The organism is Thermoanaerobacterium thermosaccharolyticum DSM 571, assembly GCF_000145615.1.
Lineage (GTDB): Bacteria > Bacillota > Thermoanaerobacteria > Thermoanaerobacterales > Thermoanaerobacteraceae > Thermoanaerobacterium > Thermoanaerobacterium thermosaccharolyticum.
Genome location: NC_014410.1, coordinates 1478085 through 1535000 on the forward strand (window position 1 = coordinate 1478085; position 56916 = coordinate 1535000).

A 56916-nucleotide genomic window follows, 5' to 3' on the forward strand; every position below is an offset into this window, starting at 1 on the left:
GGATCTTTGTCCTTAATTCCTTCGTTCTGCCTTACATGAAGTAGATGTCAGCTATGCTCCCTTTGATATTAAATATTTAATCAATTCTTTAACGAATTGATTTCTCTATTTTCATTTTACAATGATAAATTTCCAATGTCTACTATATCTTTGTATAGTTTTTACATAAAAACCAAAAAACTATACAAAGATATAGTCTAGTTTATTCAATATCTATTAAATTTAACTTTGTTGCCTCTACTATTGCTTCTTGAATGCTTTTTACACATAGTTTCTCAATTATTTTCTTCTTATGATATTTTACAGTAACTGGTTTAATCCCAAGTTCTCTTGATATTGTCAATTCTTTATAGCCTTTTGCAAGCATTATCAATATTTTTATTTGTTTGTCTGTAAAATCTATATTTTTGTTTACTAGTTCAGAATTCTTTAAACAGTTTTTATATTCATTGGCAATTTTATCTGAAAGCAATTCGACAACCACATTCATTTCTTCTGTCATATCTTTTTCTATCGTTGAAACATCTAAATATCCTATTATTTTTTCATCTACAATTATTGGAGCAGCAATGCAATGCCATTTTTTTAGAATGTCACAATAATGATACTGGGGTTCCAAATATACTAATCTTTTTAGTTTCATCGCCATTGATATGGCATTTGTACCTATGGCTTCTTCTTTAAAAGATATGCCAATTGAACAGTCAAAATTGATGTGACATAGGATTTTCTCATGACACATCGTATCCAAAAGATATCCTTCATCGTCAGTTAATAAAAATATGTATTTATCCTTTAAGCTCCTTAAAATATTGCCAACAACATTTTTAAATGTCTCAATTAATGTCATATTTTTCTTTAATCTGATTTGCAAATCATTTCCTCTTGAAATTATTGCAGGATGTGCAATCGAACTTGTAAGCCCTGCTTCTACGCATCTTTTGTATGAATGAAGTATTTCATCATATATTTGCATATTTCCCATATAAATCTCCCGTAAAACTTTCAAATTTACTCTCTCACAATATAAGACAAATTTTTAAAAGATTTGTTACTGTTTTTTATAAAAAAATTTTTATATTTTTTTCATAATTAACAATCAATTGTATCTTTGTGAACAAGTACACAAATTCCCACACCTTTTCGCAAATATCTAATACTGTGAAAATTCTTTACCTCCTCAAACAGAAAATTCCCCAAACAATAAGTCTGCGGGAACATAAAACACACTTCAATATTTAATTAAAAATCTTTAAAGCCTTTGATTTCAACATATTTATTCTTACTTTTATTAAACTTGGATTCAGCAGATGAATTTACAAAATGTCCAAATAGAGCTATTTAAAGACTAAAAAATGTGAAAAAATTTTTTACAAAAAATATAAAAATATATGGAAATTCTCCTTTTTCTGATAAAATTTAAGTGTCAAACAAAAAAATTAACAGAAAGGAGAATCTCCATAATATGGGTTTAACACTTAATCTTACAAGAGAAAAGGGGTTTTTAAAATATATTTTACCAACAATTTTTGACAATTTTACAGTATCAAATAATGTAACCTTCACATATATACAAGCATTCAAAGAAAAAATCGGCTTTGATAAAATTCTTTCAAGTATATTATCCTTTAAAAAAGCGCCAAATGCTGTCTTTCAGCCAGCCGAAGTTATTGACTTTATGACTGATTCTGTAATTCAAGGAAATACTCGCTTTCTTCACATGGACCAATTGAGATATGATAATGCGTACACAAAAATTAAATGACATAAAGTCCCCAGCAAAAAAGTATGCAGAGACTTAATTAAAGCCATTCCTAAAAGTTCTCTTGAAGAATTAAGACTTATAAACAAACCTTTGCTTTCATTGCAATCAAGCTGTAAAAATACCCTCCTAATTGTTCAAGTAGCTTAGAATCTTGCCATCTTGTATTGTTATGCATACATCTGCTGATGCTGCTATATCTTTATTATGAGTTACCATAATCAAAGTCTGTCCAAATTTTTCTACACAGAGTTTAAAGAATTTCATCACTTCATCCGCTGTTTTACTGTCTAAATTACCTGTTGGTTCATCTGCAAATATTATATCTGGTTTGTTTGATAGTGCCCTTGCTATTGCTACTCTTTGCTGCTGTCCTCCTGAGAGTTCATTTGGAAAGCTTTTTATCTTGCTCTCTAGTCCTAAAATTTCTATTATTTCCGATATGTAGTCCTTATCTATTTTTTTATTATCTAATGATACTGGCAATGTTATATTTTCATACACGTCTATAACTGGTATAAGGTTAAAGCTTTGAAATACAAATCCGAAGTTTCGCCTTCTCAGTATCGAAAGTTTTTCTTCTGATAGATTAAATATATTCTCACCATTTAATAATACTTCACCTGATGTAGGCACATCTAGTCCTGCCATGCAGTGAAGCAGCGTACTCTTACCTGAACCGCTGGGGCCTATTATAGTAGTGAATTTTCCCTTTTCTATAGAAACTGATACTTCCTTTAAAGCCTCTACTTTATTGTCACCTTTACCGTATATCTTAGTCAATTTTACTGTCTCTAATATGCTCATAATCTCCACCTCATCTTTTATTCGGTTATATTTAAGCCTTCTACTATATTAAGCTTTTCTACTTTCTTTGCAGATACATAAGATGACAATATGCATATAACTATAACTATAGCACTGTACAATAGTATTGGTATAACCGGAAATTTAAATTGAGGCAAATGAGTAGCACCAAATCCATGGCTATAGTCTTCATTTAGCATTTTATAAAATCTATAAACTCTATATCCACCTATTAAAGCCGCTATTATGCTGCTTAAAAGGCCATAAATAATCGATTCTTTTATTATCATGCTTTTAAGCTGCTTGACTGTCATGCCTATTGCTCTAAGTGTGGAAAACTCATTTGTACGTATCAATAAGTTGGTTTTTAGCGTATTATATACATTCATGCCTGCTATTAGCAGTATTAGTGATACAATCAAAAAATCGGATTTTAATTTTCGAGTACCAAAGTTTTTATATGTCTCAATATAGCTTAGCTTACTTTCCATTTCTGCAAATGGCTTATTCTCTAAAATCTTGTTTATTCTATTATACACATAAGTATCCTTTCCCGGTTTAGACTGCACACTGATCTGTTCATATGTACTTTTCCCTGAAATGGTCATTAAGTATTTCTGAGGAAGTATTACCTCCATATACCTTCCTCGCGTACTATCCCCTCTAAATATCCATTCCTGTTTTAGTAGTGCACCTACTCTGACATTTTGCTCTTCATATGTTATCTTATCACCTTTGGCAACAGGAATCCTTATGGTTATGATATCACCTACATTTAAATCTTTTCTAATTCCTTCGAGCTTATGGTTATTTAAAATATCATAATAATAGTTATACACAACTGCATTTGGATATTTATCTGATGAATTATTCAGTGATGACATGTACCCTTTATCTATATACTTCTTAAATCCCTGCAACTGATCATCATCATAGCCTTTTACTTCTATCGTTGTTTCCACATTTTTATTTGTATTTGAAATTCCATTGTACTTTTTAAAGTCATTATCTAAATCATTTACATCAGATTCTAAAAACCCTATCATAGATACTTTTGTACCTACTTTTTTCACTCCTTCTATCTGAGATATGGCTTTTACATCATCATTTGTATAACCTGTAAAATAAGGTTCTGTATTTGTACCAAATGATAGTTTAAAATCATTATCCTGCATGTTAGTAATTGTAATAGACATTGCACTAATTAAACTTTCCTTATTAACAACTGCGATATCATTTATAAATAAATATCCTGCCATTGCTACTGATACAACTATTATTATAGTCCTCCACTTATTTCTCCACACATTTTTATATGCCATCTCACCTGTTATACCAGATATCTTTTTTATAAACTTATGGTATCCTCTATTTCTTTGCTTTCCACCTGATCTATCGCTCTTTCTCATAGCTTCTATTGGTGATATCATGCCTGATATCCATATCGGTATTATGCTTGAAACTATGACAGTTAAGGCTCCAACTTTTACAGCATTCCATACGTTTTTCATGCTTATGTATACTGATGATTCTGATACATCTATATTAGTAGATACAAAGCTATACAGTTTAATTCCAAAGTAGGAAAATGCAATTCCCATCAAAAGACCAAGAACTAATCCAATGATGAGAATAAATAAGCTTTGAAATCCTATTATCAGTCTCACTTGTTTCTTTGACGACCCTATAGCCCTCATCATACCTATTTGTTTTATCATGTCTATTAAAGATATGTTAAACATGTTATATATAAGAAGAATCGCTGTAATTACTATCAATATATTAAACTGATATGTAAAAGCATTTGTGCTTTGAGCACTAAAATCATTAAGGGCTGCTATTAGCTGGCTATTTACTTCATAGTCCTGTCTCCCTATATTGTACCTTTCTCTTATTTGATTTAATTTTCCCGACAGGTTTGCATTTGATTTTAGCTTAACAATTTCCTCATATGTTATAAGATTGTCAGGCAATACATTATTTTCGCCTTCTTTAAAGTATGTAAATCCTCTCAGTGAATAGTACCCCTCATAATATTGTTTGGGCTTATCTAATATCCCCACCAATTTGAAGGACTTGTTTTCCATGTATATTTGGTTCAGGCCGTTTTCATCTTTATATTCCCTTTTGATTTTAAAATTTATTGTCTCACCCAGCTTTTCTTTAAGTCCCATCTTTTTTAAAGCCTGTGATTCTAATACTATTTCTCCTTGTTTATTAGGTAAATGTCCTTTTATAAGAGTGTATCCACTCATTTCTATGTAGTCTTTGTCTGTTGAATTTAATATCATTGAAATACCATTATCAGTAACAAGATTTCCTAGATTAGCTGCTACTGCAGATTTACTTACGTCTTTATCATTTTTTATTTTCTCAGTCAAGTCTTTATTTAGATTAGTAAATATGCCCTGATATGTTCCATACATTTTGTAAATATTAGCAAGCTGGTTTCTGCTCTGGCTTTCAAATATAACGTTAGTACCAAATACAAGCATTACTGCCAAGGCGACACCTAATACTAAAGCAATCGTCCTTCCTCTTTGTTTTTTCAGATATGCTAATGCTAAATGTATATATACCTTCATTTCTATCAACCCCTGTTTTTATATAGTTCCTGCATAACCTCCTGTATATAAAGACGTTTAAGTCATAAGAATGACTCACACACATACCATATTGATTCACCACAAAATCCCGTGCTGCAAAATATAGAATTGCACTAATTTTTATAAAGAATCCTTTCAGTATTAATCAATAAACACTTGACTCTGACAGAGTAATATCAATATTTCTGTACTTTGATTTTAAGTCATCTATTGTAGGTTTTAGTTCACCATGTACGAAATTTGTAGAAATTTTTATAAGTATTTTATCGCCTTTTTTAAACTCTTCTATATAAACTACTTTAGTGTAATCTTCATTGTAATAGCACAATTGAATAGAGTGATTATAAGGATTAGATGGATTAGGATCTTTTTTGTATTTCCATGCATTGAAGAATTTTAAGCCTGTGGGAAGTTTATCAGGTATAATTAAATCAAAATCTGATGCTTTTTTAGCATCTTCTATTGAGTTAAATATATACATGTTGTCAAAAGTATTATATACATATACATCTTTTGGCAAATTTGGCTTTAAATCATCCTTATTTACTAATGTATTGAAATCTATATTATATGTTACTATTTTTTTGACATCTCCGTTTAGTTCTTCATGTTTAACTATAAAATTTGTCTTTTTGTCAATCCAGTATGTGTCTGTTTTTATTCTAACTTTTGCTTTACTTTTTTTTATTTCTGTCTCAACTTTAATTACATTAGTATCGATACCGTCTAAATTTTCACTTCCAACCAGTTTATAATTACCATATTTATATATATCATCCACTTGCGATTTTAGTTCCAACACAGGTGATGCCAATGGATTAGTCCATTTTAAAACACCTTTTTTCAATTTTTTATCATAGTTCAGTGTCTTAGTGCCATCAGCAATCAATATTTGATCACACCCCTCCATTCGATAGCTTAATGGCCCTGCATATATTTCTTTCCAGAACTCCTTTTTTATCACTTTATTATTTTTTATATTTGTCTCTACTATGCTTGTATCAAGTACTATGGTTTTCACACTATTATAGGTCTTCTGCATTGCATAAACGATGTTATAAGATGGTGATAAGGTACCATCTCCGATTTTGGTGCCTACTAAAGGTAAATTAAATAATTGTATTGATGTGAAAAATATCAAGGTGGCAGCAATAAGCGATGACTTCCTCTTTCTTTTAGCTTTGATGCTTTTTATCACATCTTTGTCTTTATAATACGTGTCTTTTAAATCTTTTAAATTTTTTAGCAGTGATATCATTTCTTCATCATCAAAAGCCGATTTACTGTTAATATTTAATTCATCAATAAGCCTATTAAGGTCATCACTATTCATTTCGCAATGCCTCCTTTTTCATCAATTCACGCAATTTAATTATTGCTCTATACTGAATATTTTTTATGCTTGATGTACTCTTGCCCAATATCTTTGCGCAATCTTTTAGGCTGAGACCTTCTATAATGCGAAGTTCTGTAACTGTTCTATATTTTTCAGGCAAAGACAATAGGCAAGAATAAAGACGATCTTTCTCTTCAAGATTTACAACATATTCTTCTAACATTACGTTATCAGAAAACATCTCCACATTCATTTCATTAAAATGTATATCACTTATTTTCTTTTCCCTGTATTTATCTATCATAATATTCTTAGCAATGCTTTTTAAATAAGGCAAAAAGGATTTTTTATCCCGCACGTTTTCAAAATTTTTAATTGCCCTCAAATATGTTTCTTGAACAATATCATTTGTATCATCCACATCATTCACTCTATAATAGACGTATTTAAATAATAACGGCCACGTTCTATCGCATAAATATTCAAGATCTGGATAATCCATTTTAACCTCACACATAAACTGCATCTATAATAAAAGACGTAAAAATTATAAAAAGGTCTCACACAAATATTTATGTAATACAAAATGTCAACTTAAAAAAAAGATACTGTCGAGAATTTTATTAATTGATTGCGTCATACTTGTTTTACATATTAAATAAACGCTCTAACAATAGTAACTAAGCCAGGTGAAAACCTGGCTTATAATCTTTCATTTGATAAGATCACTCAAACAATGCTCTAACAAATTTTTCTGAATCAAATTCTTGAAGGTCGTCTATTCCTTCTCCCACCCCAATAAACCTTACTGGTATATCAAGCTCGGATTTTATCGATATTACAATGCCGCCTTTCGCTGTGCCATCAAGCTTCGTCAAAATAATTCCAGTTACATTTACTGCTTCTTTAAAGATTTTTGCTTGCTGTACCGCATTTTGACCCGTTGTAGCATCTAAAACTAATAAAGTCTCAATATTTGAATTATCAAATTCCCTTTGAGCTACTCTATATATTTTTTTTAGTTCCTCCATGAGATTTTTTTTGTTGTGGAGCCTTCCTGCTGTATCGCACAAAATTATGTCAGCGCCTCTCGCCTTTGCCGCTTTTATACCATCAAATACTACTGATGCTGGATCAGAACCTTCTTCATGTCTTATTATTTCGCAATTATTTCTGCTTGCCCAAACTTCTAATTGATCTATTGCTGCAGCTCTAAATGTATCTGCAGCCACAAGCAAAACTTTCTTACCTTCATTTTTATATTTATTAGCAAGCTTGCCAATTGTGGTTGTTTTACCTACACCATTAACTCCGACAATTAAAATCATAGCTGGAGATGTTATATTGAATGGTTTTTCATTAGCATCCATGATGTTGTATATTTCTTCTGCAAGTAGATCCTTTATCTTATCGGCTTCTTTTATTTTTTGTTCCTTTGCTTTAATCTTAATATTATCTATAATTTTTTCAGTCGTGATTACACCAACATCAGCTAAAATTAAAATTTCTTCTAATTCTTCAAATAATTCGTCATCTATTTTCCTTCCTAAAGACAAAATGCCATCAATTTTTGCCGTAAAATTATTTCTTGTCCTAGTTAATCCATCTTTTAATTTTTGATATAGTCCTTTTTTGTCTTTTTCATTAGCATCTTCTTTTTTATTTTTCTTAAAGAAATTTAACATACTCTGCATTCCTTTCTAAACAGTTTCTAATTTCAATGATAATAATTTTGAAACACCTTTTTCCTGCATAGTAACTCCATATAAAGTATCAGCTACAGACATAGTACCTTTTCTGTGCGTAACTACAATAAACTGTGAATCTTTAGAAAGTTCCTTCAGGTATGATGCAAACCTGTCCACATTTGCATCGTCAAGTGCTGCATCAATCTCATCAAGTATGCAAAATGGAGTAGGTCTTATTAATATCATAGCAAATAATAACGATATTGCAACTAATGCTTTCTCACCACCAGATAAAAGAGAAATATTTTGCAATTTTTTGCCAGGTGGCTGAACATTGATTTCTATTCCGGTATTCAACAGATCATCTGGATTTGTTAAAATTAATTCTGCCCGTCCACCACCAAATAATTTTTTAAATGTCTCTTTAAATTGGGTTTCAATTAATTCAAAATTATCTTTAAATTTTGTTTTTATAATTTTATTAGTTTCCTCAATAATAGAATTAAGCGAATTCCTTGCATCTACCAAATCATCATATTGTTTTTTTAAAAAATCAAATCTTTCCTTTAAGTTTCTATATTCTTCTATAGAATTTAGATTAACTACGCCCAAATCTCTTATCATTGCAGCAAGTTTTAATGAACGTTGCCTCAACGTTGAGATGCTTTCATCGATTAAGTACGATTTAGCATTTCCAATTGTTATTTCATAATCTTCCCAAAGTCGATTTTTAATATTCTCTATTTCCATCTCAATCTTTTGAATATTTAAATCCAAGCCTCGTTCTTTTTCTAATCTCTTTGAGTGTTCCTTCTCCAAAATAATTAACTCATTTTTAGCATCATTGTTTTTATCTACTTTCTGATTCAACATATCTTCAAGTTTTTGTATCTTGTTACTGGTCAATTTTAACTTATCATTTAAAGCGACATTTTCCTCTATAGATTTTTGCTTAGCTTCCTCATACGTTATTTTATAACTTTCGTACTTATTAAGGCTGCTTTCAATTTCACTGATGTATTTTATCGTATTTTCATATTCTAATTGTTTTTCATTTAACTTAGAAATATCATTTTGTAAATTTTGCTCATATCTTGCCAATTCTATCTTTAAATCTGTAATTTCTGCCTCTAGCTTATTTAACAAGCCATTATTATTATCACGGTTGTCCTTGTATTCTTTAATTATTCTATCTAAGGATGATTTTTTTTCACTGAGGATAGAAATTTTATCTTTATAACTTTCAATTTCTTTGTTATAGTTTTCTATAGCTTCTTCTATTTGACTTTTTTCTATTTCGTTATCTTTTATAATGGCAGATAATTTTTCTATTTCGCTCTCTAAAGTCACTTTGTTCTTTGTATATTCAGCAAAAATAATTTCTCTATTGTTAATATCCTTTGATAAATTATCCAGCTTTTCCTTGATTGACTCTGTCTTTCTCATTAAGCCTTCTTTTGACTTTTCAAATTCTTTCAAATCTTTTTCTAGTTTATCACATCTAATACTTGCATATTTAATGTCTTCCTTGCGTTTTAATATGTTTTGAGATTTGTGATTAATGCTTCCGCCAGTTATTGAGCCTCCAGGATTTATAACTTCGCCTTTTAACGTGACTATTTTATATTGGTTTTTAAATTTTCTTGTCAGTAAAAGTGCCGTATCAATATCCCTTGTTATTATTACTCTTCCTAGAATAAATTTTATAGCTTTCTCAATTCTTTTGTCGTACTCTATTATATCAGAAGCCAATCCTACAACACCATCGACATTATCTAGTGATTGATCAAATGATTTATAGCTTATATTATCAAGCGGTAAAAATGTCGCTCTTCCAAAATTGTTTTTCTTTAAGATCGATATTAAATCTTTTGCATCATCTGTAGTTTTTGTGATGACATCTTGAATAGCTGAACCTAAAGCTATTTCAATGGCCAATGAATATTCACTTTTTACTTTAATCAGTTCACCAACAACACCTAATACATTTTGCTTAACTTTGTTATCAGTTTCAACGTATTTCATCAAGTTCTTTATGCTGTAGCTATAGCCTTCATAATCTCTGTCCATTTCTCTTAAGACTTTAAGTCTTGATAAATTGCTATTATATTCATTTAGCATTCTTCCATATTCTTCATTTCTGATTTTGATTTCATTTTCTAAAGCATTTAAATCAGTTTCAACAGAATTCTTTTCACTATACAATTTTTTTATTTCATCTTTAAGCGATTGTATATTACTGCTTATTTTAAATATTTCTTCTTTTTTATTGTTTATATCGCCAAGCAACATTTCTTGTGTTTTATTTAATTCATTTAATTTTTCCACCATGTTATTTTTCATTAACTCAGTAGTTCCAAGATTGTTTTTATTTTCCGCAATCTCGTTTAAAATGTCTACGATGTCTTCCTTAGCGGTTTCCACTTCTATTTGTTTCATATCAGCTTCTTCTTTTATCGAATTATATTTTAAAGTAAGATCATTTAGATTAGCCTCCAATTCCATCTTTCTTGATTCTAATCTCTTTATGTCATTTTTAATATTCTCTATGTCTTTTAATACTGTGGTGGATTTAGTTTTTCCTTCATCCAATGATTTTTTTAGTCTATCGATATTCTCTTGGCTATTTTTAATTTTTTCGTTTAAAAGATCTATTTTCCCATTTATAGTTTCTATATCATTTAGAGAATTAAAATAATCTTCTTTGTTTATATCTAATTCTTTCTTCAAATTGTTGATTTCTGATTCTTCATTATCAAGAGTTTTATTTCGATCTTCAATTTCTGATTGAAATTTTAATATCTCTTTTTCAATAATATCTTGTTCTTCTTTAAGATTATTTAGCTTTTTAAACAATTCCTCTACATCAAAATAATGTATTGTTATATCTACTCGTTTTTTCTCTTCTTGCAACTTTGTATACATTTCAGCTTTTTCTTTTTGCTCATATAACGGCTCTAATTGATTTTGAATCTCACAAAGTATATCATTTATTCTATTTATGTTTTCGTTAGTAGCAATCAACTTCTTTAAAGCTTCTTCTTTTTTGTATTTGTATTTTGATATTCCGGATGCTTCTTCAAATATTTGTCTTCTGTCCTCAGGCCTAGATACTAATATCTCGTCTATTTTACCTTGACCTATAATAGAATATCCATCTCTTCCAATTCCCGTATCCATAAACAATTCATATACATCTTTTAGCCTGCACTGAGTTTTATTAATATAAAATTCACTTTCGCCAGACCTAAATATTTTTCTAGTAATAACGACTTCTGTAAAATCCAGTGGCAACGTGTGATCGCTATTATCCAGCGTCAAATTAACTTCTGCAAAGCTTAAAGGCTTTCTCTTATCCGTACCGACAAATATTACGTCCTCCAATTTATTGCCCCTTAAGCTTTTAATGCTTTGTTCTCCCAAAACCAGCCTTACAGCATCTGATATGTTGCTTTTGCCACTCCCATTTGGACCAACTATCGCCGTTATTCCCTTTTCAAAATTTAACACAACCTTATCAGCAAAGGATTTAAATCCTATTATTTCTAATCTTTTTAAAAACATAAGACCCTCCAAGTTTTTAATGTTGTCAAAAGAAAGCAACTTTTCATACAAGATAATTAAAACCTGCATCAGCAGGTTTTAATTATCTTGGCTCAACTATGAACTTTATAGCTGTCCGGGTCTCCCCTTCTATTTCTATCTCTGAAAAAGCAGGTATAGTAATTAAATCTATACCATTAGGTGCCACAAATCCTCTTGCGATTGCTATCGCTTTTACAGCTTGATTTACGGCCCCTGCTCCAACAGCCTGTATTTCAGCTACAGACTTGTCTCTTAATACTGCTGCCAACGCTCCTGCTACAGATTTAGGTTGAGATTTAGCTGATACTTTTAGAACCTCCACTATAATAACCTCCTTAGTAGAATTGAAAATGAATACAAAATATATATTCTATATATATTTATTAAATCCTTCTTTTTATAAAAAATTTTTTAAAGATTATATAGTGGATTTATTTATGTAATTTTCTATCGAGTCTTTGTATAATTGACCATTAAATCCTACATATACACTATCTTCTGGAATATCAGCCATTTGAATTATCTTTATTTCTGTATCATATTTTGTTTCTAAATAAATCTTATTTCTCTTCTTTTGTCCTACCATAGTTGATGTTGACCGAGGATTAGTATAAATGTCTACTAATCCATCTTTTATGCCGTTATTTTGAAATATACTATCTAAAATATCTTTCACAATTGATGATTTAACTAATTGCCCAAAGGCAGGATGAAAAGGACCTGCCACAACATCTTTACTAATATTAATATCCTCAGTTGCTTGTAATCCGATTCTAATTACATCTATACCATTTTTTTAAATTTTATATACAGTATTTTTGATAATTCTACGGCGCTTTCTAAATCAATCGGTTCATATACACCGTTTTTATACATCTTTTCAAGATAAGTACCTTTTACAACAAGAGTTGGGTAAATCCTTACAAATTCCGGCTGCAGAGAAATTATTTCATTGGCTGTTTTTAACGATTTCTGCCTGTTATCTCCAGGCAGACCTATCATCATTTGCAGCCCTAATGTAAAACCATATTTTCTTATTAATTTTGAAGCATTGCAAACATCATCTGCAGTATGACCTCTTAAGCTTTTCAATAGTACATCTCCATCCATGCTTTGTACGCCAAGTTCTATAATTGAGACACCATATTTTTTTAAATTATCAAGAATAGCTTCATCTATATAATCAGGCCTTGTTGAAAGACGTATCGCATCAATTTCACCTGATTTAATATACTTTTGGGCTATGCTTAAAAATTTCTTTTGCTTTTCCAAAGGTATTCCTGTAAAACTCCCTCCATAAAAAGAGACTTCAATATGCGATTCATTTGGTATAGTTTTTAGATATTCCTTTATAGTATTATCCACATATTCTTCATCAATCTTGGACTTAAAACCAGTAATCTCATCTTGATTGCAAAATACACATTTATGTGGACATCCTAAATGCGGTATAAAAATTGGTATAATGTAAATATTATTCATTTCAACCCCATCTTACTTAAAGCTTCCATAGCAGCATATTGTTCAGCTTCTTTTTTACTTCTTCCCATGCCTCTGCCAAGTCTATTTTCACCAACATAAACTTCTATTACAAACATTTTGTTATGATCAGGGCCATATTCATCTGTGAGCTTATAGATTATTTTTTCTGACCCCATTTTCTGTGTTACTTCTTGTAATTTTGTCTTATAATCACGATATATTAGTCCGCTCAACACTTCTTTTATTATTTCATCAAAAAGCCTTAAAACTATATCACTTGCAGTTTTAAGATCTGAATCTAGATAAATGGCCGCTATCAACGCCTCCATAGCATCTGCAAGAATAGACTCTCTATTGCGGCCACCAGTCATCTCTTCGCCTTTTCCCATAAGCAAATATTTGCCAAGCTCTATTTCTCTGGCACATCTGGCAAGGGAGGGTTCACAAACTATTTCCGACCTGTACTTAGATAAATATCCTTCTTCTAGATCACTTCTACTTTTATACAGGTATTCACTAATTATAATGCTTAGAACAGAATCCCCTAAAAATTCCAATCTTTCATTGCTTATACCTATATTTTTGCTTTCATTAGCCCACGAACTGTGTGCTAATGCATTTTTAAGCAATTTTTTATTATTAAAAACATAGCCAATATTTTTCTCAAGATTTTCATATTTCTCGCTGGTTTCCATGATTGTTCCTCTTTCAATATTTTTTGAATACTAATGTAGCATTATGTCCCCCAAAACCAAATGAATTTGATAAAGCATAATTTATTTCCATTTCTAATGCCTTGTTTGGAACATAATCTAAATCACACTCAGGATCTGGCGTCTCATAATTAATCGTAGGTGGAACAATTCCATTCTTAATCGCAAGTACTGTTGCTACTGCTTCGACAGCCCCTGATGCTCCAAGCATATGGCCAGTCATAGATTTTGTTGAACTAACTTTTAGCTTGTACGCATGTTGTCCAAATACATTTTTAATTGCCATAGTTTCATACTTGTCATTGTATTCTGTAGAAGTTCCATGTGCATTAATATAATCTATATCTTCAGGAATAATGTCAGCATCCTTTAAAGCTAGTTTCATCGCCCTCGCTGCACCCGCGCCTTCAGGCGCTGGAGCCGTAATATGATATGCATCAGCAGTAGCTCCGTAGCCTACAATTTCACAGTAAATTTTTGCACCTCTTTTTATAGCATGCTCTAGCGATTCAAGTATAAGCGTCGCTGAGCCTTCCCCCATTATAAAACCATCTCTATTGGCGTCGAAGGGTCTACATGCTGTTTTAGGATCATCATTTGTAGACATTGCTTTCATCGAACAAAATCCTGCAATTGCTAGAGGTGTTATAGCAGCTTCGCTTCCGCCTGTTACAATTACGTCAGCATCGCCTCTTTCAATAACCTTGAAGGCATCACCTATGGCGTTTGTACTGGAAGCACAAGCGTTAACTATTGTCTCATTATGCCCTTTAAGACCAAAAGTAATAGATATTAGTCCTGCAGCCATATCTGCTATCATCATTGGAACAAAAAACGGACTTACTCTACCAGGACCTTTCTCTTTTAGTATATTTTGCTGATTTTCTAATGTCTCTATACCGCCTATTCCAGATCCATATATAACTCCTATTCTATCTAGATCTTCTTTCTCTAAGTCAAGCCCAGAATCAATCAAAGCCATTTTTGCAGATGCCAACGCAAATTGTGTAAATCTGTCCATTCTTTTTGCTTCTTTTTTATCTATATATTCAGTTGGTTCAAAATCTTTTACTTCGGCTGCTAATTTCGTAGGATATGAGGAAACATCAAATCTCGTGACTTTATCAATTCCAGACCTGCCATTAATAAGTGAATCCCACAGCTCATCTATGCTATTTCCAATTGGAGTTATAGCTCCTATACCAGTTATTACAACCCTGTTCATAGATAATCCTCCGTTAAATAAATTATCGAATTAAGTCCCGCAAAAGCGGGACTTAATATTATTTTTCGAGATTTTTTAAATACTCTACTACATCACCAACAGTTTTAATTTTTTCCGCATCTTCATCAGGAATTTCAACATCAAATTCTTCCTCAAGTGCCATAATTAATTCAACAATATCTAGAGAATCTGCTCCAAGGTCATCTATAAAAGATGATTCCATAGTAACTTCTTCTGGATCTACGCCTAATTGCTCTACAATAATATCTCTAATTTTTTCAAACTCCATAAAGTTCACCTCCTCTCAAAACACTCATATTAGAATAATATTACATTACCATTCCTCCGTCAACATTAATTACCTGTCCTGTAATATAATCTGAAGCATTGCTGGCAAGAAAAGATACTACATTTGCTATATCCTGTGGTTTTCCTGCTCTTTTTAATGGAATTAAATTTATCATTGCAGATTTTACAGAATCACTTAATATTTCTGTCATGTTAGTTTCTATAAAACCCGGTGCAACTGCATTGACTGTAATGCCGCGCGATGCCAATTCTTTTGCCAAAGATTTTGTCAATCCGATAATTCCCGCCTTTGATGCCGCATAATTCGCCTGCCCAGCATTTCCAACAACACCTACTACTGAGGATATATTTATAATTTTACCTTTTCTTCTTTTTATCATATACTTAGAAACAAATTTTATTACATTAAAAGCTCCCTTTAAATTTATATTTAACACATTATCCCAATCCTCTTCTGACATTCGAAGAATCAAATTATCTCTAGTAATTCCGGCATTGTTAACTACAACATCGATATGGCCATATTTTTCTATGATGCTATCAATCATTTTTTCAACTTCTCTATAATCAGAAATATCACATTTAATTGCATATGCGTCTACACCGAATTTCTTGGCTTCTAAAACTGTGTCATCAGCATCTTTTGAACTTTTTGAATAATTAATGACGACATTGTAACCATCTTCTGCTAGTTTTAAGGCGATAGCCTTGCCTATCCCTCTTCCGCCTCCTGTCACTAATGCCGTTTTGACTTCCTTTTCCATTAATTTACCTCCAAACTCGATAAAAGTTTATCAAGTGTGCCCATATCTTCAAAATTAACCGCTTTTTTGGTCTTATCTATCCTCTTCATAAATCCTGTCAATGTTTTACCTGGACCTATCTCAATAAATGTATCTACATGATCTTCAATCATTCTTCGTATAGATTGCTCCCATAAAACAGGGCTGCTTACCTGTTTAACCAACATTTTTTTTACTTCATCTATTCTTTCATAGTCTGCAGTAACATTAGTTATGACAGGAACAGACATATCATATGTATAAATCTCTTTCAAATCTTCTTCCAGCTTAAAACCAGCTTCTTTAAGCATGCTGCAGTGGAATGGAGCACTTACTGGAAGCATAACAGCTTTTTTCGCACCTTTTGCCTTAGCTATTTCAACAGCCTTTTCTAATGCTTTAATTTCACCTGCTATTGACAACTGACCTGGACAATTATAATTCGCCGGCTCCACAATTCCAACATCTTTTACATCACAACATATGTTTTCTACAGTTTCATTATCAAGTCCTATAATCGCTGCCATTCCTCCGATTCCTATAGGAACAGCATTTTGCATATATTCGCCTCTCTTTTTTACAAGCCTCACTGCATCCTTAAACGATAGCACACCTGAATACACAAGCGCACTGTATTCTCCTAAACTTAAACCAGCAGTTACATCTGCTTTTAAGCCTTTATTTGATAAAACTTTTGTCAGCGCAATGCTTACCGTTAAAATAGCTGGTTGCGTGTTTTCAGTCTTCATAAGTTCTTCATCGGGGCCTTCAAAGCAAAGTCTTGCGATATCATATCCTAATGAATCATTAGCTTCTTCAAAAATCTCTCTTGCTTCACTAAAGTTATCATAGATTTCTTTTCCCATTCCAGTATACTGTGCACCTTGACCTGGATAAATAAATGCAATTTTCATTATTCCAAGCCTCCATATAGATTTTTAATAATCTTTTGAGCATCATCAAATAATTCTTCTATTACCTCTTTTGCAGGCTTTATATCATTTATAAGCCCTGATATTTGACCAGCCATAACAGAACCATTTAAAACATCACCATATACTACTGCATCTCTTAATTTACCTGCTCCTAATTTCTCCAGTTCCTCTTTAGATGCTCCATTTTGCTCGGCTTTTTCAAACTCCCTTGTAAGGTGGTTCTTTAAAGACCTTACTGGATGTCCAGTTGTCCTTCCCGTTACAACTGCATCTCTATCCTTTGCATTTACAATATATTGTTTGTATTTTTCATTTGCTGTACATTCTGTAGAACATACAAATCGCGTACCTAACTGCACACCTGATGCTCCAAGGCAAAAAGCAGCAGCAACACCTCTGCCATCGCCAATGCCACCTGCTGCTATTACAGGAATATTTACAGCATCAACAACCTGTGGCACAAGAGCCATAGTTGTAAGCTCACCTATATGTCCTCCCGACTCGGTTCCCTCTGCTATTACTGCGTCCGCACCAATAGATTCCATTCTTTTAGCCAATGCAACAGATGGTACAACTGGCACAACTTTTATATTTCTTTCTTTTAATCTGCTTATATATTTCCCTGGATTGCCAGCACCTGTCGTTATCATGCTTACTCTCTCTTCTAGAACTGTTTCCATTACCTCATCAACAAATGGTGACATCAACATTACATTAACACCAAAAGGTTTATCAGTCAACGTTCTGGCTTTCTGTATTTGCTCTTTTACAAAGCTTGCAGGCGCATTTCCTGCACCAATAATGCCAAGCCCACCGGCATTTGACACTGCAGCAGCTAACTCAGCCGTTGCAACCCATGCCATTCCACCTTGAAATATAGGATATTTCAAACCAAATAAATCTGTAATTTTTGTTTTTAACATGATTTCACCCTCTATTCTAACCACTTTATTACAGTTGAACCCCATGTCAAGCCAGCTCCAAAAGCTACCATTAGTATAATATCACCATTTTTTATTTTACCAGCCTTCAAAGCCTCATCCAATGCAACAGCAACAGACGCTGCGGACATATTGCCATACTTATCGAGATTTATAAAAACTTTTTCTTTAGACAATTTTAACTTTTTCATAGCTGCATCTATTATTCGGATGTTAGCTTGATGTGGTATAAAAATATCTACATCTTCAGGTTTTAATCCGCATCTATTTAAAACTTCAATGGTAGCAGTATTCATAACATTTACAGCAAATTTAAAAACTTCCTGTCCATTCATGTGAATTGTATGCAGTTTATTCTTAACAGATTCCTCACAAGCAGGCATTCGTGAGCCACCAGCAGGCATATAAAGATGCATGCCACCTTTTCCGTCAGCACCAATAAAATTATCTAAAATTCCATAACCATTTTCAACTTGACCTACTACTGCCGCCCCAGCGCCATCGCCAAACAGGACACAGGTATTTCTGTCTTCCCAATTTGTTATCTTTGATAGTATGTCAGCAGCTATAACAAGTACATATTTATATGTACCATTTTCAATAAATTGTTTTGCTATGGAAAGTCCATATATAAATCCGGAACAGCCGACTTCTATATCAAACGCTGCAGCATTAATAGCGCCAATATTAGCTTGTACTAAACATGCTGTAGATGGGAAATTCATGTCTGGAACTACAGTCGCAACTATTATTAAATCTATATCTTCAGCAGTTATTTTAGCATCTTCAATAGCCTTTTTTGCAGCTTCTGTTGCCATATACGATGTTGTCATAGATGGCGGAGCTATACGCCTTTCTTTTATACCTGTCCTGGATACAATCCACTCATCAGATGTATCAACCATCCTTTCCAAATCTTTATTTGTCAACTTATTTTCTGGAAGAAAACTCCCTGTCCCAAGAATGCCAGCCTTAAAAGTATTATTTTGCGGCACTTATATCATCTCCAATCAATTCTATTTCCCTTTGTATATGAGATATGACATCCATTTCAACGATCGTCTTTGCCTGTCTTATGGCATTAAAAATTGCCTTTGATTTTGAACTTCCATGTGCTTTAATAACTGGTTTTTTTATGCCAAGAAGTGGAGCGCCGCCATATTCCGTATAATCCATCTTCTTAACAATATTTTTCAAACCATTATAAATTAAAATTGCACCTAGTTTTGTCAATAAATTTCTTTGAAGCTCCTGTTTTAACAATGAAGAGATTACAGATGCAGTTCCTTCCATTGACTTCAATATTGCATTACCAACAAATCCATCGCAAGTGACAACATCAGCAACGCCATACGCTATGTCTCTACCTTCAACATTACCAATAAAATTTAAATGGGAATTTTTGATTAAATCATATACCTGTTTTGTAAGTTCATTTCCTTTTTCTTCTTCTGCTCCTATATTAAATAGACCTATTTTAGGATTATCTATATTTAACATCTTTTGAGCATACACATTTCCCATTATAGCAAATTGAAACAGATTTATTGGCTTGCAATCAGTATTAGATCCTGCATCAAGCAAAATTGTAGCACCGTTTAATGTTGGTAAAATCGGAGCCAAGGCGGGCCTGTCTATTCCTTTAATTCTACCGATTTTTAAAAGCGAACCAGCCATCAATGCACCCGTATTACCTGCTGATAAAAAAGCATCTACTTCGCCTTTCTTTAGCATATCTATGCCAACCGCCATAGAAGAATCTTTCTTTTTCCTAATTGCCGCCACAGGTGGTTCATTGTTTGTGATTGTCTCTGTTGTATGTACTACAGTCAAACCTTTTTCTTCTTTAACATATTTATCTAACTGGTCTTTATTCCCTACCAGGACAATTTCTATGTTAAAATTTTCTAAAGCTTTGTAAACCCCTTTTGTTATCTCAAGTGGTGCATAATCGCCGCCCATAGCATCAACTGCTATTCTCAAGATTATTGCACCTCCTTTTCAGTATTATCACTTTCTAATGATGCTAAAATAAACTTACCTCTAAAAACTTCCTTATTTTTTACTTTTATCATAACCCATACGAAATATTTATTCCCTCTTTTTCTAATAACCTCTGCCTTCGCAACAAGGCGATCTCCTATCCTTACTGGATATTTATATTTTATATTTGCTACCCCTATTAATGCAGCCTCAGCATCAATTACAGAAATCGCTAAAGATTCTGCCTGTGAATATATATAATGTCCCCTAATAATTTTTGTCTTTAGAAATGCCATATCAGGTGTCGGCTCAAAAACAGATATACCACTTTTGCCCAGTTCTAAATCGATAAGCTCACCGACTATCTCGCTTCCAACAATTGCTTTTACTTTGTGATAGTTCTCTTCTGCAACATTTTTAATTCTCTCCCTAAGTTCTGGGATACCAAGTTCCATCCTGTCAAGTCTTATTGTCTGTACACTTACTGAAAACAATTCAGCAAGCTCATCATCAGTGTAAAATGGATTTTTATCTATTTCAATCTTTAATTGTCTTAATCTATCTTTTTTATTTAGCTTAGTGGCCACATTATCAGCTCCAAATATAAGTTGTTTTTATGACTTACTCATAATTATAAATTACATAATATATAAAAGTCAAGAAATAAAAAGAAAAGTAATAGAGTTAACTCCATTACTTTTCTTCCACTTTCAATACCTCTTTACCGTCATAATAACCACAGCTTAAACAAACTCTGTGAGGTAACTTTGGCTCATGGCATTGTGGACATAATACATAAGCAGGTATTGCTAAACTATGACTATGCCTTCTTTTGTCCCTTCTTGCTTTCGATGTCCTACGCTTTGGAACTGGCATAAAATACACCTCCTACATTTTCTGCAGTAATTTATTCAAAACTGAAAGGCGTGGATCAACTTCTTTTATTTGGCAATCGCATTTTTCATGATTAAGATTTTTACCGCAAATAGGACATAGACCCTTACAATCAGGTGAGCAAACAAACTTCATAGGAAGAGAAAGTTCCACATTTTCAATGACAATCTTAGTTAAATCTAATTTGTCATCTTCTACTTCATAAGAATAATCTTCATCAGCTTCATTTAAGATTTCATCTATTGGAATTATAAATTCGTGCTCAAATTCCTCAAGGCATCTATCACATGTGACTTTAATAGCGCCACGGACTAAGAGCTTTAAAATTATACCTTCACTATCATGCGTTATGTTTCCTGTAACACTGATTGGTTTACTGACTACGTAGCTGTTGTTATTTACCTCCAGAACACTTAAATTTTCAACGTAATTAACTTCAATGCTACGTCCCCTATGTCCCTTAATCTTTGATAAATCTATTTTCATTTTCTCACCCCAATATAATTGCCAAAATTAATTATACTAATGGGGTAAACATTTGTCAAGAATACTATTTTAAACTCTCTACAATCTTTTCAGTATCCTTTGCAATCATATACTCCTCATTAGTCGGCACAACCATAACATTTACTTTTGAATCTGCAGTCGATATTATAGCTTCTTCACCTCTAACTTTATTTTTCTCCTTATCTAACTTGAAACCTAAAAATTCCAATCCATCAAGTATAAACTCTCTTATTTCAGGACCATTTTCACCAATGCCTGCCGTAAACACAATGACATCAACACCGCCCATCGCGGCTGCATAAGAACCTATTGTCTTTTTTACACGATATGCAAATACATTCAGTGCAAGTTGTGCTCTTTTGTCACCATTTTTAAAAGCAGCATCTTCTAAATCTCTAAAATCACTGCTTATTCCTGAAATACCATAAACGCCTGACTTTTTATTCAATATATTAACTACTTCTTCTGCACTAATATTTTCTTTCTCCATTAGATATGAAATTATAGATGGATCAATGCTTCCTGAACGTGTTCCCATAGCCAAACCTTCTAACGGTGTAAATCCCATGCTTGTATCTATTGATTTTCCATTTTTAACTGCAGCTATGCTTGAACCATTTCCAAGATGGCATGTTATAATTTTCAAACTTTCAATAGGTTTATTGAGTATTTCTGCCGCCCTTTGTGAAACATATTTATGGGATGTACCATGAAATCCATATTTTCTAATTTTATACTTTGTATAGTACTCATATGGAATCGGATACAAGTAAGCATAATCAGGCATTGTCTGATGAAAGGCTGTATCAAAAACAGCAACCATTGGTACGTCTGGCATGATTTGTTTACAAGCTTTAATTCCTTCTATGTTTGCAGGGTTATGCAGAGGAGCCAACTCTATGCAATCTGTAATCGCCTTTAAAACATCATCAGTTATAAGAACAGATGAAGTAAAATATTCTCCTCCATGTACAACTCTGTGTCCAACTGCATCAATTTCTGACATATCCTTTATAACACCGTAATCACTATTTACCAATGCATCCAAAACTAATTTAATTGCATCCTTGTGGTCCTTCATGTCTTTTTTAATTTTTATTTTTTCGCCGTTTGCATTGTGTGTTAAAAGCGAATCGTTTATCCCTATTCTTTCAGCAAGACCTTTCGCTAAAACATTTCCATCTTTTGATTCGATTAATTGATACTTTAATGATGAACTTCCACAATTTATAACAAGTATTTTCATAATTTTCATCCTCCATACCATAGCTTTTTTATTGAGCTTGTACAGCCGTTGTAGCAATTACATCAACAATGTCTTTATAACTGCATCCTCTAGATAAGTCATTTACAGGCGCTCCCATTCCTTGCGTTATCGGACCTATAGCATTTGCCTTTGCCAATCTTTGTACGAGCTTATAACCAATGTTACCTGCTTGTAAATCAGGGAATATAAGTACATTAGCACGTCCTGCAACAGGACTTCCAGGTGCTTTTAACTCGGCTACTTCCTTAACAAGTGCAGCATCTAATTGCAATTCACCATCTATTGCAACATCTGGTATCAAATTTTTAGCGATTTCAGTAGCTGTTCTCACTTTATCGACTAATTCATGTGATGCACTGCCCTTCGTTGAAAATGAAAGCATAGCAACCCTTGGTTCCATTCCTAATAAAGTTTTTGCAGTGTTTGCAGATTGTACTGCAATAGATGCAAGTTCTTCTGCATTTGGTGATGGATTAACAGCACAATCAGCAAACAAAAATACTCCATTTTCACCAAATTCACAATTAGGAACTTCCATTATGAAAAAGCTTGATACAATCTTTGCACCAGGAGCTGTTTTTACAATTTGAAATGCTGGCCTTAGTAAATCAGCAGTTGCATGAATAGCTCCAGATACCAATCCGTCTGCATAACCTTCTTTTACCATCATACAGCCAAAATAAATATTGTCTTTAATAGTCTCTTTAGCTTTCTCTAGCGTAATCCCCTTATTTTTTCTGAGTTCATAAAAGTCAGTAGCATATTTATCAAATTTTTCTGACTTTAGAGGATCGATAATCTCGGCTTTTGAGATATCTAATCCTTCAGCGGCATTTCTTATCTCATCTGCATTTCCTAAAAGTACTAAATCTGCAATCCCTTCTTTCAGCACTATATCGGCCGCTTTCAGCGTTCTTGGCTCTGCACCTTCAGGCAAAACTATTTTCTTTTTGTTGCTTTTTGCTTTCTCAATAATACTTTGAATAATGCTCATAAAATCGTCCCTTCCTTAATATTATTTATCTTAATATTTCCTCCTAATTAAAAAGGAGAAATATATTGTATACACATTTTACATTTTAACATATTTTTTATAAAATAATAAGTAAAAAATAAACATTTTTTTAGAAAGGTTTTTAATAATGAGTATATTGGGAGTAATTGTAGAATATAACCCTCTCCATAACGGACACATATACCATATAAAAAAATCAATTGAAACAACAGGTGCAGATTTTGTCATTGCAATTATGAGTGGTAACTTTGTTCAGCGAGGAATACCGTCTATTATTGACAAGTGGTCAAGGACAGAAGCTGCATTGCTATCAGGTATTGACTTAGTAATAGAATTGCCCACTATATATGCAGTTTCTACCGCAGAAAATTTCGCATATGGAGCAGTAAAGCTGCTGGATTCATTAAATGTCATTGACTATATTTCATTTGGAAGTGAACTTGGTTCGATTGATAAACTATATAAAATATCAAAATTCCTTTTAAACGAACCAGAAGATTATAAAGTGATTTTAAAAAGTTATTTAAAAAGAGGAATAACTTATGCAAAAGCACGTGAAATAGCTCTGTCAGAGTATTTTGGAGCAAATATTAATGATATAGTTGGAAATCCTAATAACATACTTGGCATTGAATACATAAAAAGCTTGATAAAGATAAATAGCAGTATCAAACCGGTAACCATAAAAAGACTGGGTCCTGGATATAATTCTATGAAAACGGGGGATTCTTTTGCTAGTGCTACATATTTAAGAGAAGTTATAATAAATAAAGATTACTCTATATTGAGCAAGTATATGCCAGAATATTCTGTTGAAATTTTAAAAAGATGTATTGATAAAGGTCATGGACCAGTCACTCTAGACAATTTTAGCAAAATAATAACTTATCTGCTAAGAAACAATTATAGTATCGAAAATGTTTTTGATGTTACAGAAGGATTGCAAAATCGCATTAAAAGAGCTTCATTCCTTTTCAATAATGCAGATGAAATCATAGGCTATATAAAAACTAAAAGGTACACAGAAAGCAGAATAAGAAGAATATTACTGCACGTTTTATTAGGCATAGAATCTAATATATATTCAAGATATGATGGACCAAACTACATAAGAATATTAGGCTCAAATAAAAAGGGACTTGAACTTTTAGGGATGATTAAAAGCAAGACTGAAAAACCAATTATAACAAAAGTTTCAGACTATAAAAAAATACTGTCTGATACATATATGTTCGAAAAGGATATTAAAGCAACTGACATATATACTTTAGCATATAAAAATGACCCAGTATCAGGATTAGATTTTACCAAAAAGTTTATTGTAATAAAATAGTCATCTTATCATCCCCTTTTAAATAAAAATATAATGTGGAAATACTAAAGGGGGAAATGTTTTGAAAAAGAATAAATCCAGAAATTTTCTAGTTATATCAGTATTGTTCATTGTTGTTTCAATTATTGTATTCCCAAAAAATTCTCTCTCAGCAGCAAAAGCAGGAATTAATTTATGGCTGTTTACAGTATTTCCTGCGCTGCTTCCATTTTTTATTGGATCTGAATTATTGTTACAACTAGGATTCGTAAGAACCATTGGGAAATTTTTAGAACCTATAATGCGGCCTTTATTTAATGTCTCTGGAAATGGAGCCTTTGCTATGGCAGTCGGCTATACGTCCGGTTACCCCGTTGGAGCTCAAGTGATTAAGAGATTATGGGAAGAAAAACTTTTAAACACATCGGAAGCAGAAAGATTAATGACTTTTTGCAACAACTCAGGCCCATTATTCATGCTAGGCGTTGTTGCTATGGGTATGTTTAACAACTCAAAAATTGGATATATTATAATGCTATCAAATTACCTTGGGGCATTTGCAACAGGTATCATATTTAGAAAATATAGGTTCATGGAAGAAAATAGAAAGAATTTTAATTTAAGCAAAGGTTTTGAAAACAAATCTAATTATAGCAATATTAATTTTGGTGAAATCTTAGGTAGTGCCGTTAAAACATCCATGAACACAATGATCGTTATTGGTGGATATATAATTGCTTTTTCTGTTTTAATAGAATTCTTAAAGGTTTATGGATTAATAAATGCTGTAGAAAAAATACTAACACCTGTTTTTGAATCGGTAGGATTTAACAAGAACTTAATTCCAGGATACATCAGTGGTTTGATGGAGATTACAATAGGTTCCAGCTTGATTAGCCAAGCAACAGCGCCATTATTTCAAAAAGTTATCTTAGTAAGCTCAATATTAGCGTGGGGTGGTTTTTCAACTCATGGTCAGGTAATAGGTGTTATAAACAGTACAAAGATAAATTACTTTCCGTATTTCATTGCAAAGATAATACATAGCTTTATGGCTGCATTATTTTCTTATATATTTTTGGAATTTATAAACATTGGTGAGACCTCGATATCAGAAGTTTTCTTTCAAGGAAATGTAAAAACTATGTTAAACATATTTGAAACCTCATCATACATTTTTATCGCTCTGTTGTTGACGATAATTTTTCTGATAATCATCTTATCGTTGACAAAAAAAGAGGCATGATTATTTTATGCCTCTTAGCTCATCTCTATTGTTTTTTATTGTATTTAAAAGTTCTGTAACATTTTTTTCAAGTTTAGCTAATAACTCATCAGCGTAATCTTTGCTTCCAAGTCTAATTTCCTTAGCATTTGTCTGAGCTTGAGCTATAATTTCTGATGCTTTTTTCTCAGCTTTTTTAACAATTTCACTTTCGTTTACCATTTGATTTATTCTTAGTTCAGCCTCTTTTAAAATTGTTTCTGCATCTTGCTGGGCTTCAATCAATATTTTTTGCCTTTCCTGCTTGATCCACTCAGCCCTTTTTAATTCATCAGGAATTTTAATTCTTATCTGCTTTATAATTTCAAGAATTTCCTCTTTGTTTACTAAAGTTTTTTGTGATAATGGTATTGTAGAACTCTTCTCTATGTAGTCTTCTAATGAATCTAATAATTCTAAAACCTCCAGGTTATCAGTCGCTTCCAATAAAATGCCCCCTTATTTTTTTAGTTTTTTAAATATGTGCTTTATAACTGAATCTGGAACGAGATCCGATAAACACCCCCCAAAGCTTGCGACTTCCTTTACTATGCTAGAGCTTAAATAGCCATATTTATTGCTGGTCATAAAAAATATTGTTTCAACTTCGGGATTAAGCTTTTTATTTATTAATGCCATCTGAAATTCATATTCAAAGTCTGAAACCATTCGTAAGCCTTTAACAATTATTTTTGAATTAACTTTTTCTAGGTATTCAATAAGTAAACCAGAAAAACAATCGATTTCCACATTTTCAATATCAAATGTTACCTCTCTTAACATTTCAACTCGCTCTTCTACTGAAAACATAGGAGTTTTTGACGGATTAATCAATACTGCTACAATTAATTTATCGAAAACTTTTGCCGCTCTTTTAATTACATCTAAATGTCCATTTGTTACTGGATCAAAGCTCCCTGGATACACTGCTATATTCATTTGCTGCCTCCTTATAAAAAGTTAATACAGTTTCGCCGTATTTCCTAACTCTAACTTTTTGCAAGTTTTCATATTTATCATTTAAAATATCATTTTTATGATGTTCAACAATTATGTAGCCATATGAATCCAATAGTTTATATTCGCTGATTTTATTCAATGGTTCCACATATAAATTTTTGTAGTATGGTGGATCTATGTATATAATATCAAATTTAATATCATTTTTACTGAAATAATATAAAGCATCAAGGACATCCATATGCAAAACTTTTGCATTGTCAGTTGAATCAAGTAACTTTATATTATCATTTATATATTTAATATTATTATATACTTTTTCTACAAAGTAGCAAATATTAGCACCTCTGCTTAATGCTTCGATACCGATACTGCCAGTTCCAGAAAATAAATCTAAAAATCTTGAATTATATATATCAGCACCAATAATATTAAATAATGATTCTTTAACCATGTCAGATGTAGGTCTTATTGCTTTTCCTGGTGGGCATTTTAATTTTCTACCTTTGGCTTTTCCAGATATAACCCTCAAAATTACACCTCCAATACTAAAATATTTTAGCATATTTTACGATAAGATACAAAATAATGTATAAAAAATTTGAAATATGGAAAATAATATAATTGGGAAACCAATTTCCCCAAAATTCTTCCTTCAATTTCTCCTCTCCCAATCCAGGTAGTCAACTACCTGGATTATTTTAATTAAAAAGGGTAACCATACAGGCTACCCTTTTATTTAACTATTTCAATGTTCCATTATTAGCGATTTGGCTTTCAGCCATTTGGATCATTTTTCTTACCATATGACCACCTACAGCACCGCAATCACGGGATGTAAGTGTACCCCAATAACCATCGGCTGGAGGATTTATTCCAAGTTCGCTTGCTATTTCATATTTCCATTTGCTCATAGCTTGCTTTGCTTCTCTTACTACAAGCGGATTCTTTGTCTCTGAACCTGCTGCCATTTTTATCACCTCCATTTAATGATTTCAATATTAATTTATCCATATACAATTTATATATACATGTTAATATTTTCATATATATAAAACGATATTTAATTTTTAATTTTACATAATTTATTTTTCGTAAATAAGTTTATTTAAAAAAGATACCCCGAAGGGTATCTTTTTATTATCTAAGTGTACCTTTATTAGCGATTTGGCTTTCAGCCATTTGGATCATTTTTCTTACCATATGGCCACCTACAGCACCGCAATCACGGGATGTAAGTGTACCCCAATAACCATCGGCTGGAGGATTTATTCCAAGTTCGCTTGCTATTTCATATTTCCATTTGCTCATAGCTTGCTTTGCTTCTCTTACTACAAGCGGATTCTTTGTCTCTGAACCTGCTGCCATTTTTATCACCTCCATTTAATGATTTCAATATTAATTTACCCAAATAGAATTTCTATAAACTATAATTTCATTAGCAAAATTGTATGAAGGTGATAAAAATGGTTTATTATTTAATCTAATTCAAAAAATATACCAACCGCATATGGACCTGCATGAACACCAGCAGAGCAACCAGCTCTATTCTTAATAAAATTCGTAACTCCAAACTCATTTCTAATGGCATTTTCAATTTCAAGCATGAACTCTTCTCTATCAGTGTGCAGCAATCCTATCTCTTTTCTTTTGAAATCAACATTTGTTTCTTTCATATAGTTTATTATCCACTTTATTGCATTTTTTCTTCCTCGTACCTTATCTTTTATTTCTAACTCTCCATCATTATTGACTAAAATAGGCTTTATATTTAAAATACTACCTAGTATAGCCTGTGATTTTTTTAATCTTCCACCTCTATAAAGATATTCTAAAGAATCAAAAATCATTATATAACTTATTTTTGATATCATGTCATTGATTTTGCTGACTATCTCATCTCTTGTACCACCGTTTCGGGCCATTTTAGCAGCTTCTATAACTAAAAGTCCAGCACCTAACGAAAAATTTTTTGAATCGAGCACTGTTATTTTTGAATTTTTTAAGTTTTCTTTAGCCAATAATGCTGATTGATATGTACCACTCAATTTAGATGACAATAAAATGCAAATAACTTCATCATAGCTTTTCAATAAATCGCTAAAAACTTCCATAAATTCAATTGGAGATATTTGAGATGTTGTAGGCATTTTCCCTGAATTTAACAGATTGTAGAAATCATCTTTTTTTATATCTATCCCATCTTTGTAAGATACACCGTCAATGTCAATAGTCAAAGGAACAACATAAATATCGTACAATTTTACTATATCGTCAGGTATATCTGATACACTGTCTGTAACTATAGCAATCTTGCTCATTTTGATTTCCTCCCTCATGTTAATTTAATACAATTCCTTCCAATTTATCTTTAAATCGCTCAACTAGTTCGGCTTTCATCTTATCATGCCTTTTGAATGTAATATCGTTGTTTAAAAATTTTTCAACAGCTTTTTGAGCCAATTTCAATATTTCAATATCTTCAAAAATATTTGCTAATTTCAATTCTGGTAATCCATGCTGCTTTACACCAAAAAATTCACCTGGTCCTCTTATTTCCAAATCTTTTTCAGCAATTTTAAACCCATCATTAGTTTCAGTCATCACTTTCAATCTTTTTTTAACAACATCTGAATATGAATATGCTATAAGGATACAATAAGATTGATTCGATGATCTTCCTACACGTCCTCTTAATTGATGAAGTTGTGCCAACCCAAATCTTTCAGCATTTTCAATAACAATAACTGAAGCATTTGGCACATTCACGCCAACTTCTATAACCGTTGTAGACACCAATATATCTATTTTCCCATTAACAAATTCATTCATAACTTTATTCTTATCATTTGAGCTCATTCCACCATGTACTAAACCAACTCTAAATTCTTTAAAAACCCCTTTGTATATCTCTTCATATACAACTTCTGCCGATTTTGCATTAATTAGGTTTGAATCTTCTATTAACGGACAAACAATGTACGCTTGACGCCCTTTTTTCACTTCATTTATGACGAATTTATATGCTCTATCTCTTAAAGTAGCACTTATTGCATACGTCTCTATTTTCTTTCGTCCTGGTGGCAATTCATCTATCACAGATATATCCAAATCTCCATACAACATAAGTGCTAATGTTCTTGGTATAGGTGTTGCTGTCATCACTAAAACATCCGTTTGTTCACCTTTTTCTTTAAATACGGCTCTTTGACGAACGCCAAACCTATGTTGTTCATCAGTTATTGCTAAGCCTAAATTTTTAAATTGTACATTTTCCTCAATTAAAGAATGAGTACCAACTAATATATCAATTTCACCATTTTTAATTTCCTCAATAATGATGTTTTTCTTTTTAGTACCAATACTTCCAGTAAGCAATTCAATTTTTATATCTAATTCGTCATATAGCTCTTTTAAAGTAAAATAATGCTGTTTTGCAAGAATTTCTGTCGGAGCCATTATAGAAGCCTGATATCCATTTTTCACAGCAACATACATCGCTGCTGCTGCTATAACTGTCTTTCCTGAGCCAACATCACCCTGCAAAAGCCTATTCATTACTTTCCCTGAATACATATCATCAAGTATTTCATTTAAAGCTCTCTCCTGTGCTTGTGTAAGGTGAAATTTTAACTTGCTAAAAAAATCTTTTAAATCGACACGTCTAAATTTTATACCTGCTTTATCTGTATTATATCTATTTTTTATCAAAGTTAATCCTAATTGTAAAATAAAAAATTCTTGAAAAACAAGTCTATATTTAGATCTTTCAAGCATTTTTGAAGACTCAGGAAAGTGTATATTTTTTATTGCACTTTTAATATCTAACAAATTATATTCTTTTAAAAAATTTTCATCAAATATTTCTTCTATATCATTTAAATATTCTTTCAAAAGATTGAAAATTATACTTCTTATAACTTTCTGGCTCAATCCTTCAGTTAATTTATATATCGGCACAATCCTTCCAGCATTGATATTTAGACTATCGCTTCTATCCATTACCGGATTCTCAACATATATCTGTCCATATTTATAAAAAACTTTGCCATTTATAATATATTCTTCGCCTAATTTAAAATTGCCCTTTATGTACGGCTGATTATACCAAACAAGTTCAACCGCACCACTTCCATCCTTAACAGGTATCTTTGTAATAGTTAATCTTTTTACTTTATATTCCCTTGCCTTACCCGCTATATAAGCCTTAAAAGTCTGCTTTTCACCGATCTTAAGCATATCTATTGGTATTATTTTTTCTCTATTTTCATATTCTTTTGGATAATATTCCAACGCATCCTTTACTGTTTCTATGCCGATTTTTTTTAATAATAGAGCTCTTTTAGGACCTACTCCCTTTACATATTGTATAGATTTTGAAAGATCCATATAATCACCTATTCGATGGAAATTACATAATAATACAAGGGCTGTCCACCATATTGAATGTCTATATCACCGTCAAACGAAATAAAATTTTGTAAGTCATTTTGTAAGTCCTTTGCTTTATTTTCCGAAATATCCTTGCCATAATAAACAGTTATTATAGCAGTATCCTCAGATATATTGTCGCTTATAATTTTTAAAGCGACTTCGTTATAATCAGTACCAATTGCAGTAAATTTTCCATCTACAAATCCTAATATGTCTCCACTTTTAATATCTATTCCATCAATAACTGAGTCCCTTATAGAATATGTTATTTCTATTGTTCTAATTTTCTCAATTGTATCATTTATGCTTCTTATTACATCATCTATACTCATATTTGCATCGACATTTATTATTGCACTGATTGCCTGATTGAAACTTTCAGTAGCGATCACATATATGTTTTTATCCGACATCGTCATGGCTTGCTCACAAGTCATGATTATGTTTTTATTATTTGGAAAGACAATTATATTTTCAGCATTTATTTTTTCCAACCCATTTAAAATATCCAAAGCACTAGGATTCATAGTTTGTCCCCCATCTATTACAACATCACATCCCAATTCTTTGAATATTTTACTTATTCCATCTCCAGGAGATACAGCCAAAAATCCATATTTTTTAGCAGAAAGACTATTATCTTGTTTTAAATTATTTTTTGATTCCAATATGACATTTTCATGTTGAATTTTCATATTGTCAATTTTGACCTTTAATAAATCACCATACTTTAAGCCATTTTGCAATACCAAGCCAGGGTTATTTGTATGAATATGCACTTTTATAAGATCGTCATCACCAACAACAATTAAACTGTCACCAAAAGATTCTATTTCACTTTTCAACTTATGAGACATTTGTGAATTAGCATTTATAAGCATTTCCGTACAATATTTGAAATTTATATTTGTCAAGTCAGTTTCATTTGTAGAAACATCTTTTGTTGTATATTCTTGAACAACTTCATGTCCTTTTATTGTTTCCAGCATTCCTAACAATATAAACAAAAACCCTTTACCACCAGAATCGACTACACCAGCCTGTTTCAATACAGGTAGCAAATCAGGAGTCCTTTCAACTGATTCTGCAGCAGCTTTTACAATCCCATCTATAAATACTTCAAAGTCCTTTATTTTGCTTAATTTTAAAGCTTCGTTGGCACAGTCTCTAACAACAGTCAGAATAGTGCCCTCAGTAGGTTTCATCACTGCTTTATAAGCAACAGAAGAACCCATATTTAGCGCTTCTGCAAAATCTTTTGTAGTGATTATATCGTGATTTAAAAGACTTTTAGCAAATCCTCTAATAATTTGTGACAAAATTACACCCGAATTCCCTTTAGCTCCCAGCAAAGCACCCCTTGAAAGATTATTTAATATATCGTTTATATTATCGGATGTTTTTTCCATTTCTTTAACAGCGTAATTTAAAGTATATGCCATATTAGATCCAGTATCACCATCTGGAACCGGAAAGACATTTAATTTATTCACTTCATCAGATTTATTTGATAAATATTGAGACCCACCCTTAAATAAAAGTTTTAAAGTTTTACCATCTATATGATCCAACAGTGTTTCCTCCTCAGATATCAACTTTTATACTCTGCACATTTACGACTACATTTTTAACTTTGATACCAGTAAATGTCTCTATAGTATACTTAACTTTTTCAATTATATTTGCTGCAACAGTTTTTATATTTACACCATACTCAACTATAATGTACAAATCTATAACCATTCCGTCTTCATCTGATGTAATCTTAATTCCCTTACCTGATTGTTCATTTTTAAAAAGCTCTATGAGTCCATCAGGTCCACGCTTTCCTAAGCCAACAATTCCATAACATTCAGAAGTCGCATAACTCGCTATAGATGCAATCACATCTGTAGAAATATCTATTTTACCTAAGTTATTTTTGGTTTGATCCATTTATATAACCTCCTATCATAATTATATTTTACCTTATCCTAATTAAATCATCAACAAACAAAAAAATAATTGTCATCTTCTGGAACTGATTATTAAATTTTAATTCAAAAAGTATTTACAGGCATGAAATATAATGTTAAAATATCATTGTTGTGTGAATGCATTAAATTAAGTGCATTAATTATTAGCCTTGAAGAAAATTTATTTTTTTGTTAAAATATTATTGTTGACAAAGAGGAGGTGCACATAATGAGAAAATGCGACGTTTGTGGAAAAACACCAATGGCAGGGTATCAATATAGCCATTCCCACAGAAAATCAATAAAGAAATGGCAGCCAAATTTAAAGCGTGTTAGAGCCATTGTTGATGGGACACCTGTAAGATTAAATGTTTGTACAAAATGTTTAAAGTCAGGAAGGGTTAAGAGAGCCATATAAAGAAAGACGTGCATAAATGCACGCTTTTTATTTTTTGCCTTTGCTTATAGCACTTAAAAATTTTTTAATAAAACCGGGAATTTTAAAATAAAAGACTTTCGGTTCTTTTTTCTTGCTCATATTTATCCCCCTTTATCATTTCTATTCTAAACTATTTATTTACTATTTGAAATATGCATTAATATAATATCCGATCATTATGACAGTTAGACCTAGTAGTACCATCCATAGCCAACTAGGTATGTATATTACAAGAATAAAAATTCCTAAAGCCATAATTATATATCCTATAGAGTAATTCATCTTTTTATTCAAATTCCTTATTTTTCTATACATTTTATTCCACATAAAACCCCCTCCTTACACAATAATATTTTATTCGTAAGGAAGGGGTAATGTGCTAATCTTTAGATTTTATTACTAATAATAATCCACTGTCAATTTTAATCTTAATCTTATTATTTATAAAAACATTGCTTATACCATAAGGCATATCCAATGACATATCCTGCCCTGATAAAGAATAATATAGACCATCAGTGTATATTCCCTTTACAACGGTACTATACGGAATTAATGAAACAATGTCACCTATCTTACCTTCTAATTCTAAAGACCTGTCTATAAGATGAATTTCATTTTTTTCGCTTGCTATTATTCCCTTTATATTTCTTTTAAGGAGGTACAATAGAAGTGACAGATTTGCTATAGAATGATCAAATCTGCTTCCTATTGATGCTATATATATAATTTCATCAGTTCCAAGCTCTATAGCTTTAAGCGTCGCTAGCTGAGTATCTGTTTCATCTTTCTCTGTTGGATATTTATCTACTATAACGCCATTTTTTTTATAATAGTCAATAATTTGTTTATCAGCTGAATCAAGATCTCCTATAATGAGATTGGGAACTATTTCTAATTTATATGCAATATTTGCACCACCGTCAGCGCAAATTACATAATCGCAATTGTTAATTATTTTCCTTATATAATCAGAGTCGTTAAATTCCCCATTTGAAATAATGCATGTTTTCATCTTTTTACTGCACCTCTGAGTTTTTTTATATTATCTCCAGGGTCTCCACTGCCAAATATTGAGGATCCTGCCACTATCACATCAGCTCCAGCAAAAACTACATCATTGATGTTGTCAACATTAATCCCACCGTCAACCTCTATCTTGAAATTCAAACCTCTGCTTTCTCTAATATATGCTAGTTCTCGTATTTTTTCATACATTTCTTCTATAAATACCTGTCCCCCAAACCCAGGATTTACAGTCATTATCAGAACCATATCAACCGATGGCAGCACATATTTCAATGTCTCTAACGGTGTTGCTGGATTTAACGCAACACTAGCCATAATACCCATAGATTTAATAAACTGTAATGTTCTATCTAAATGTAAACATGCTTCCTGATGAACCGTGATATTTTTGGCCCCAGCCTCGGCGAATTCTTTTATGTATTTATCAGCATCTTCTATCATTAAATGTACATCAAAAGGAATATTAGTCTTACCTTTCAAAGCCTTTATTACTAATGGACCAATTGTAATATTTGGAACAAAATGTCCATCCATGACGTCTATATGTAAAAATTCAGGTTTTTCTTTTTCAGCTTTTTTTATATCAGATAATAAATTTCCAAAGTCTGCAGATAATATAGATGGAGAAATTTCCATTCTCAATATCTCCTCCTTTTATTAGACTTTAACTCATTATATAAATTTAAATAATTAGAATATCGTATTTTATCTATTAATCCATTACTTACGGCAATTTTTACACCACAATCAGGTTCATTTATGTGCAAACACGACTTAAACCTGCAATCTAGTTCATAATTTCTAAAATCTCTAAAATAATATTTAAGTTCAGTTTCATCTATGTCTAAATTCAAAGAGGTAAAACCAGGCGTATCTAATACATAGCCGTTTTCAAAAGGAATAAGTTCGACATTTCTTGTGGTATGTTTTCCTCTTAACAACTTTTCACTCAAATCTCCAATTTCCTGCTTATTAGTTCCTTGTATACAATTAATTAACGATGATTTCCCTACACCAGATGGTCCTGTAAAAAATGATGTTTTTCCAATTATCATCGCCTTTAATTTATCGATACCAATATTGTCAAACTTTGAAGTGGCAATAACGTCATAGCCTAAATTTTTATACAAATTATATAGTGGTGCAAAAACATCTTCCGTTACTAAATCAATCTTATTTATGCATATTACAGGATGTATTCCATTCAATTCTACTAATATAATCATCTTATCAAGCTGCAATCTATTTAAAGCAGGATTTACAATAGAAAAAGTTATTATAGCTTGGTCAACATTAGATACTGGCGGTCTTACCAATTCGTTTTTTCTGTTATGTATATTTATTATGAAACCATCTTTTAAATTTTCTGTATCAATATCAACATTATCCCCTACTATTGGTACGATGTTTGATATTCTGAATTTGCCACGAGCACGGCATTCTATAATGCCATGCTCGGTATATACATAATAAAAACCTCCAATGCCTCTAATAATTCTGCCACTTAATCTCAACTAAAATTTCGCCCCCATTGTCTTATATATACTGCCATTTATATCAACTTCTATAATGACATTTCCTTTGCCACTAACAGGAACTGTTATTGGACTATCAGCAGAAGTAAAAGTATTAGAATATTGTAATGTTTTATTGCCATCTTGTATCACATAAACATCAACTTTCATAGGTCCTTTTTGGTTAGGCAAATCAATTGCAATTTCTTTTGTTTTGTAACCAGGTGGTAATTGTGATTGCTGTTGTTGTTGCTGTTGCTGAGTTGATTGGCTTACAATTAAATCTATAGATTTGCCTTTTTGTATACTGGTGCCTTGAGGAATGCTCTGATCTATTACATAGTTGTCAGGCAGACTATCGCTAGGCTGGGTTGTTATATTACCAACTTTAAGACCGACATTTTTCAATGCTTTTGTAGCATCATCAAGTGACATATTTACGAGGTTAGGCACTGTTACCATTTCTGGACCTTTGCTTACGTAAATATCAACAACAGTATTGTTTTCAACTTGTACACCTTGCCTTGGATTTTGGTCATACACATAACCATTTGGATAGCTGTCATTATAATCCCATATCAAGTTAGCATTTAAACCGCTATTTTTAATTTTTAATTGCGCATCCCTGTACTCACTGCCTATAACATTTGGCACGACTGATGTCTGTTTGCCTTTACTAACCACTACATTTACTGTACTTCCCTTCTTTACCGTTTCGCCAGCTGGCGGATTCTGTGATAAAATTGTATTAGTTGGTGCATCGCTGTACTGGCTATCTGTTATGTTCAATTTTAAATTATTTTTTTCTAAAATGCTTGTTGCCTTATCGAGTGTTTGCCCTTTTATATTAGGCACTGTTACTTCATTTGTTATTGCCATGTTATTCAAAAAAAACATCGTTCCATATGATAGTGATGCCATTAATGCCAGAATAAGCAATGCAATTCCTATATTTCTAAAAATTTTGCCACTCTTTTTTTTCTTTTTAAGAGTCTTCGTTCCTGATAACTTCTCATTTATTTCTTCTGATTTCATGACCCGCGTTACATTATTATCATATCCATTTGTTACAACTAATTTATCAGGATTATTTATATATGCCTCGATGTCATTTAATAGGTCGGATGCGCTTTTGTATCTATAATTTATATCTTTTTCTGTCGCTTTTAATACTATTTTATCGAGTTTATACGGCACTTTTGGATTTATTTTAGATGGCGGCACAATATTTTCCTGTATATGCTTTAATGCAACTGAAATTGGGCTTTCACCTTCAAAAGGAACCTTCCCTGTAAGCATCTCATACATAACAATACCCAGTGAATATATATCAGTCTTTTCATCTATCATAGCACCTTTCGCTTGTTCAGGTGAAAAATAATAAGCTGTACCAAGTACGTCACCACCACCGTACGTTATTGTTGAACCATTTGCAGCCCTTGCTATTCCAAAATCAGTAACCTTCACAATATTGTCATCTGTTACTAGTATATTCTGTGGCTTTATATCCCTGTGGACAATATGATTTTTATGAGCATGTTCCAATGCTCCACAAACTTGTCTTGTTATGTCAAGAGCCTTTGGTATAGGCAAAGGTCCATTAGCTTCTCTTATTAGCTGTTTTAATGTCTTACCATTCACATACTCCATTACAATATAATAAATATCTCCTTCTTGTCCTACATCATATATACTTACTATATTAGGATGCGAAAGGCTAGCTGCCGCTTGTGATTCTCTTTTAAATCTTCTTACAAATTCTTCATCTGCTACAAATTCAGAGCGCAAAATCTTTATGGCAACTATTCTGTTTAAAAGATGACATTTAGCTTTATAAACCTTTGCCATTCCACCTTCACCAATTTTTTCTAATATCTCATATCGGTTGCCAAGCATTCTACCTATCATATTGTCACACCTCCTTTACCGCCACAATTGTGATGTTATCATAGCCACCATTTTGTTTAGCAAGTTTTATTAAATTATCACATGCCTCGTTTATATTTTCAGAGTTTTTAAACTCTTTAAGAATCAAATCATCTGTAAGCATGTTAGTCAATCCGTCTGTGCACAACAAATAAACATCGTTTTTAAAAACATTACCAGTAAATATATCCACTTCTATTTCCTCATCAATACCTAGTGCCCTAGTTATTATATTTTTTTGTGGATGAATTCTTGCTTCTTCCTGCGTTATTCTACCTAATTTTACTAGCTCTTCCACATATGAGTGATCTTCTGTAATCTGGATAAGATTGCCATCTCTAATGAGGTATGCTCTGCTATCCCCAATATGACCAATAAAGTAGTTTTTATTTTCTATTAAAAGAAGAGTTAATGTTGTACCCATTCCTGTCAAATCCAAATCAGAAAACGACTTGTTAAAAACAAAAGAATTTGCTGTCGTTATCGCATCTTTTATAAATTTTTTTATCGACTCATCATCTTTATTACAATTATCATAATTGTCAAAAAAATACTTAGTTACTGTCTCTACCGCATATTTACTTGCAACCTCGCCACCGTTGCATCCACCCATACCATCGGCAACTATAAAAAGGTTTAGATTCTTACCATCAGAAATATAGTACGAATCCTCATTATTTTCTCTAACATTGCCTGTATCTGTCAAAGCATATACTAACATTTGTATTATTTCACCCTTCCAGCTAAATATTTCCTTCTTAATTGCCCACAAGCAGCGTTAATATCACTGCCTAGCTCACGCCTAACCGTACACGTAATGCCATTTTTTTCAAGAGTATTTTTGAAAGCTATTATCTTTTCATTGTCAGCTTTCTTATAGCCAATTTCATCAACATAATTAATTGGTATCAAATTAACATGGCACAGAAGACCCCTTAAGAGCTTGGATAATTTTACACTCATCTCATAGTTATCATTTACGTCTTTTATTAGCGAATATTCAAAAGTCACTCTTCTATGAGTCTTATCAATATAATACTTGCATGCTTTTATCAAATCTTTTATAGGATATACCTTATTTATTGGCATCAGCTGTGTCCTTAAATCATCCGTAGGTGCATGTAATGATATAGACAAATTAACACCTAAACCTTCATTTGCAAAATCATAAATTTTCGGAACAATTCCGCATGTAGAAATAGTAATATGTCGTATGCCTACACCCATGCCAAAGGGATTATTGACAATTTTTATAAATTTCATAACTTCCTCATAATTGTCAAAGGGCTCTCCACTGCCCATCAATACTATATTTGATATTTTACCATAATCATTATCCATTATAAGAACTTCATCTACCATCTCTGATGCTTTCAGATTTCTAACTTTTCCTCCAATTCCTGATGCGCAAAATGAGCATTTCATATTACATCCAACCTGAGTAGATATACAGGAAGTATTGCCATAACTATACTTAATAGCCACACCTTCAACTATATTTTCATCATCAAGTAAGAAAAGATACTTTGCTGTCTCGTCTGCATCTGATACTAATTTTTGCGCAATTTTTAAACTAGATATATATGCTATACTATTTAATTTTTTTCTCAGCTCTATTTTTAAATCTGTCATTTCTTCAAAATTTGTGACTCCTCTATAGATCCATTGAAAAACCTGCTTTGCCCTGTACTTTGTCTCTCCAATATCAACAAAAAATTTTTCAAGTTCATCAATTGTCATATTCTTTAAATCAACCAATTAAAACGCCTCCAAATTTTCATACAGATATTATATCATAAAAAATTAGATATTTCTCTGCAATTTGCATATAAAAAAACCATCTGTATTGTTCAAGTTTGGCAAAAGCTGAATACATCCTTTATCATCCACAAAATGCACTAAATTTTGCGGCAAAAATGGTCTTATATCAGCAATTTTAAACTCTTTATTTTCATTTAAAAACTTATCAACTATATTTATATTTTCTTCTTTGCCTATAGTACATGTACTATATAAGATATATCCACCTTTTTTTACGTATTTAGAGCTGGAAGAAAGTATGCGATACTGTATGTTATTTAGTTCATCAAAATCTTTCTTCGTATAATTTTTTAATTTTATATCCGGTTTCTTTCTTATGATCCCTATTCCGCTACATGGAACATCAGCAAGAACTTTATCAGCTTTATCTATATATTCACTATTTACCTTTGTTGAATCAAAAACAAATGCATCTACATTATCAACGCCCAATCTCCTGCAATTCCTTTTTATTAAATCTATCTTATGTTCATAAACATCAAATGCTACTATTTTACCTTTATTATTCATCAATTGAGACAGGTGAGTAGTTTTTCCTCCTGGTGCACTACAAACATCTATTACCATATCGCCAGGCTTTGGAGATAAAACCTTTGAAATAATCATCGCTCCTTCATCTTGAACCTGTATTAAGCCATCTTTATATATTTCATCATTGGTAATATTCTTTAAGTCTATATAGTAGGCATCATTATTGTACATTCCTTTTTTATATTTAAGCCCTCTGTCATTTAGTTTTTTTTCAAAATTTTTTCCATCAATTTTTAAAGTATTAAGCCTGATTGATATTTCAGGTTTGCCATTGAGCGATTCTAATATACTCTCTGTAGCATCTCTATCGTAATTATTCAATAGTCTTTTAACAATCCATTCAGGAAATGAATATTTAAAAGACAAATATTCAATTAAGTTTTCATTAGGCTGTAAAAACTTAATCTTCATAGAATTACGCAAATAACTTCGCAATACTGCATTGACAAACTTAGAAGCATACTTTCCTACATGCTCTTTCGTAAGGTTTACTGATTCATTTATTGCTGCATAATCAGGTACCTTATCCATATACATCAGTTGAAATAAACCCATTTCAAGTATAATAAGAACTTTATTGTCAATTTTTTTAATATCTTTAGTTGAGCAATAATCGATAATACGATCCAACGTATACTTTCTTTCTATCGTTCCAAAAACTATTTCTTTAATAAAACTTTTTTCTACGTCTTCTATTCCATCATTATTTAGATATTTATTTAACACAATATTTGAATAACCCTTTTTTACCAGTATTTCATATAAAATTTTAAAAGCAATATTCCTCTGATTCATAAAGCACCTCTATATCTTTTTTATCAGAAAAATAAATTAAATATAAAAGAGGGATAGAAAATCAATCTCTCCTATCCCTCAATATTAACAGCCTGATAAGATTCATAATAGAAGCAAAAGCCGCAGCAACATAAGTTAAAGCAGCTGCATTAAGCACTTGTCTTGCTGGATAAAGTTCATCTCTCATAAAGAGTCCGCCAGACTCAAGAAGCTTTATTGCTCTATTGCTTGCATTGAGTTCTACAGGCAATGTTATAATCTGAAATAAAACTACTGCTGAAAACAATATAATACCTATATCTATTAACTGTGTAAGCCCAAATATAAAGCCCATCACCAAAAGTGGCCAAGAAATATTTGTTCCAATATTAGCGACTGGAACAATGGCGTTTCTCAATTTAAGAGGAATATATCCGTTAGCATGTTGTATTGCATGTCCTGTTTCGTGTGCTGCAACACCTATAGCTGCTATAGAATCACTGCCATATACTGTCTGAGATAGCCTCAATACCCTGCTTCTTGGATCATAATGATCAGTTAAGCTCCCGGGAATCATTTCAATACTTACATCATAAAGACCTGCTTCATTAAGCAACCTTCTAGCAACTTCATAGGCTCTATAACCATATCTATTTCTGACGTTTGTGTATTTACTAAATGTGCTTTGAACTTTGAATTGTGCATACATTGCAAGCAAAATTGCAGGTATAAGCAATATATATGTTGGATCATAAAACCAAAACATAATATTATCCTCCATTCGTGAAATTTATGATCGCTTTTTCAACCTCATCTATATTTACTTTTGTATTAAAACATGGACCATTAGGTCTCATATTTATTATACCATAAACGGGTATTTTTTTCACATCCAGTATTCCACTTGTCAAATCCCTTTCGCAAGCAATGGCAATGATAGCTTTTGGTTTTATATCTTTCACGGCTTTTCTTGCTAATGTGCCTCCAGTTGCAATTGCAACTTTTACACCATACTTTTCTTTTAACTTTACCAAATCACTAACTTGACACCTTCCACACCTTCGGCAATTATCAATATCATTTGTCACTTTAAACTTGCATTCGTTAAATTGTATACAATGTGGCGTCAAAATTAAAAGATCCTCAGGCATATATTTCTCATGCCTAGAATTAACTAAAAAATTATTTATATTAGTAAAAGACTGCTGAATTTTATCTTTTTCGATGCCTAAAATTCCACCCAATATCTGTAATACCGGATACGAAACATCTATTAAAGTCAACAATATCTTATTCAATGTACGGTTATTACTTTTGCTATAAACTAAATAGATAAAACCAATAATACCAAAAATCAAAAAAATAGCCACTATAGAAAAAAGCAAAATTAAAGAGTTCATTAATAAATTGTACATTACAGAGCTTTTACTTTTTACAATGTACAATAGGAATAAAACTCCGGCAGTCAATAAAATTATTAATACACTTAAAAGGCCTAAAAATATACGTTTTTTACCTGTCAAAATTATATCCCCTCTAATTGTTCACCTTTTCCAATTATATGTCCCCTTAAATATTCTTCTACAGTCATCCTTCTTGTACCTTCTGATTGAATTTCTAATATTTTTAATGCATCTTTGCCACATTTAACTACCAAAGTATTGCCTGCATAAATTACAGTACCAGGTTTTTCTTTACCTTCATAAGAATATACTTCTGCTGCCCATATTTTTAGCATATTGCCTTTATAATACGTATATGCCACAGGCCAGGGCCTCAAACCTCTTACGAGATTTTTTATTTCAACTGCATCTTTTTGCCAATTTATAAGCCCTATAGATTTTTCCAATATTGGAGCATATGTTGCCTTGCTATCATCCTGTTTTACAGGCATTAATGCGCCATCCACCATTTTATTAATAGCATCAATTAAAGCATTTCCACCCAAGACTGCCAATTTGTCATGAATCGTTTCAGAATTATCTTCTTCCAATATAGGTATAGACATTTGCAATAAAATATCGCCGGTATCCAATCCTTTTTCCATATACATAATTGTTATTCCTGTTTCCTTTTCGCCATTTATAATCGCCCAATTTATTGGTGCCGCGCCTCTGTACTTTGGAAGCAAAGATGCATGTACATTAATACAACCATATCTTGGTATTTGCAAAATTTCTTCAGGGAGAATCTTACCATATGCAGCTACAACAATCAAATCTGGATTTAACTGACTTAACTTATCAAATATCTCTTTATTATTCTTAAGTTTAGGCGGCTGAAATACTTCTATATTGTTTTTTATAGCACACTCTTTTACAGGAGAATAAGATATTTTTTTGCCTCTGCCCTTTGGCTTATCTGGTTGAGTTATAACTAACATCACATTATGACCAGACTCAATCAGTTTTTCAAGAGACGGAACAGCAAATTCAGGTGTACCCATAAACACAATGTTCAAATCACTCAGCCTCCGTTTTTTTTTCATCATCTTCATTTATAATTCTTATCGCTTTGTCGACAAATAATACACCATTTAGATGATCTATTTCATGAGATAATGCCCTCGCTAAAAAATCTTCACCTTCTATTTCCCTTATATCTCCATTTCTGTCTTGATACTTGACCTTGATCTTTTTAGGTCTTTTAACTTCTGCAGTTACATTTGGTACACTTAAACAACCTTCTTGTCCTATCTGCTCCCCTTCCTCTAGAATTATTTCTGGATTTATCAATTCAATGAGACCATCGCCTACATCTACGACAACCAGCCTTCTTAAAATTCCGATTTGGTTTGCAGCAAGTCCAACACCATCCGCACTGTACATAGTTTCTGCCATATCATCTAAAATCATTAAAATATGATCATCTATTTTTTCGACATGTTTTGCCTTCTTATATAATATAGGATCTCCTATTTTTCTAATATACCTTAATGCCATAAAAATCCTCCTTAAATTAAATTTAACGGGTCCAAATCAAATGATATTTTAATGCCTTTATGAAATTTAAGAGTATTTAAAACATCGCAAACATCCTGCAAAATAGCTCTTTCACTGGATTTTATAATAATCTGCCACCTATAGTTATTTTTTATTCTTTCTATAGGAGCAGACGATGGACCTAATACTTTATTATAGCTCTTTTTTACACTTTTGTTAATAGTTTTATAAATTAAATTATATACTGACGCTGCACAAGTTACCACATCATTTTTTATAGGTCCTGATACTACAATATTTAGCAAATGTGTGAAAGGAGGGTACATGTAGGTTTCTCTATAGCGAATTTCCTCTTTATAAAATGACTCATAATCTTGATTTTTAGCTGATATAATACTGTAATTGTCCTCTTCATATGTCTGAATAATTACTCTTCCAGGTTTACTTCCCCGACCAGCTCTTCCTGCTACCTGAGTTAAAAGCTGAAAAGTTCTCTCACCCGATCTAAAATCTGGTATATTTAGCGTTACATCAGCTAAGATCACTCCAACCAATGTTACATTAGGAATGTCAAAACCTTTTGATATCATTTGAGTACCTATTAAAATATCTGCATTTCCATTTTTAAACTCATTAAAAATTTTTTCATGGGCCCCTTTTGTTTTTGTCGTATCTATATCCATTCTCAAAACTCTGCTTCTAGGGAATAATTTTTTTACTTCCTTTTCTACGCGTTCTGTACCAATACCTAAATATCTAACTCTTCTGCTACCACATTTAGGACATACATAAACCGTATTAATATTGTACCCACAATAATGACATCTCAGCTTGCTCTCATTAGCATGAAATGTAAGTGATATATCGCAATTAGGACATTCAGGAACATAGCCGCAATCTCGACACATAACAAAAGAAGAATAACCTCTTCTGTTTAAAAATAATATTGTCTGCTCACCCTTCATCAAGTTTTCTCTTATCTCTTTATACAGTTTTCTGCTAAATATTGAATTATTCCCATCGGCTAATTCACGGCTCATGTTTACAACATCAACTTCTGGCAATTCAAGTCCTATTCTTTCTTTTAATTTTAATAATTTATATTCGTTCCTTAAAGCTTTATAATACGACTCTATCTGAGGAGTAGCAGAACCAAGAAGTAAAACTGCTTTTTCTATTTCACACCTTTTTTCTGCAACTTCTTTTACATTGTATTTAGGTTTAAAATCAGATTGTTTGTAGGTGTTCTCATGTTCTTCATCAATAATAATTAATCCTATGTTTGAAAATGGAGCAAATATTGCATTTCTTACACCGACGACAACCTTAACTTCACCGTTTTTTATTCTTCGCCATTCATCGAACCTCTCACCATCTGATAGTCCACTATGCAAGACAGCAACTAAATTGCCGAATCTTGAAATAAACCTTTCTATTGTCTGAGGTGTTAAAGATATCTCAGGTACTAATACAATTGATTCTTTTCCTTCCTCAATGCATTTTTCTATGAGTTGAAGATAAACTTCTGTTTTACCACTGCCGGTAACACCAAATAAAAGATATTTTTCAAAAACATTTCTACCTATTGAATGTTTTACTTCATTAATTACGAATTCTTGTTCTTTTGTAGGAATAAGTTTATCTGTCTTTTTATAGTCTGACATTTTAAGTCTATTTACTTCATCGTAATATACACAAATAATTCCTTTTCGAGCTAAACTATTTACTGTTGAATAACTGATATTTAAATCTTTAACTAAATCCGATAATAAAACTGTGCCGTTGTCTTTAAGATAATTTAATATTTCAAATTGCCTTGGTGTAATTGAAGCATCATCTAGGTATCCTTTATTAAGCGTTACCTTTTTTACTTTCTTTATGCCGTTTTTTATTCCTGACGGTATAATACATTGTAAGCTTTCAGATAAATTACATTTATAATAGTCTCTCATCCAAATAGCCAAATTTAATAATTTTTCATCAAACACAGTAAAATCGTCTAAAACACGCATTATTGGCTTTACTTTCTCAATTGGTATCTCAATCTTTTCCGATAAATTTATTGCATACCCCTCAACGAAACTTTTGTTTACAGGAACCAAAACTCTCGATCCTATTTTTAAATTTTTAATGTCATCAGGCACTCGATATGTAAGAATTCTATCTATATTTCGTGAAAATTCATTTAAAACAACATCAGCAAACATATATACCCCCATAAAAAAAAGCCGCCAAGGCTATAAATTAAAATATCTTTTTATCTCATCAAGTATTATGTGTGCTACATTAGTCTTACTCATTAATGGATATTCTTTTATATTAAGATCTTTATCTATTATATTGACTATATTTGTATCCCCTGAAAATCCGGCACCTTCCATTGAGACATCATTAGCTACAATTAAATCTAAATTTTTTTTATTAATTTTTTCTTTGGCACTTTCCATTAAATTCTCTGTTTCAGCAGCAAAGCCAACTAAAATTATATTACCTTTATTCTTTCCTAATTCGTACAATATATCAGGGTTTCGAATTAACTTTAACTCTATATTATCATCACTCTTTTTTATTTTGTTAACCTCATACCTTTCTGGACGATAGTCGGCAACAGCTGCTGCACCGATGAAAATATCAATATTATCTTTCAATTTCATAACAGCATCATACATCTCACAGGCGGTGTTAACATGTATCGTTTCTATATCGATAGGATCCTCCAGATTTGTAGGACCTGTAACTAGAATAGCCCTTCCACCACGGGACTTTACAGCTTTTGCAATTTCAAAACCCATTTTACCAGATGAATGATTTGTAATATACCTTACAGGGTCAATTGGCTCAACAGTAGGTCCTGCAGTCACTAGAACTGTTTTTCCATCATAATCATTTTTATCTAGTAGTAAATATTTTAGTATTGTATCTTCTATAATTCCTATATCTGCTAGTTTACCTTTTCCATATGTCCCACAAGCAAGCCTTCCGTTATCTGGTTCTACTATTATATATCCTAGTGACATAAGTTTTTTAAGATTCTCTTTAAATATTACATTGTTGTACATATTTGTATTCATTGCAGGTGCTAAAATAACCTTACCTTTAGTAGCCATCACAGTAGTTGTAAGCATGTCATCTGCAATACCGTTAGCTATTTTACCAATAACATTTGCTGTAGCAGGCACTACAGCAAATACATCCGCTTTTTCTGCCAATGCAATATGCTCTATCTCCCAAAACTTTGGGCTTTCGAACATATCAACTACAACTTTGTTATGAGACAGAGATTCAAATGTCAATGGAGATATAAACTTTGTAGCGGATTCAGTCATTATGACATCAACATTTATATTTCTTTTAACGAGTCTTGAAACAAGATCTGCTGATTTATAAGCCGCTATCCCGCCAGTGACTCCAATAACAACATTTTTTGAATCACTCATCAAAACACCTTCTACTTTATGCCAAATTTTTGTCTTTCAAATGTTATAAGCCCTTCATTAATCTCCTCAGTTGCTATTGTAACGGGCTTTTTTGAATCAGTCTGTATCAAGCTCGGTTCTCCATTTATAATCTGTCTTGCTCGTTTCGACACCAATGCACATAAAGTATATTTGCTGTCTATTTTGTTCATTAAATCAACTATTGATGGATATAAAATCATCTAACATCTCTCCTTTACTTCAAGATATAAACCTTTATTTCTATCAACTCTGCATTTTTCAGCCTTTATAATTGCAAGAATTTTGTCAACTGCTAAATCAACATCATCGTTTATAACTACATAATTATACCTTGATACAAAATTGATTTCTTCATATGCACTTTTAAATCTCTTTAATATCTCTTCCTCTGTTTCGGTACCTCTTTTTTTAATCCTGTTTTTCAATTCTTCCATTGACGGCGGTAGAATAAAAATAAACACACCTTCAGGATATTTATCTTTAACCTTCAATGCTCCCTGTATATCAATCTCAAGAATCACATCATGACCTTCATCTATATTCTTTTGTACAAACTCTTTCGGCGTACCATAATAATTATCGTACACTTTTGCCCATTCTAAAAGCATATTATTTTCAATAAGCGTTTTGAACTTCTCCGTAGTAGTGAAAAAATAATTTTCTCCGTCGACTTCACCATTACGAGGTTTTCTCGTAGTCATTGATACACTTAATTTTAAATTGTTATCTTTCTTTAAAAGCGCCTTACACACCGTTCCTTTGCCAGCCCCAGACGGACCGGATACAACAATCAACAAACCTTTATTGTACAACTAAATCATTCCCCTTAATCTTCAGAATCGTCATCTTCAATTTCTTCATCAATAATGTCTTTTGAATTAAGCCTATTTGCAACAGTCTCAGGTTGCACAGCAGACAAAATAATGTGATCGCTATCAGTTATTATAACCGCTCTCGTCCTTCTGCCATATGTAGCATCGATAAGCATTCCCCTGTCCCTTGCCTCTTGAATTATTCTTTTAATAGGAGCAGACTCAGGGCTAACAATAGCTACTAATCTGTTTGCCGAAATAATATTGCCAAATCCAATGTTTATAAGTTTGATTGCCATAAAAATATCCTCCCTACTCTATGTTTTGCACTTGCTCCCTTATCTTCTCTATCTGATCTTTTAACTCTATCACCCCATTGACAATATCAAGATCCATTGATTTTGAACCAATTGTATTTGCTTCTCTATTCATCTCTTGAGTTAAAAAATCCAACTTTTTCCCTATCGGCATATCACTGTCTAAAGAGTTCCTAAATTGACTGATATGGCTTCTAAGTCTTGTTATCTCTTCTGCAATACTTGTCCTGTCAGCCATTATAGCTACTTCTGTCAAGAATCTATTTTGATCAAAATCATCACCAGTCAATTCTTTTATACGAGCTTCTAATTTTTTCTTGTATTCTTTGGCAACAATTGGCCCTCTCATTTCTATTTTATCAATTATATTGCTTAATATATCAAGCCTATTCATTATATCGTCTTTTAATTTTATACCTTCAGAAACCCTCATGTCAATTAAATTTTTTATTCCAATAGATAATGCCTTGTCTAATGTCGCCCAAACATTATCAACATCAATATCTGCATTTTTTATTTCTATAATACCAGAAAGCGATAAAATATCGCTTACCTTTATATCGTCTGACAATGCAAACTTATCTTTTATAGTTTTTAGTATAGTTACGTATTGATTTAAAAGATCACTATTTAATTCAAGAACATCCAAACTTTTTTCGTATGTTTCCAATGAAACATTTATCTCTACTCTTCCTCTTTTTATGCTATCAGCAATTCTTAATCTCAGCTTATCCTCTAATCCGCTTAATGGCTTTGGAAGTCTTAGTGACACATCTAAAAATCTGTGATTTAATGTCTTAATCTCAACACATATGTGAAAGCCATTTTCACTTATTTCACCTCTACCGTAACCTGTCATACTCTTTATCATCTTATCACCTATCAAATATTATAATCAACTTTATTTTTAACTAAACAATCTTAATTTCTCCTGTAAAAACTTCTTCAGCAATTCCTGTTAAATAAATATTATTATCTAACAGCCACTCAATATACAAGTCACCTTTCTTAAAATGAACATAAACATTCCTTTTCGTTTTCTCTGTTAAGGCTGATGCAACTGCAGATGCGCAAGCACCTGTGCCACAAGCAAAAGTCAGCCCAGCGCCTCTTTCCCAAGTTCTTACTGTAATATTGCTGTCATCCTCTACTTTAACAAAGTCTACATTTGTTCCACGTGGAAATATTTGTAACTTTTCAATTAATGGTCCTATATTTAAAATCATATTCTTATCAATTGAATTAACAAAAATTATAGTATGTGGTACACCCACCAATAATGAAGTTACGATATAAGTTCGACCATCTATTTTAATTGTCTCTTCTATAAATGATTTTTTATCAGTTTTTACAGGAATCATATCAGTCCTAAAAATTGGACTTCCCATATGTACTTTTACTTTTTCTACAACATCATCCTTAAAAATCAATTCGGGCATGATAATACCTGATAATGTTTCTACAGACATTTTATCCTTTTTAACAATGCCATTTTCATAAACGTACTTTGCAAAACAACGTGCCCCATTGCCGCACATCTCTGCTTCACTGCCGTCTGAATTGATTATTCTCATTTTGATATCAGCTATTCCTGATGGTTCTACAATCAAAAGCCCATCTGCACCTATTCCAAAATGTCTATCACACAATTTTCTAGCCAATATATCATAATCATATTCTTCATTATCTAGATTTTCAAATACAATGAAGTCATTACCTAAACCATTCATTTTAGTAAATTTCACAATATTTCACCTCGGTAATACAAATAACGCATATATATTATAACATAATTTTATAAAAAACAGTTTAGAAAAAAGTTTGCTCAATTAATTGTAACTTATATTACATAATCTGTCAATTTGTAATTAATTTTTGCTGTGGTATACTATTATATAGAACTTGTTTAGAAAGGATTGTTTTTATATGGCTCTTGATGGCATAACACTTTATGGCATTATTTACGAATTGCGAAATGAACTGCTGGGTGGTAAAATAGATAAGATATATCAACCAGAAAAGGATGAAATTATTATATATATAAGAAATATTGGTAACAATTATAAATTGCTTATATCTGCTAATGCTAATTTCCCAAGGATATACTTAACAGATGAATATAAGGAAAATCCAATTAACCCACCAATGTTTTGCATGTTGCTCCGCAAATATCTACAAGGTGGAAAAATTATTGATATTTATCAAAAGGAATTCGACAGGATTGTCTTTATTGATGTTTTAAGCCGTGATGAATTAGAAAAAGAAGTAGTGAAAACATTAGTAGTTGAAATAATGGGAAGGTACAGCAATATCATATTAATAGATAAGGAAAGTGAAATTATAGTAGACAGTATTAAACGAGTATATCAAGACATGAGCAAAATACGAGAAATCACACCAGGTATTAAATATGAACTGCCACCATCACAGGATAAATTAAATATAAAAAATTTTAAAAAAGAGGATTTATCTGGTGCATTAAAGCATTTTAATGGTAAAAAAATTGGTAAGGCACTTTTAAATCTTTTTGAAGGGTTTAGCCCTGTTTTGTCTAGAGAAATTGCTTATAGAAGTCAAGTCGATGATAAACACATAAATGAGATTTCGGAAGACGATATAGAGAAATTAATTTATAATTTAAATTTATTAAAAAGCCATTTAGATAATTCAAACTTTAAACCATGTATCGCTTACATTGATGAAAATCCTTTTGAATTTTCCATCATTGAGCTTACACAGTATGAGAATTTAGTTTTCTATAAAAGTGTTAACGAAGCCGCATTAAAGTTTTATAGAGAAAAAGCAAATGCAGAAAGTTTAAAATCTCGTTCTCATGATTTGAAAAAGCTTATTCAAACGCATCTAGAAAGATTATATAATAAACTTGAAAAACAATTGGATGAATTGAAAAATGCTGAAAATGCAGATCTATACAAGCTATATGGTGAACTTATAACAAGTAATTTATATAAACTTAACAAAAAAACAGATGCATTTAAAACAATAAATTATTATACTGGTGAAGAGATTACAATACCACTTGATATTAAATATACGCCAAGTGAAAATGCTCAAATGTATTTCAAAAAATATGCTAAATTAAAAAATGCAGTAGAATTTCTTACAAAACAAATAGAAGAAACAAAAAAAGAGATAGAATATCTAGAAGGTCAGCTTTTGAATGTTGAGCAGTGCACGTTACCATCGGAAATCGATGAAATAAGAGAAGAATTATCAGATACAGGATACATAAAAAAGAAAAATAAAGACAAAAAACAAAAGAAAGGTATATCTCAGCCTTTACATTATATATCTTCAGACAATTTTGATATCTATATTGGAAAAAATAATGTGCAAAATGATTACCTTACAATGAAATTTGCAGATATAAATGACATGTGGCTACACACAAAAAATATTCCAGGTTCCCATGTCATAATCAGAAGTAAAGGCACCAGCATACCTGATAGCACTATTCTAGAAGCAGCAAAACTTGCTGCATTACATAGTAAAGCAAAAAACTCATCAAATGTACCAGTTGATTACACATTAAGAAAGTACGTCAAAAAACCGGTAGGGTCAAAACCGGGTTTCGTAATCTACACGAATCAAAAAACATTATATGTAACACCCAACAATAAGTAGGTATTCGCCTACTTATTGATTTCTTAACGGAACATCAAAAATGGGTACATACACTCTCTTATTGTTCTCAAGTTTGCTTTCCATAAGATATATATTTGATATCATAAAATAATCAGAATTTAATTTATATATACTATTTATTTCCTCAATGCTCTTTATTAAAGTAATATCTCTTGCAATAGTGATATGAGTTTTAAATTTTTTATCATCTTTTCTATATCCTGCCTTAGACAATTCTGTTTCAAGTGCATCATGTAATGCCATGAGGTTCTTATCATCAACGACATTTACCCACAAAACTCTTATATTATCTTTGCCTTCGAAACAGCCAATTTTATTTAGTCTTATACCAAATGATTTGAAACTTAATGATATATTATTTGTTATCTCTCTTATTTTATTAACTTCTTCTACATTTATTTCACCAAAAAATTTAAGAGTTATATGTAAATTATCTTTATTAGTCCATCTTCCTTTTATTGTATATTTTTTTAGTTCATCTTGCAAATTCTTAATATCATTTATAACACTCTCACTTAACTTAACGGCTAAAAACGCTCTCATATTTCCTCCATTATGTATATTTTCAATTATTTCCCTGGAAATCATGTTTACAAAATTCTTCCTTAATAATACTCATCATACATTCATTTATGTATTTCCCATGTTTATATACAGCTTCCCTCAGCAATCCTTCTTTTTTAAAACCACATTTTTCATAGCATCTTATTGCTCTTTCATTAAAATCATATACTTTTAATTCAACTCGATGCAAATTTAATTCATTAAATATAAAATCTAATAAAGTCATTATTGCTTCTGAACCAAGTCCTCTATTTCTATACTTTTCCTCACCTATCATTATCGCAATTTCACAATGTCTATTTTTCCAATCTACATTGCCATATGAAATATTACCTATATATTCTTTAGTTTCATTATAAATAATTGCAAATTCACCTGACTCACTAGGATTTGCCCTTTTATTAAGCCACTCTGAAACTGAACCTTCTGTCACAGGATATGGTATACCAGGCATCAAAAAATTTCTACTGTCTTCACTATTACGAAATTCTACAAATTTCTTAATATATTTGGACTCAAACGGTACAAGTTCAATATTTTTACTCTTTAGCATCTTTACTTGCCTCCTTTTATCATAGTTTTAACGTTAATTATATCATAAAAAATAAAAAAGAGATAGTCCATTTAAAACAGACTACCTCTTTTATAAATTTTTACCGGCAGCGACCTACTCTCCCGAGTAATCAGTACCATCGGCGCTGGAGGGCTTCACTATCACCCCAAAAAGTCTTGCGACTTTTCGGGGGACCCCGATTTGGGACCGTGTTCGGAATGGGAACGGGTTTTTAACCTCCGCTATTGCCACCGGAAATCTTTTGTTCATTTGTCCTTTTACATCTTTCGAAAAAATCTTATCTAATAAATACTTTTTTCGAAAAATATTATCACAAGTGAACTATTAATTGCGTTTTCGTTATATACTCGGCGAACGCAGTGCAGTGAGGCTATAAAAGCCGTCACAACGCATAGACGGCTTTAGCCGAACTAACGTAGTGAGCCGTTAGTATATAGAAAACACAATTTGTGAACGGTGATAATATTTTTCGCTATATGCTTTTTTAAATGAACCTTGAATACTGCACAATGCTTCTTTGGTCAAGTCCTCGACTTATTAGTACCGGTCAGCTCAAAGTATTTCTACTCTTACACCTCCGGCCTATCTACCTCGTCTTCTCCAAGGTGTCTTACTCTGGCACTCAACTCTACCTACTGTAATCTATTTTATTTCATTCCCTAACATTTGTACATAGTGCTTTTTTCCTTCAGTAAGTATAGTTGAGTGCCAGATGGGAAATCTTTTCTTGAGGTGGGTTTCACGCTTAGATGCTTTCAGCGTTTATCCCTTCCAAACTTGGCTACCCAGCTGTGCGAATGGCTTCGCAACTGGTACACCATCGGTTTGTCCACCCCGGTCCTCTCGTACTAAGGGCAGTTCCTCTCAAATTTCCTACGCCCGCGACGGATAGGGACCGAACTGTCTCACGACGTTCTGAACCCAGCTCGCGTACCGCTTTAATGGGCGAACAGCCCAACCCTTGGGACCTACTTCAGCCCCAGGATGCGATGAGCCGACATCGAGGTGCCAAACCTCCCCGTCGATGTGGACTCTTGGGGGAGATCAGCCTGTTATCCCCAGGGTAGCTTTTATCCGTTGAGCGACGGCAATCCCATTCTCTACCGCCGGATCACTAAGCCCGACTTTCGTCCCTGCTCGAATTGTCTTTCTCGCAGTTAGGCTACCTTCTGCCTTTGCACTCTTACGCGCGATTTCCTTCCGCGCTGAGGTAACCTTTGGACGCCTCCGTTACTCTTTGGGAGGCGACCGCCCCAGTCAAACTGCCCGCCTGTCAGTGTCCATATGCCGGCTTACGGCTCCTATGTTAGAATTTCGGTAATATCAGGGTGGTATCCCAACGTCGGCTCCAGATAGGCTTGCGCCCATCTTTCTCCGCCTCCCACCTATCCTGTACAGATATTACTAAAATTCAGTGACAAGCTGCAGTAAAGCTCCATGGGGTCTTTCTGTCCTGTCGCGGGTAACTCGCATCTTCACGAGTACTACAATTTCACCGGGTCCCCCATCAAGACAGCGCCCAAGTCGTTACGCCTTTCGTGCAGGTCGGAACTTACCCGACAAGGAATTTCGCTACCTTAGGACCGTTATAGTTACGGCCGCCGTTTACTGGGGCTTAAGTTCTGTGCTTCTCCGGCACTCAACTCTATCTACTAAGAGTTTATGCTTTTGGCTATTCTTTCTTTTAACCATCTTCTTGCATTATGGGATTTTTTTAATTGTTTTTCTCTTTTTTGGGCATCTTCTTTTGCTTTATATGCTTCATAGTATATTAGTTCCCATTTATGCCCCTTTGTATATTTGTTTAGCTCTTTATTATGAGCTTCTAGTCTTTTCCTTATATTTTCTGAATAGCCTGTATATATGCCTCCATTTTCGTTCTTTATTATATAGACATAATACATTTCTTTCACTCCTAATAGGTATAGTTGAGTGCCGGATAACACTTCCCCTTAACCTTCCAGCACCGGGCAGGCGTCAGCTCCTATACTTCGTCTTTCGACTTAGCAGAAACCTGTGTTTTTGGTAAACAGTCGCTTGGGCCTCTTCTCTGCGGCCTTTCGGCACTCCTTCTCCCGAAGTTACGGAGTCTTTTTGCCGAGTTCCTTAATGAGGGTTCTCCCGCTCGTCTTTGGATTCTCTCCTCGCCTACCTGTGTCGGTTTCTGGTACGGGCACCTCTATCCTCGATAGCAACTTTTCTTGGCAGCCCCTTCGAAACTTCGCCTTTCGGCTCCCCTTCACAGCTCTTATGAGCTTTGGTACTTCACTCAAAGCTCTTTTCGTCGCTGCTTGGACGTGCTCTACCAACCGCACGCTTTTCTTATCTCGCTGCGTCCTTGCTTCTCTTTTGACGGATTTCGGTGGTACCGGATTTATTACCGGTTGTCCATCGCCTACGCTTTCGCCTCGGCTTAGGTCCCGACTTACCCTGGGCGGATTATCCTTCCCCAGGAAACCTTAGGCTTTCGACGGTAAGGTTTCTCGCCTTACTCTCGTTACTTATACCGGCATTCTCTCTACTGTACTGTCCAGATTCGCTTACGCTTATCCTTCGCCCTGTACAGTACGCTCCCCTACCATTCTTTCGAATCCGTAGCTTCGGTGGCATGTTTTAGCCCCGTTTATTTTCGGCGCGGGATTTCTCGACCAGTGAGCTATTACGCACTCTTTGAATGTATGGCTGCTTCTAAGCCAACATCCTGGTTGTCTTGGAAATCCTACTTCCTTTCCCACTTAACATGCTCTTTGGGACCTTAGCTGTCGGTCTGGGCTGTTTCCCTTTTGA

At 32.5% G+C, this 56916-nt stretch carries 56 protein-coding genes, 2 rRNA genes and 1 pseudogene (1 of these 59 cut by a window edge); 5 read left to right on the forward strand and 54 right to left on the reverse strand.

Going from position 1 to position 56916, the window contains the following annotated elements; genetic code table 11:
* Positions 1-202: 202 nt before the first annotated feature.
* The gene (locus TTHE_RS07345) at positions 203-985 is read right to left on the reverse strand and encodes a LuxR C-terminal-related transcriptional regulator (RefSeq protein ID WP_013297959.1); all 783 of its coding nucleotides are present in this window, start codon (positions 983-985) and stop codon (positions 203-205) included.
* A 480-nt stretch (positions 986-1465) separates the two neighbouring features.
* Here TTHE_RS07345 and TTHE_RS07350 point away from each other — a divergent pair.
* Positions 1466-1873 (forward strand): annotated as a pseudogene (locus TTHE_RS07350) (IS1380-like element ISTps2 family transposase); the annotation flags it as partial.
* Between the two features lie 18 nt (positions 1874-1891).
* On the opposite strand, the gene TTHE_RS07355 reads toward TTHE_RS07350, so the two are convergent.
* The 22 genes from TTHE_RS07355 to pta all read right to left on the reverse strand — a co-directional run bounded on the left by TTHE_RS07355 (position 1892) and on the right by pta (position 23816).
* On the reverse strand, positions 1892-2569 hold the full coding sequence (locus TTHE_RS07355) for an ABC transporter ATP-binding protein (protein WP_013297960.1): 678 nt from the start codon (positions 2567-2569) through the stop codon (positions 1892-1894).
* 17 nt (positions 2570-2586) lie between these two features.
* Entirely contained in the window at positions 2587-5154 is a 2568-nt protein-coding gene (locus tag TTHE_RS07360; RefSeq protein WP_013297961.1) for an ABC transporter permease, read from the reverse strand.
* 166 nt (positions 5155-5320) lie between these two features.
* Positions 5321-6508, reverse strand: a complete 1188-nt coding sequence (locus TTHE_RS07365) for a LolA family protein (RefSeq protein ID WP_013297962.1) — start codon at positions 6506-6508, stop codon at positions 5321-5323.
* Positions 6501-7013, reverse strand: coding sequence for an RNA polymerase sigma factor (locus TTHE_RS07370; protein ID WP_013297963.1), 513 nt, complete (start codon positions 7011-7013; stop codon positions 6501-6503). The genes TTHE_RS07365 and TTHE_RS07370 overlap by 8 nt, the downstream gene beginning before the upstream one ends.
* Positions 7014-7236: 223 nt before the next feature.
* Positions 7237-8196, reverse strand: a complete 960-nt coding sequence (gene ftsY, locus TTHE_RS07375; protein WP_013297964.1) for a signal recognition particle-docking protein FtsY — start codon at positions 8194-8196, stop codon at positions 7237-7239.
* Between the two features lie 15 nt (positions 8197-8211).
* Positions 8212-11763 carry a chromosome segregation protein SMC gene (gene smc / locus TTHE_RS07380; RefSeq protein WP_013297965.1) on the reverse strand — a complete coding sequence of 1184 codons (3552 nt, stop codon included), beginning with the start codon at positions 11761-11763 and terminating at the stop codon, positions 8212-8214.
* An 82-nt stretch (positions 11764-11845) separates the two neighbouring features.
* On the reverse strand, positions 11846-12106 hold the full coding sequence (locus TTHE_RS07385; protein WP_013297966.1) for a stage V sporulation protein S: 261 nt from the start codon (positions 12104-12106) through the stop codon (positions 11846-11848).
* Between the two features lie 96 nt (positions 12107-12202).
* Positions 12203-12511 carry a hypothetical protein gene (locus TTHE_RS15145; protein ID WP_231292626.1) on the reverse strand — a complete coding sequence of 103 codons (309 nt, stop codon included), beginning with the start codon at positions 12509-12511 and terminating at the stop codon, positions 12203-12205.
* A gap of 56 nt (positions 12512-12567) precedes the next feature.
* Entirely contained in the window at positions 12568-13266 is a 699-nt protein-coding gene (locus TTHE_RS07390; protein WP_231292627.1) for an elongator complex protein 3, read from the reverse strand.
* Positions 13263-13961 carry a ribonuclease III gene (gene rnc, locus TTHE_RS07395; RefSeq protein WP_013297967.1) on the reverse strand — a complete coding sequence of 233 codons (699 nt, stop codon included), beginning with the start codon at positions 13959-13961 and terminating at the stop codon, positions 13263-13265. Before rnc ends, TTHE_RS07390 begins: the two co-directional genes overlap by 4 nt.
* 13 nt (positions 13962-13974) lie before the next feature.
* A complete protein-coding gene (gene fabF, locus TTHE_RS07400) occupies positions 13975-15204 on the reverse strand; it encodes a beta-ketoacyl-ACP synthase II (RefSeq protein ID WP_013297968.1) in 1230 nt (409 codons plus the stop codon).
* Positions 15205-15262: 58 nt separating this feature from the next.
* Entirely contained in the window at positions 15263-15493 is a 231-nt protein-coding gene (gene acpP, locus TTHE_RS07405) for an acyl carrier protein (RefSeq protein WP_013297969.1), read from the reverse strand.
* 40 nt (positions 15494-15533) lie between these two features.
* On the reverse strand, positions 15534-16277 hold the full coding sequence (gene fabG / locus TTHE_RS07410; RefSeq protein WP_013297970.1) for a 3-oxoacyl-[acyl-carrier-protein] reductase: 744 nt from the start codon (positions 16275-16277) through the stop codon (positions 15534-15536).
* Positions 16277-17209, reverse strand: a complete 933-nt coding sequence (gene fabD / locus TTHE_RS07415; RefSeq protein ID WP_013297971.1) for an ACP S-malonyltransferase — start codon at positions 17207-17209, stop codon at positions 16277-16279. Before fabD ends, fabG begins: the two co-directional genes overlap by 1 nt.
* Positions 17209-18153, reverse strand: a complete 945-nt coding sequence (gene fabK, locus TTHE_RS07420; RefSeq protein WP_013297972.1) for an enoyl-[acyl-carrier-protein] reductase FabK — start codon at positions 18151-18153, stop codon at positions 17209-17211. The genes fabD and fabK overlap by 1 nt, the downstream gene beginning before the upstream one ends.
* An 11-nt stretch (positions 18154-18164) precedes the next feature.
* On the reverse strand, positions 18165-19166 hold the full coding sequence (locus tag TTHE_RS07425) for a beta-ketoacyl-ACP synthase III (protein WP_013297973.1): 1002 nt from the start codon (positions 19164-19166) through the stop codon (positions 18165-18167).
* The gene (gene plsX / locus TTHE_RS07430) at positions 19153-20154 is read right to left on the reverse strand and encodes a phosphate acyltransferase PlsX (protein ID WP_013297974.1); all 1002 of its coding nucleotides are present in this window, start codon (positions 20152-20154) and stop codon (positions 19153-19155) included. The genes TTHE_RS07425 and plsX overlap by 14 nt, the downstream gene beginning before the upstream one ends.
* Positions 20155-20156: 2 nt before the next feature.
* Positions 20157-20741 carry a transcription factor FapR gene (gene fapR, locus TTHE_RS07435; protein ID WP_013297975.1) on the reverse strand — a complete coding sequence of 195 codons (585 nt, stop codon included), beginning with the start codon at positions 20739-20741 and terminating at the stop codon, positions 20157-20159.
* Positions 20742-20847: 106 nt separating this feature from the next.
* Positions 20848-21030 (reverse strand): 50S ribosomal protein L32, encoded by a 183-nt coding sequence (gene rpmF / locus TTHE_RS07440; RefSeq protein ID WP_013297976.1) that lies wholly within the window; start codon positions 21028-21030, stop codon positions 20848-20850.
* 12 nt (positions 21031-21042) lie between these two features.
* Positions 21043-21534 (reverse strand): YceD family protein, encoded by a 492-nt coding sequence (locus TTHE_RS07445; RefSeq protein WP_013297977.1) that lies wholly within the window; start codon positions 21532-21534, stop codon positions 21043-21045.
* Positions 21535-21598: 64 nt separating this feature from the next.
* The gene (locus TTHE_RS07450) at positions 21599-22801 is read right to left on the reverse strand and encodes an acetate kinase (RefSeq protein ID WP_013297978.1); all 1203 of its coding nucleotides are present in this window, start codon (positions 22799-22801) and stop codon (positions 21599-21601) included.
* A gap of 28 nt (positions 22802-22829) precedes the next feature.
* Positions 22830-23816: a phosphate acetyltransferase gene (pta, locus tag TTHE_RS07455; protein WP_013297979.1), complete on the reverse strand. Its 987-nt coding sequence runs from the start codon at positions 23814-23816 to the stop codon at positions 22830-22832.
* Positions 23817-23964: 148 nt separating this feature from the next.
* Between pta and TTHE_RS07460 the strand changes: the two genes are divergently transcribed.
* Both TTHE_RS07460 and ylbJ read left to right on the forward strand, forming a co-directional pair.
* Entirely contained in the window at positions 23965-25170 is a 1206-nt protein-coding gene (locus tag TTHE_RS07460; RefSeq protein WP_013297980.1) for a nucleotidyltransferase, read from the forward strand.
* Between the two features lie 61 nt (positions 25171-25231).
* Positions 25232-26395 carry a sporulation integral membrane protein YlbJ gene (gene ylbJ, locus TTHE_RS07465; RefSeq protein WP_013297981.1) on the forward strand — a complete coding sequence of 388 codons (1164 nt, stop codon included), beginning with the start codon at positions 25232-25234 and terminating at the stop codon, positions 26393-26395.
* Here the strand turns inward: ylbJ and TTHE_RS07470 are convergent, their stop codons facing one another.
* The 9 genes from TTHE_RS07470 to TTHE_RS07510 form a co-directional block, all read right to left on the reverse strand.
* Positions 26396-26860: a hypothetical protein gene (locus TTHE_RS07470; protein WP_013297982.1), complete on the reverse strand. Its 465-nt coding sequence runs from the start codon at positions 26858-26860 to the stop codon at positions 26396-26398. It abuts the gene before it with no gap.
* A gap of 12 nt (positions 26861-26872) precedes the next feature.
* Positions 26873-27352, reverse strand: coding sequence for a pantetheine-phosphate adenylyltransferase (coaD, locus tag TTHE_RS07475; RefSeq protein WP_013297983.1), 480 nt, complete (start codon positions 27350-27352; stop codon positions 26873-26875).
* Positions 27321-27905: a 16S rRNA (guanine(966)-N(2))-methyltransferase RsmD gene (gene rsmD, locus TTHE_RS07480; RefSeq protein WP_013297984.1), complete on the reverse strand. Its 585-nt coding sequence runs from the start codon at positions 27903-27905 to the stop codon at positions 27321-27323. The genes coaD and rsmD overlap by 32 nt, the downstream gene beginning before the upstream one ends.
* 211 nt (positions 27906-28116) lie before the next feature.
* Positions 28117-28344: an alpha/beta-type small acid-soluble spore protein gene (locus TTHE_RS07485; protein WP_013297985.1), complete on the reverse strand. Its 228-nt coding sequence runs from the start codon at positions 28342-28344 to the stop codon at positions 28117-28119.
* Positions 28345-28513: 169 nt separating this feature from the next.
* A complete protein-coding gene (locus tag TTHE_RS07490; protein ID WP_013297986.1) occupies positions 28514-28741 on the reverse strand; it encodes an alpha/beta-type small acid-soluble spore protein in 228 nt (75 codons plus the stop codon).
* A gap of 110 nt (positions 28742-28851) precedes the next feature.
* Complete coding sequence (locus tag TTHE_RS07495) at positions 28852-29694, reverse strand: DegV family protein (protein WP_013297987.1); 843 nt, start codon at positions 29692-29694, stop codon at positions 28852-28854.
* A 19-nt stretch (positions 29695-29713) separates the two neighbouring features.
* On the reverse strand, positions 29714-31762 hold the full coding sequence (recG, locus tag TTHE_RS07500) for an ATP-dependent DNA helicase RecG (protein ID WP_013297988.1): 2049 nt from the start codon (positions 31760-31762) through the stop codon (positions 29714-29716).
* A gap of 8 nt (positions 31763-31770) precedes the next feature.
* Positions 31771-33381, reverse strand: a complete 1611-nt coding sequence (locus tag TTHE_RS07505; protein ID WP_041587567.1) for a DAK2 domain-containing protein — start codon at positions 33379-33381, stop codon at positions 31771-31773.
* Between the two features lie 10 nt (positions 33382-33391).
* Positions 33392-33742 (reverse strand): Asp23/Gls24 family envelope stress response protein, encoded by a 351-nt coding sequence (locus TTHE_RS07510; RefSeq protein ID WP_013297990.1) that lies wholly within the window; start codon positions 33740-33742, stop codon positions 33392-33394.
* 249 nt (positions 33743-33991) lie between these two features.
* On the opposite strand from TTHE_RS07510, the gene rpmB reads away from it, so the two are divergent.
* The gene (gene rpmB / locus TTHE_RS07515) at positions 33992-34180 is read left to right on the forward strand and encodes a 50S ribosomal protein L28 (RefSeq protein WP_013297991.1); all 189 of its coding nucleotides are present in this window, start codon (positions 33992-33994) and stop codon (positions 34178-34180) included.
* A gap of 400 nt (positions 34181-34580) precedes the next feature.
* Here rpmB and TTHE_RS07525 read toward each other — a convergent pair whose 3' ends face one another.
* The 18 genes from TTHE_RS07525 to dapF all read right to left on the reverse strand — a co-directional run bounded on the left by TTHE_RS07525 (position 34581) and on the right by dapF (position 51070).
* The gene (locus TTHE_RS07525; RefSeq protein ID WP_013297994.1) at positions 34581-35216 is read right to left on the reverse strand and encodes a thiamine diphosphokinase; all 636 of its coding nucleotides are present in this window, start codon (positions 35214-35216) and stop codon (positions 34581-34583) included.
* Entirely contained in the window at positions 35213-35866 is a 654-nt protein-coding gene (gene rpe / locus TTHE_RS07530; protein ID WP_013297995.1) for a ribulose-phosphate 3-epimerase, read from the reverse strand. Before rpe ends, TTHE_RS07525 begins: the two co-directional genes overlap by 4 nt.
* Before the next feature lie 2 nt (positions 35867-35868).
* Positions 35869-36744 carry a ribosome small subunit-dependent GTPase A gene (gene rsgA / locus TTHE_RS07535; RefSeq protein WP_013297996.1) on the reverse strand — a complete coding sequence of 292 codons (876 nt, stop codon included), beginning with the start codon at positions 36742-36744 and terminating at the stop codon, positions 35869-35871.
* Positions 36745-38652 (reverse strand): Stk1 family PASTA domain-containing Ser/Thr kinase, encoded by a 1908-nt coding sequence (gene pknB / locus TTHE_RS07540; protein WP_013297997.1) that lies wholly within the window; start codon positions 38650-38652, stop codon positions 36745-36747.
* A gap of 4 nt (positions 38653-38656) precedes the next feature.
* Positions 38657-39391, reverse strand: coding sequence for a Stp1/IreP family PP2C-type Ser/Thr phosphatase (locus tag TTHE_RS07545; protein WP_013297998.1), 735 nt, complete (start codon positions 39389-39391; stop codon positions 38657-38659).
* Positions 39392-39396: 5 nt separating this feature from the next.
* Positions 39397-40428, reverse strand: coding sequence for a dual-specificity RNA methyltransferase RlmN (gene rlmN, locus TTHE_RS07550; protein ID WP_013297999.1), 1032 nt, complete (start codon positions 40426-40428; stop codon positions 39397-39399).
* A 45-nt stretch (positions 40429-40473) separates the two neighbouring features.
* Entirely contained in the window at positions 40474-41817 is a 1344-nt protein-coding gene (gene rsmB / locus TTHE_RS07555) for a 16S rRNA (cytosine(967)-C(5))-methyltransferase RsmB (protein ID WP_013298000.1), read from the reverse strand.
* A gap of 61 nt (positions 41818-41878) precedes the next feature.
* Positions 41879-42562, reverse strand: a complete 684-nt coding sequence (locus TTHE_RS07560) for a zinc metallopeptidase (protein ID WP_013298001.1) — start codon at positions 42560-42562, stop codon at positions 41879-41881.
* Positions 42563-42566: 4 nt separating this feature from the next.
* Positions 42567-43319, reverse strand: a complete 753-nt coding sequence (locus TTHE_RS07565) for a DUF116 domain-containing protein (RefSeq protein WP_013298002.1) — start codon at positions 43317-43319, stop codon at positions 42567-42569.
* A 2-nt stretch (positions 43320-43321) separates the two neighbouring features.
* Positions 43322-44257 (reverse strand): methionyl-tRNA formyltransferase, encoded by a 936-nt coding sequence (gene fmt / locus TTHE_RS07570; RefSeq protein ID WP_013298003.1) that lies wholly within the window; start codon positions 44255-44257, stop codon positions 43322-43324.
* A 1-nt stretch (position 44258) separates the two neighbouring features.
* Positions 44259-44738, reverse strand: a complete 480-nt coding sequence (gene def, locus TTHE_RS07575; protein ID WP_013298004.1) for a peptide deformylase — start codon at positions 44736-44738, stop codon at positions 44259-44261.
* A gap of 11 nt (positions 44739-44749) precedes the next feature.
* Positions 44750-46945: a primosomal protein N' gene (priA, locus tag TTHE_RS07580; RefSeq protein WP_041587446.1), complete on the reverse strand. Its 2196-nt coding sequence runs from the start codon at positions 46943-46945 to the stop codon at positions 44750-44752.
* 30 nt (positions 46946-46975) lie between these two features.
* The gene (coaBC, locus tag TTHE_RS07585) at positions 46976-48175 is read right to left on the reverse strand and encodes a bifunctional phosphopantothenoylcysteine decarboxylase/phosphopantothenate--cysteine ligase CoaBC (RefSeq protein ID WP_013298006.1); all 1200 of its coding nucleotides are present in this window, start codon (positions 48173-48175) and stop codon (positions 46976-46978) included.
* Between the two features lie 11 nt (positions 48176-48186).
* On the reverse strand, positions 48187-48396 hold the full coding sequence (gene rpoZ, locus TTHE_RS07590; RefSeq protein ID WP_013298007.1) for a DNA-directed RNA polymerase subunit omega: 210 nt from the start codon (positions 48394-48396) through the stop codon (positions 48187-48189).
* Positions 48397-49008 (reverse strand): guanylate kinase, encoded by a 612-nt coding sequence (gene gmk, locus TTHE_RS07595; RefSeq protein WP_013298008.1) that lies wholly within the window; start codon positions 49006-49008, stop codon positions 48397-48399.
* A gap of 14 nt (positions 49009-49022) precedes the next feature.
* Positions 49023-49307 (reverse strand): extracellular matrix/biofilm regulator RemA, encoded by a 285-nt coding sequence (gene remA / locus TTHE_RS07600; RefSeq protein WP_013298009.1) that lies wholly within the window; start codon positions 49305-49307, stop codon positions 49023-49025.
* Between the two features lie 13 nt (positions 49308-49320).
* Complete coding sequence (locus tag TTHE_RS07605; protein ID WP_013298010.1) at positions 49321-50196, reverse strand: YicC/YloC family endoribonuclease; 876 nt, start codon at positions 50194-50196, stop codon at positions 49321-49323.
* Between the two features lie 40 nt (positions 50197-50236).
* Positions 50237-51070, reverse strand: coding sequence for a diaminopimelate epimerase (gene dapF, locus TTHE_RS07610; RefSeq protein WP_013298011.1), 834 nt, complete (start codon positions 51068-51070; stop codon positions 50237-50239).
* A gap of 181 nt (positions 51071-51251) precedes the next feature.
* Here dapF and TTHE_RS07615 point away from each other — a divergent pair, with 181 nt between their 5' ends.
* Positions 51252-52970 carry an Rqc2 family fibronectin-binding protein gene (locus TTHE_RS07615; protein WP_013298012.1) on the forward strand — a complete coding sequence of 573 codons (1719 nt, stop codon included), beginning with the start codon at positions 51252-51254 and terminating at the stop codon, positions 52968-52970.
* Positions 52971-52982: 12 nt separating this feature from the next.
* Here the strand turns inward: TTHE_RS07615 and thpR are convergent, their stop codons facing one another.
* The 4 genes from thpR to TTHE_RS07630 form a co-directional block, all read right to left on the reverse strand.
* On the reverse strand, positions 52983-53534 hold the full coding sequence (thpR, locus tag TTHE_RS07620) for an RNA 2',3'-cyclic phosphodiesterase (protein ID WP_013298013.1): 552 nt from the start codon (positions 53532-53534) through the stop codon (positions 52983-52985).
* Positions 53535-53556: 22 nt separating this feature from the next.
* On the reverse strand, positions 53557-54108 hold the full coding sequence (locus TTHE_RS07625; RefSeq protein WP_013298014.1) for a GNAT family N-acetyltransferase: 552 nt from the start codon (positions 54106-54108) through the stop codon (positions 53557-53559).
* A 101-nt stretch (positions 54109-54209) separates the two neighbouring features.
* Positions 54210-54364: ribosomal RNA gene (gene rrf / locus TTHE_RS13760) — 5S ribosomal RNA — on the reverse strand.
* A 282-nt stretch (positions 54365-54646) separates the two neighbouring features.
* Positions 54647-56916, reverse strand: a 23S ribosomal RNA gene (locus TTHE_RS07630); it runs 1103 nt beyond the window's last position.

Coding starts and splice junctions, on each gene's coding strand:
- TTHE_RS07345 (WP_013297959.1), bottom strand. CDS start 985: ATGGGAAATATGCAAATATATGATGAAATACTTCATTCATACAAAAGA.
- TTHE_RS07605 (WP_013298010.1), bottom strand. CDS start 50,196: ATGATAAAGAGTATGACAGGTTACGGTAGAGGTGAAATAAGTGAAAAT.
- acpP (WP_013297969.1), bottom strand. CDS start 15,493: ATGGAGTTTGAAAAAATTAGAGATATTATTGTAGAGCAATTAGGCGTA.
- TTHE_RS07525 (WP_013297994.1), bottom strand. CDS start 35,216: ATGAAAACATGCATTATTTCAAATGGGGAATTTAACGACTCTGATTAT.
- TTHE_RS07485 (WP_013297985.1), bottom strand. CDS start 28,344: ATGGCAGCAGGTTCAGAGACAAAGAATCCGCTTGTAGTAAGAGAAGCA.
- TTHE_RS07615 (WP_013298012.1), top strand. CDS start 51,252: ATGGCTCTTGATGGCATAACACTTTATGGCATTATTTACGAATTGCGA.
- rpe (WP_013297995.1), bottom strand. CDS start 35,866: ATGGAAATTTCTCCATCTATATTATCTGCAGACTTTGGAAATTTATTA.
- TTHE_RS07390 (WP_231292627.1), bottom strand. CDS start 13,266: ATGAATAATATTTACATTATACCAATTTTTATACCGCATTTAGGATGT.
- TTHE_RS07495 (WP_013297987.1), bottom strand. CDS start 29,694: ATGAGCAAGATTGCTATAGTTACAGACAGTGTATCAGATATACCTGAC.
- TTHE_RS07510 (WP_013297990.1), bottom strand. CDS start 33,742: ATGGATCAAACCAAAAATAACTTAGGTAAAATAGATATTTCTACAGAT.
- rpmB (WP_013297991.1), top strand. CDS start 33,992: ATGAGAAAATGCGACGTTTGTGGAAAAACACCAATGGCAGGGTATCAA.
- fabK (WP_013297972.1), bottom strand. CDS start 18,153: ATGTTAAAAACAAAAATTACAGATTTATTTGGTTTGAAATATCCTATA.
- TTHE_RS07370 (WP_013297963.1), bottom strand. CDS start 7,013: ATGGATTATCCAGATCTTGAATATTTATGCGATAGAACGTGGCCGTTA.
- thpR (WP_013298013.1), bottom strand. CDS start 53,534: ATGAGAGCGTTTTTAGCCGTTAAGTTAAGTGAGAGTGTTATAAATGAT.
- priA (WP_041587446.1), bottom strand. CDS start 46,945: ATGTTTGCTGATGTTGTTTTAAATGAATTTTCACGAAATATAGATAGA.
- TTHE_RS07365 (WP_013297962.1), bottom strand. CDS start 6,508: ATGAATAGTGATGACCTTAATAGGCTTATTGATGAATTAAATATTAAC.
- TTHE_RS07450 (WP_013297978.1), bottom strand. CDS start 22,801: ATGAAAATACTTGTTATAAATTGTGGAAGTTCATCATTAAAGTATCAA.
- rpoZ (WP_013298007.1), bottom strand. CDS start 48,396: ATGATTTTATATCCATCAATAGTTGATTTAATGAACAAAATAGACAGC.
- TTHE_RS07560 (WP_013298001.1), bottom strand. CDS start 42,562: ATGTTTTGGTTTTATGATCCAACATATATATTGCTTATACCTGCAATT.
- recG (WP_013297988.1), bottom strand. CDS start 31,762: ATGGATCTTTCAAAATCTATACAATATGTAAAGGGAGTAGGTCCTAAA.
- rpmF (WP_013297976.1), bottom strand. CDS start 21,030: ATGCCAGTTCCAAAGCGTAGGACATCGAAAGCAAGAAGGGACAAAAGA.
- fabG (WP_013297970.1), bottom strand. CDS start 16,277: ATGGAAAAGGAAGTCAAAACGGCATTAGTGACAGGAGGCGGAAGAGGG.
- coaD (WP_013297983.1), bottom strand. CDS start 27,352: ATGAATATAGCAGTGTATCCAGGGAGCTTTGATCCAGTAACAAATGGA.
- rnc (WP_013297967.1), bottom strand. CDS start 13,961: ATGGAAACCAGCGAGAAATATGAAAATCTTGAGAAAAATATTGGCTAT.
- TTHE_RS07360 (WP_013297961.1), bottom strand. CDS start 5,154: ATGAAGGTATATATACATTTAGCATTAGCATATCTGAAAAAACAAAGA.
- TTHE_RS07460 (WP_013297980.1), top strand. CDS start 23,965: ATGAGTATATTGGGAGTAATTGTAGAATATAACCCTCTCCATAACGGA.
- pknB (WP_013297997.1), bottom strand. CDS start 38,652: ATGATAGGTAGAATGCTTGGCAACCGATATGAGATATTAGAAAAAATT.
- pta (WP_013297979.1), bottom strand. CDS start 23,816: ATGAGCATTATTCAAAGTATTATTGAGAAAGCAAAAAGCAACAAAAAG.
- TTHE_RS07490 (WP_013297986.1), bottom strand. CDS start 28,741: ATGGCAGCAGGTTCAGAGACAAAGAATCCGCTTGTAGTAAGAGAAGCA.
- smc (WP_013297965.1), bottom strand. CDS start 11,763: ATGTTTTTAAAAAGATTAGAAATAATAGGATTTAAATCCTTTGCTGAT.
- TTHE_RS07625 (WP_013298014.1), bottom strand. CDS start 54,108: ATGCTAAAGAGTAAAAATATTGAACTTGTACCGTTTGAGTCCAAATAT.
- fabF (WP_013297968.1), bottom strand. CDS start 15,204: ATGAACAGGGTTGTAATAACTGGTATAGGAGCTATAACTCCAATTGGA.
- def (WP_013298004.1), bottom strand. CDS start 44,738: ATGGCATTAAGGTATATTAGAAAAATAGGAGATCCTATATTATATAAG.
- ftsY (WP_013297964.1), bottom strand. CDS start 8,196: ATGTTAAATTTCTTTAAGAAAAATAAAAAAGAAGATGCTAATGAAAAA.
- TTHE_RS07445 (WP_013297977.1), bottom strand. CDS start 21,534: ATGAAAATAGATTTATCAAAGATTAAGGGACATAGGGGACGTAGCATT.
- coaBC (WP_013298006.1), bottom strand. CDS start 48,175: ATGAGTGATTCAAAAAATGTTGTTATTGGAGTCACTGGCGGGATAGCG.
- TTHE_RS07545 (WP_013297998.1), bottom strand. CDS start 39,391: ATGTTAGTATATGCTTTGACAGATACAGGCAATGTTAGAGAAAATAAT.
- TTHE_RS07355 (WP_013297960.1), bottom strand. CDS start 2,569: ATGAGCATATTAGAGACAGTAAAATTGACTAAGATATACGGTAAAGGT.
- rsmB (WP_013298000.1), bottom strand. CDS start 41,817: ATGAATCAGAGGAATATTGCTTTTAAAATTTTATATGAAATACTGGTA.
- remA (WP_013298009.1), bottom strand. CDS start 49,307: ATGGCAATCAAACTTATAAACATTGGATTTGGCAATATTATTTCGGCA.
- fabD (WP_013297971.1), bottom strand. CDS start 17,209: ATGAAAATTGCATTTATTTATCCAGGTCAAGGTGCACAGTATACTGGA.